The sequence below is a fragment of the Streptomyces sp. NPDC004629 genome, assembly GCF_042873595.1.
Lineage (GTDB): Bacteria > Actinomycetota > Actinomycetes > Streptomycetales > Streptomycetaceae > Streptomyces.
Genome location: NZ_JBIALO010000024.1, coordinates 57,672 through 115,342, shown reverse-complemented (window position 1 = coordinate 115,342; position 57,671 = coordinate 57,672). Strand labels below are relative to the sequence as shown.

Sequence of the window (57,671 nt, the reverse complement as noted above, 5' to 3'; positions counted from 1 at the left end):
CGCCAGCACGGCGTACGCCACCACCACCTGGCCGCGAGCCTCGTCCGGCCGCCCGACCACCGCGGCCTCGACCACGTCCGGATGACGCAGCAGCGCGTCCTCGACCTCGGGGCCCGCGATGTTGTAACCGGCCGAGACGATCATGTCGTCGGCGCGCGCGACGTACCGGAAGTAGCCGTCGGCCTCGCGGACATAGGTGTCGCCGGTGATGTTCCAGCCGCCGCGCACATAGACGCGCTGCCGCGGGTCGGCGAGATAGCGGCAGCCGACCGGGCCGCGCACGGCCAGCAGCCCCGGCCGGCCGTCGGGCACCGGATCCCCGTTCGCGTCCTGCACACGCGCGTGCCATCCCGGTACGGGCACGCCCGTGGTGCCGGGCCTGATCCGCTCGTCGGCGGCGGAGATGAAGATGTGCAGCAGTTCGGTGGCGCCGATGCCGTTGATGATGCGCAGCCCGGTGCGCTCGTGCCAGGACCGCCAGGTCGCCGCCGGCAGGTTCTCGCCCGCCGAGACACAGCGCCGCAGCGACGAGATGTCGTGTCCGTCCAGCTGGCCCAGCATGGCGCGGTAGGCGGTCGGCGCGGTGAACAGCACGGACACCCGGTGCCGGGAGATCGCGGGCAACAGCTGCCTGGGTCCGGCCTGTTCCAGCAGGAGCGCGCTGGCGCCGGCCCGCATCGGGAAGACCACGAGCCCGCCCAGGCCGAATGTGAAGCCGAGCGGAGGGCTGCCCGCGAACACATCGTCCACATGGGGCCCGAGCACATGTCTGGAGAAGGTGTCCGCTATGGCGAGCACATCCCGGTGGAAGTGCATACACCCCTTCGGGCGGCCGGTGGTGCCGGAGGTGAACGCGATCAGCGCGATGTCGTCGGCGGCGGTGCGCACGGCCGGGTACGCGGTGCCGGGCGCGGGGAGGTTCAGCAGGTCGTCCGGCGCGTCACCGCCGTACGTCGTGATGCGCAGCCCGGGGATCCCGGCCTTCGCGAGGTCGGCCACGGACCGTATGTCGCACAGGGCGTGCCCCACCCGGGCGATCTCGCAGATGGTGGCCAGTTCGTGCGGGCGCTGCCGGGCCAGCACCGTGACCGCGACGGCGCCCGCCTTCAGCACCGCGAGCCAGCAGGCCGCGAGCCATGGAGTGGTCGGGCCGCGCAGCAGGACCCGGTTGCCGGGGACCACGCCGAGGCCGGTGGTCAGCACGTGCGCGAGGCGGTCGACCCGGGCGCGCAGCTCGCCGTAGGTCCATGAGCCGTCGGCGGGGGTGTGGAACACCGGGCGCGCCGGGTCGGCGTGGTCCAGGAGTTCCGCGGCGCAGTTCAGCCGGTCGGGGTAGCGCAGCTCCGGCAGGTCGAAGTGGAGTTGGGGCCACTCGTCGGGCGGCGGGAGGTGATCGCGCGCGAAGGTGTCGACGTGCGCCGAGACGTTCATGGCGTCTCCCCCCTTGCCGGTCGGGCTCGTGGTGGGCTCGCGGATCGAGCGTATCGTGTTGGTGACGGCAGTCAATGGCCCGCGATACTGTCGGGGTGGGGTCATGCGACCCGGTGTGGAGGGAGGAACGGCCGTGCCCGCATTCTCACTCGAACCCGAGCAAACCGCCTGGTGCGCCCGGTTGCGCGCGCTCGCCGCGCAGCGGCTGCGCCCGCTCGCCGAAAAGGGTGAGCACGGCCGGGTCAACCGCCCGCTCGTGGCCGAACTCGGCCGACTGGGTCTCATCTCCCGGCTGTTCGACTCCGGCGCCCTCGATCTGTGTCTGATGCGGGAGTCCCTGGCCTACGCCTGCACGGAGGCCGAGACCGCCCTCGCCCTCCAGGGGCTCGGCGCCCATCCGCTGCACGCTCACGGAACCCCGGCCCAGCGCGACCGCTGGCTGCCGCGGGTCGCCGACGGCAGCGCGATCGCCGCCTTCGCCCTGACCGAGCCGGGAGCGGGGTCCGACGCGGCGGCGCTCGCCCTGCGGGCGGACGGCGAGGCCGCGGAGGACGCGCGGGACGCGGAGGCCGCGGAGGGCGTGCGGGACGCGGAGGCCGCGGAGGGCGTGCGGGACGCGGAGGCCGCGGAGGGCGTGCGGGACGCGGAGGCCTCGGAGGGCGTGCGGGGCACGGAGGGCGTGCGGGGCACGGAGGGCGTGCGGGGCACGGAGGCAGCGGAGGGCGTGCGGGGCGCGGAGGATGCGCGGGACGTACAACGGGCGGGGCGGGATGCCGAGTTCGGTGGTGGACCGGTGGCCGAGGCCGACGGCGCTCGGCGGTGGCGGCTCACCGGCGCGAAGTGCTGGATCTCCAACGCGCCCGAAGCCGACTTCTACACGGTGTTCGCGCGCACCACCCCGGGCGCCGGCGCCCGCGGCGTGACCGCCTTCCTCGTGCCGGCCGACCGGCCCGGCCTCACCGGAACCGCCCTGGAGATGCTCTCCCCGCACCCCATTGGCACCCTCGACCTCGACGCCGTACCCGTCACCGCGGACGACGTGCTCGGCCCGCCCGACCGCGGCTTCCGCGTCGCCATGGGCACCCTGAACCTGTTCCGCCCGAGCGTCGGCGCCTTCGCGGTCGGCATGGCACAGGCCGCGCTCGACGCCACCGTCGAGCACACCCGTCGAAGGGATGCCTTCGGCGGCAAGCTGAAGGATCTGCAGACCGTCGCCCACCAGGTCGCGGACATGGCCCTGCGCACGGACGCCGCCCGCCTGATGGTGTACGCGGCGGCCACGGCGTACGACGAGGCCGCGCCGGACGTCCCGCGGCGCGCCGCGATGGCGAAACTGCTCGCCACCGAGACCGCGCAGTACGTCGTCGACACCGCCGTCCAACTGCACGGCGCCCGCGCGCTGCGCCGCGGCCACCTCCTGGAGCACCTGTACCGCGAGGTACGCGCGCCGCGGATCTACGAGGGCGCGAGCGAGGTCCAGCGCGGGATCATCGCCAAGGAGTTGTACGCCCCGCACGCCGCATCGCCCACGCCTCAGGAGGCCCCGTGACGGCCGAGCGCATCAACCCGCCCGATCTCTGCCCGCCCGTCGGTTTCTCCCACGCCGTGGTCGCCACCGGCACCCGGCTGGTCGTCCTGGCGGGCCAGACCGCCCTCGACGCCGACGGAAAGGTCATCGGCGACACCCTGCCCGAGCAGTTCGAGCGGGCACTCGGCAACCTCCTCACCGCCCTGCACGCGGCCGGCGCCACCCCGGCCGACCTCGCCCGGGTCACCGTCTACGCCACCGACGTCGCCGCCTACCGTTCCCACGCCGCCGAACTCGGCCGCGTCTGGCGGCGGTTGGCGGGACGGACGTATCCGGCGATGGCCGTCGTCGAGGTGGTGCGGCTCTGGGACGAGCGGGCCATGGTGGAACTCGACGGCTTCGCCCTCCTCGACTAGGGGCTCCGCCGGGTTGGCGGTTGGGGGTTGTTGTGTGGCTTGCGGCTGTGTGGGGGCTGGTCGCGCAGTTCCTCGCGCCCCTGTGGGGGGTGGCGGTTGTTGTGCGGCTGCGGGTGGGTGGTGGTTGGTTGCGCAGTTCCCCGCGCCCCCATGGGGGTGGTGGCGGATGTCGTGTGGCTTGCGGCTGTGTGGGGGGTGGTTGCGCAGTTCCTCGCGCCCCTGTGGGGGGTGGGTGGTGTTTGGCCGGTGTGGCGCGCCACTGATGGGGTGATGTCATCGGAGCGGGGCCGGGGAGGCGGTATGACCTGAGGTAACCCCCACCACTCCACGATCTCGGGAGGTAACCCCATGCCCGTACGCCCCGTTCTCGGCGCGGCCGTCGGTGGCGTTGCGCTGCTGCTCGGCGCGCTCGCGCCGGTGACCGCTGCCGCCGCCCCCGCCGAACGCGTCACCGTCGACTCCGTCGGCCGGGTCGCCGCCGACGGCACCGTCGTCCTCACCGGCACCTACCGGTGCGGCGCGGACATCGGCCCGGTGTTCGTCACCTCCTCGATCAGCCAGGGGCCCACGGCGGCCCACTACGGCATCGGCGGCACCCGGGCGCTGTGCGACGGCGCCGAACACCGCTGGGAGAACTCCGGCACGGTGCCGTCGGACCGGATCTCCCCCGGGGCTGCACACGTCGAGGCCACCCTCATGGAGCTGCGCCCGCAGGGCGGCCTGCCGCTGCCGTACTTCCACGCCACCGGCCGGCAGGACGTGACACTCGTCGCGCGCTGACCCGCGTCCCCGGCGCTCATCCGCCCCGGTGGGACGAGCGCCGGTTCACGACTCCAGGTAGCGCAGCACGGCCAGGATCCGCCGGTTGTACCCCGTGGTGCGGGCGAGTTCGAGCTTGTCGAAGACCGCGTTGAGGTTCTTCTCCACCGCGCTGCGGGAGATGTGCAGCTTCTGCGCGATGGCCGCGTTGGTGTACCCCTGGGCCAGGGTCTCCAGGACGCTCCGCTCCCGCGGCGTCAGCCGGGCCAGCGGGTCGGTGTGCGTGGTACGGATCAGCAACTGCCGCACCACCTCGGGGTCGATGGCGGCCCCGCCCGCGTGGATCCGGTCCAGGGCGTCGAGGAACTCCTCGACCTGGGCGACCCGGTCCTTGAGCAGATAGCCGACCCGTTCGGCGCTGGACGTCAGCAACTGGGTGGCGTAGTTGCGTTCGATGTGCTGGGACAGCACCAGCACGCCGATCCCGGGCCGGCGTTCGCGGATCTCCAGGGCGGCCCGCAGCCCCTCGTTCGTGTGGGTCGGGGGCATGCGGATGTCCACGACGACGATGTCCGGCGGCCGGGACTCGACCTCCCGCAGCAGCGCGACGGCGTCGCCCACGGCCGCGAGGACCTCGTGGCCCTCCTCGGCGAGCAACCGGACCAGCCCCTCCCGCAGCAGGGTCGAGTCCTCGGCCAGCATTACGCGCACGGCAGCTCCGCGGTGATCGTGGTGGGTCCCCCGGCGGGGCTGTGGACGTGCAGTCGGCCGTCGAGGGCGTCGACCCGGCCGCGCAGCCCGGTCAGCCCGCTGCCGGCCGGATCGGCGCCGCCGACTCCGTCGTCCTCGACGCCGACCGCGAGGACGGCCCCGTGCCGCCGTACGCGCACGGCGATCCGCGTGGCCGACGCGTGCTTGGCTGCGTTGGTCACCGCCTCCGACACGACGAAGTACGCGGCGGCCTCGACCGGCGCCGGCAGCGGACCGGCGAGGGCGAAGTCCATCCGGATCGGGACGGCGCACCGCTCCGCGACGCCGGCGAGGGCCTCCCGCAGTCCCAGGCTGTCGAGCGCCGTCGGATAGACCCGCCAGGCCACCTCCCGCAGCTCGGTCAGCAGCTCCTGCGACTCCCGGTGGGCCTGCTCCAGCAGCGCGTCGGCCTGTTCCGGCGTGCGGCCCCGGCGGGCCCGGCCCAGCAGCATCGCCAGCGCCACCACACGCTGCTGCACCCCGTCGTGCAGGTCCCGCTCGATGCGCCGGCGCTCGGTGTCCACGGCCCGCAGTACCGCCGCCCGGCTGCTGGCCAGCTCGTCGATGCGCCGTTGCAGCAACTCCCGCTCCGAGGGTCCGAAGCACTCCCGTGCCAGCCGCGCGTCGAGCGCCGCCAGCGAGAACAGGCCCTGCACGTCCAGGAAGAGCAGGACCCCGCCGAGCAGCACCTGGGTGAGCAACTCCCGCCAGCCCACCGTGCCGCGGGCCAGCGCGGCGATCAGCAGACCCACCAGGACGGCACCAAAACCGAGCAGCCCGACCACGACGCCGGTGAGCAGGCCCGCGCACGTCCGGGTGGCGAGATAGCGCAGCATCCGCGGGCCGGGCACGGGCCGGCCGGGGAAACGGTCGAGGAAGAAGACCGAGCGGCGGCGGCGTTCCAGCAGCGCCAACCGGTGAGCCCTCGCGGTCAGCGCGGCCAGGGCGCGCGCTCGGGTCCGCGGCCACAGCAGGAACGGGCCGAGGACGGCGCCCACCGTGCCGAAGTAGCCGAGAGCCGCCGGCGCGGTCAGACAGCCCAGGAAGACGCCCGCGGCCCGGCGCCCAAGGGAGGGACGGGGTGCGGGGGACCCGTCGTCCGCCGCCCGAGCGGGGTCGGGTCCACCCTGGTGATACCGGGTGGTCGTGACCGCCGTGTCGCCCTGCACGCCTGCCGAGGCTAGTCGGGTCGCACACCGCGGGCAAGATCGTCCGGCCGGGGCGGGCCGTGGCGCGGTCACGGGGTGCGGCGGTGCCGGGCCGCGCCGCGGGTGCGCAGTCGGAGCCCGACGTAGCAGACGAGGGCCGCGACGACCAGCACGAGGACGGCCTTGGAGACGATCCCGACGTACGTCTCGACGAGGTCCCACCGGTCTCCGAGCCAGTAACCGGCCATCACCAGCACCGCGTTCCAGATCAGGCTGCCCAGCGTCGTGAGCAGCAGGAACACCGGCATCGACATGCGTTCCAGGCCGGCCGGAACGGAGATCAGGCTGCGGAAGACGGGCACCATGCGGCCGAGGAACACCGCCTTGGTGCCGTGCCTGGCGAACCACTCCTCGGTGCGCACCAGATCGGTGGACCTGACCAGCGGCAGCCTCGCCCACAGGGCGTGCATCCGCTCCCGGCCGAACAGCATGCCGATCCAGTACAGCACCGTGGCACCCGCCACCGAACCGAGCGTGGTCCACAGCAGCGCGGAGAACAGGCTGATGACGCCCTGCCCGGCCGCGAACCCGGTCAACGGCAGGATCACCTCGCTGGGCAGCGGCGGAAACAGGTTCTCCAGGGCGATGGCCAGACCGGCCCCGGGCCCGCCCAGGGCGTCCACGAGGTCGGCCGCCCAGCCGGCGATGCCGTCGGCGGGCTCCTGGGGCAGGGCCAGGGTCACGAGGTCCATGCGTCACTCCAGACTGGGCGGTCGCCGAAGGCGTGCGATCCGGGTCGCCGTCAACGCTAGAAACCGCAGGACGGGGCGGGTATGCGGATTCCCGTCGCGGCACGACGGCGATCCGCACCCCACACCCTGCGGTTTTCCGCAGGCCCGCCGGAGCGGCCCCGGCCGGTGCCGCGACCACCACGACGAACGTCGACATATGATCCGGCGCCACGGTCCACAGCAGGCGGCCGGCCGGCGCCGAGGCGAGCAGCGGGACGGCGCCGGGCTCAGCGCGGCGTGTGGGCCCGCCCCGTACGGCCTCGGATTCCCCGTCCCGGCGGCGTCGGACGGGCCGACCGGGGCGGGGGAGCGGGCGGCACGGACGGCGAGTGCCGCGCGGGCGGCCAGGCAGGTGAGGCCCGCGGTGGCGACGAGCGCGACTGGGCGCCCCGAAGGGGCGCGGGGAACTGCGCGATCAGCCACGACGGCCCCGCACGCCCCGCATGACCCGCCGCGGGCCGGGCCGCCATGTCCGGGTTCGCCGTGGACGGACCGGTCGCCGAGCGCGCGGAGCGGCCCACGCGGCGACGGCCGAGCACCACCTCGCCCCGCAGGTCAGGCGGGGAACGTCGGCCCGGTCCGCAGGTCAGGCGTGGGACGTCCGCCCGGGCCGTCCCTTGCGCAGGAAGCGCCGCAAGCGGGTCTCCGGCCAGGTGTTGATCACATCGTCCCGGGTGAGCCAGCCGCGCTGCGCCGTACCCACGCCGTAACGCATGTTGGCCAGGTGCAGGACGGAATGCGCGTCGCTGTCGACGGCGAACTTCACTCCGTGCCGCCGGGCCCGCAGGATGTCCTCGTCGCGCAGGTCCAGCCGGTCCGGATGGGAATTGATCTCCAGGGCGGTGCCGGTGCGCGCGCACGCGGCGAAGACCTCGTCGAGGTCGGCGTCGAGGGGCGGCCGCTTGCCGATGATGCGGGTGGTGGGGTGGCCGATGATGTTGACGTACGGGTTCTCGCAGGCCCGCACGAACCGCCGGGTCAGCGCCTCGCGGGTCTGGCTGAAGTGCGAGTGCACCGAGGCCACGCACATATCGAAGCCGGCCAGGAACTCCTCGGGCCAGTCGACGCCGCCGTCCGGGTCGATGTTCAGCTCCACGCCGTGCAGCAGCCGCATGCCGCGCCGCCCGCCCCGCCTGCCGAACGTCCCGTCCAGCTCCCGCACCCGCTCGCGCTGGGCCAGCATCCGTTCCTCGGTCATCTGCTGCATGTACAGGTTCGGCCCGTGGTCGGTGATCGCGTAATAGGCGTAGCCCCGCTCGGCGGCCGCCTCGGCCATCTCCTCCAGCGGCGCGAGCCCGTCGGTCAGGTCGGTGTGCGTGTGCAGATCACCCCGCAGGTCCGGCTCCCGCACCAGGTCGGGCAGCGCGTCGCGCAGCCCGGCCTCGATCTCCCCGCGGTCCTCGCGCAGCGGCGGCGGGATCCAGGGCAGCCCGAGCCGGGCGTAGACCTCCTCCTCGGTCTCGGAGACGATCTTCTGCCCGCTCTCCACGTCGAACAGCCCGTACTCGGACAGCTTCAGCCCCTGGTGCACGGCCAGCTCCCGGGTGCGGATGTTGTGTGCCTTCGAGCCGGTGAAGTACTGCAGCGCCGCGCCCCAGGAGTCCGGCGGTACCACCCGCAGATCCACGGCCAGCCCTTTGACGGTGCGTACCGAGGTCTTCGCCCGGCCGTGCGCAATGACCTCGGTGACGTACGGCAGGCCGGTGAAAGCGTCCATCAGCGGGCCCGACTCCTCGGCCGCGACGAGGACGTCGATGTCCCCGATCGTCTCCCGCACGCGGCGCAGCGACCCGGCGTAGGTGCAGCGGCGGCAGCCGGTCACGTGGGACAGCTCCCCGACGATGTCGTCGGCGAGGTCCATGGCCACGTCGAGCAGCACCCGGTCGCCGGAGGACTGCAACAGCTCCACACCGTGCAGGATGTTCTCCTCCGTCCTGGGGCCAAAGCCCTTCAGGTCGCGCAGCTTCTCGGCGTGGATCGCGTCGACCAGCTCGTCGACCGAGGAGATGCCGAGTTCTTCGTAGACGGCCAGCGCCTTCTTCGGGCCGAGCGTCGGGATGGCCGTCAGCCGCCGGACCCCGGCCGGGATCTGCGCGCGCAGTTCGTCGACCGCGGACACGCTGCCGGTGCGGAAGTACTCGGTGACCTTCTGTGCGATCGACGTGCCGACTCCGGGGATCTCCCGCAGTCCCTTGGCGTCGAGCGTGGACACGTCGGCGTGGTAGCCGCCGATGGCGCGCGCTGCCTTCTCGTAGACACGTGCCTTGTAGGCGTCTCCGCCGGTGATCGAGATCAGGTCCGCGTACTCCTGGAACAGCGCCGCGACCTCGTCGTTGGACCGAGCCATGCGCCCCGAGTAGGCAGGAACGCCGGGTTCATTCCTTCCCGCGCGCGCCGGTCACGCCCGGGGCGCGCCATGGAGTCCCGGCGCGCCGCTCGGACCCGTCGATTTCTGCCGTTCGACGGTGTTCGACGGGCGCGGACGGGCATGGGCGGCGCGGCAAGGGGCATTCAGTAGCTATGGAAGGCGCGCCTGTGATTGTGCAGCCGCCGAGCCCTGACGGCGGTAGGCGGGTCACGATTCGCGGCGAGTACGTGGGCACTGCCTATCACTTGCTCGATCTGGTCGAGTTCCTGCGCCGGACCGGCCTGCCCGAGACCGACACGACACTCGACGACCCGGAACTGATCGAGTGGCGCGGCGGCGGCCCGAAGGCCTGGACACCAGCCGAGTGACCTACCGCATCTGCGCCCTGCGCGGCGCCGGGCCGTGCCCTGTGCGGTGGCGATGCGCGTCCGGTGCCCTGCTGAGCCGCGTCCTGTGCGGTGCAGATCCGCGTCCTGTGCGGTGCAGATCCGCGTCCTGTGCCGTGCCGACCCTGCGCCCTGCTGAGCCGCGCCCCTCCGGCCCCGTGGCGTGGCCCCTCCGCTCCCGTGGCGTGCCCCCGCCGTGCCGGGCCGCGCCTCCGCGCCGCCGGGCCGGGCCCCGGATCCCTGCCGGACCCACCCGAGGTAACCGGCGGTACCCCCACGGTCCTCCCATGCCGCCGCACCCCAGATCCGCCCCGTTCGGACTGTTCGCCCTCACACCCTTGGCGACCGCACGGCATGCCCGGTCGCGCCGCCTGGACCGGCCGTGGGCGCGCAGGGCTCAGCGCCCGGCTCGGGGGCCGTTTGCACCACGCGGGGCGCCTGCCATCGCCCGACAGACGCACGGCGACGAGCCGCCGGGGCCAACGGCGGGGCGCAGCGCTCGCGCCATCACGGGAGCACCCATCGGCCCGACCAGCCCGACCAGAAGGGTGCACGTGATGCCCATCGGTGTCCGCGCGGACGCGCACACCGTTCCGGTCGGTACCCGCGTGGTGGCTGTCGATGGTGACCGACGGGCAGCCGCGCCGCGGGAATGCTTCGTGCTAGCGAGAGTTGAGACGCGGCCGGGACGGGCCGTCCTGCTCCCACTCGACGCCGTTGTGGGTGACAGGGAAGGACGAGAGGTCGACCTTCTGGAGCTGCATGCGAACCTTGTGGCCACCCAGAAGGCCGTCCAGGGTGAGCTGATCCGCCGTGGATTGTTCGAAGGTGAGCCGGCCGGCCCACTTCGGGTCGTCGGCCCGGGCCAGAGTGATCGTGTGATGCGAGGCGTCGAAGACGGCCATGTAGTCCACGATCGAACCGTCCATGCGCTGACTGGACACCGGCCCGTCCTGATACGAGTGCGGTGTGTCCACGATCAGTCGGTTCCAGCGCTCGGCGTCGTTCACCAGGGGTGGGCGGTCACGGCCGTCCGACGAGAAACTGGTGACGTTCCAGATGCCGTAGAGCGGCGGCTTGGGGCCCGATGAGCCGATCGAGTCCCATAGTTTCCATTCCTCGTGCACCTGGGAACCGACCAGCCAGGCTCCGACCAACAGCTGTGCCGCCAGCGCGAGGTGAGCTGCTCGGCGGGCCTGGAACAGCGGCGGTCGGGCGAAGGGACCCACGCTCTGGTTCAGCACGAAGAACTTCACCAGTCGCACGCCATACGGAGCGAGCACGAAGAGGCTCAGCAGCAGCAGGTGGAACGTGAAGATCTTCAACGGCACCTGGTAGGTGGCGTTGAGGATGAGCACCTGAGTCAGTTCGACCGAGGCCAGCAAGGCGCCGAGCATGGCCGTGCGCGGTACGACCAGGAGCAGGCCGGCGGTCACTTCGGCGCACCCGAGCAGGATTTCGTAGGGCTGGGAGCTGCCGACCTGAGACCAGAGCACGTTCAGCATGGCGAAGTTCCCGAAGGGCTCCACCAGCCTGGTGAGCGGCAGCGACATCTGTAGCGGGAACACCTTGGCGAAGCCGAAGGAGAACAATTGCGCTGCCAGGCAGAGTCGCACCACGAGGTGCAGCCACTTGTGCAGCGCGACATGGTTCCCCCGGCGCCGGTCGAGCAGTGACCACACGAGCGTCACCACGGCGGCAGCGAGGAACCAGGTGAAGGCGAGCACCCAGAAGAATGCCTGGTCACCGCTCTGGACGGGCTCGATGAGAGATGCGTCGACATGGAGTATGCGGTCGGCCACCCAGTTCACGAACGGGCGCGCCCCGTGGTATTGCCAGGTGAGCGCCGACGGCGGAAGGTCGTTGCCGAAGACTCCCAGCAGCGGGTACATGATCCGCATTTCACTGAGGAAGAACAGCGCGATGTAGACCAGACAGAACCGGAATGCGATCAGTTTGGCCATATTCCACTTCGGCGCCGGCCGGGCTTCTTCCTCGACCTCGGCTTTTTCCGGACTGCTCGACGGCCGGGCGACTTTGATCAGTCGTGTCATGTCAACCTCCTGCCTCGGGCTCCGACACACGGCTCACATTGATGCAGGGCAAGGTGAAAACGCCGCGCAGTGGATCGCGGGAGAAAAAGAAGGGGTGCAGCCGCCCACATCGAAGAGAGCCGGTAAGAGCAACCACTGGAATCGGCCCCAAGTCTGGCTCGGCGATGGCCGGATGTCCATGCCCGGAATTCCCCGCGGCTTTGAATTCCGGGCGTGCCGGGCCGGCGCCGTCACCTCGTCACCGTGACCGCTGTCCGGTCGACAGGACGACGGCGAGACGAGGTGTTCTCACCCGGCGTGAATCAGTGGACCGGTTTGGGCTTGAATCGACTGACGCTGACATCCCCGTAATGCGTGTGCGCCTGCACCTCTATGCTCCTGTCGGGCGAGCTGCCCGCGCGACTCTCTCCGAGGGAATTGCGCATGTTCCCCTTCGGCGCGCGGAGGTCGAGCACCGCATCGGCGTCTTCGGGAATGCAGATCTCGATGTTTCCGGAGTCCGATGCGGCGCTGACCGAGCCGCCGACGGCTTCGGCGACGCGAATGTCACCGGAATCGCTGTACACATCGACACTGCCGTGTGCACGGCCGACGAGGAGATCGGCGTCGCGTCCGCGCAGTCGGAGGTCGCCCGTGACTTCGCCGATCTCGGTCTCGCCGTACTCGCTGGTGATGCCGGCGCTGCCGTCGATCCGACGGATCTGGACGACACCGGAGTCACTGGTCACCTCGGCGCGGCCGGTGACCTGTTGGACGGAGATGTCGCCGCTGTCGGTCGTGAGGTTCAGCGGACCGGTGCGGTCCAGGACGATCTCGCCGCAGTCGGTCCGGAAGGTGCAGGCCCCCAGCCTGCCCACGCCGCGCAGCCCGCCCTCCAGTGCCACGCCGTTCACTGTGGCACCTTCGGGCACGTCGATCCTCACCTCGATCGACTCCCCGAATCCCAGCCAGCTGGTCCAGCCGTTGCGTGCCTGGGGGCCGTCGACGACGAGCCGGCCGTCTTCGTAGCGGACGCGGACCTGCGACGGATCGTCCGTGCCATGGGGGATCACGACGGTGTCCGAGCGGTTGCTCGCGATGACCAGGAGGTCACCGATGGGCAGATTGACGGTGACGCAGACTCCGTTCGGAGTCGAGAAGGTAGACATGGAATTGGTCCTCGGGAGATGCGGCATCGCGTGTCAGCGGTCGGCGGAGGTGAGGTCCACCGGCAGCGCGGTCAGCCGTCGCAGGCCCGGCATCTTCTGCCAGGGGAGGTTCTCGGGGGCGATCGCGAGCGACAGTTCGGGGAACCGGTCGAACAACGCCGGCAGCGCGACGCCGAGTTGGAGTTTGGCCAGATAGGCGCCGAGGCAGTAGTGGGGGCCGTGCCCGAAGCCGAGGTGCCCGTGTCCGGGCCCCGTCATACTGCGCGCGACATCGAACCGCTCGGGCGCGGTGAACTGCCGCGGGTCGTAGTTGGCCGCGGTGAGCATGGGCTGCACCACGTCCCCGGCGTGGATCTGCGCACCGCCGAGCTGGACGTCGACCGCCGCGTACCGCGGCACGGACACCTGCGTCGGACCGCAGCGGCGCACCAGCTCCTCCACGGCCGTACGCCACAGCTCCGGATCCTGCTTGAGCCGTGCGAGCTGGTCGGGGTGCAGCAGCAACTCCGCGATGCTGTTGCCGAGCGCATGGGTCGAGGGCTCGTGTCCGGCGGTCATCAGAGTGATCACGAACGTGATCAGCTCGTCGACGCTCAGCCGGTCGCCGTCCTCGTCGTGGTTCCTGATCAGCGTCGTGAGCAGGTCGTCCGCGGGCGAGTCGCGGCGCCGCTCGATGATCTCCCGGACGCCCGTGATCATCTCGTGCAGCGCAGCCGGCATGACGCCGGGTTCCAGGGACCCGAGTCCGCTGCTCCACTTGTGCCAGGCGGCGTGATCGGACTCGGGAATGCCCATCAGCTCGCAGATGACCGTGAGCGAGAACGGATACGCGTACTCCGGGATCAGGTCGACCTGCTGTCCGGAGCGGTCGAATGTGTCGATGAGGGCTTCGGCGACGGATTCGAGTCGGGGGCGCAGGTCGTTGACGCGACGCACGGTGAAGGCGCGGGTGACGAGTTTGCGCAGCCGGGAGTGGGCTGGTGCGTCCTGGCCGAGGAGCCCGTTGGCGAGGTAGGGGTAGTCCTCGACGGACACGCCGAGCTTCTCGGCCATCTGTGTCCTGGCGTCGTCGCCCTGATCGCCCGTCACCGAGGCGATGTTGCTGACGAACCTGCGGTCGCTGAGGACCGTCTGGACCTCCTCGTAGCGAGTGACGTACCAGACCGAGACGGCGCCCATCAAACGGCCGCGCACCACGGGGGCCTGCTCGCGCAGCAGTCCGGAGCCGCGGTAGGGGTCTGCCATCATCGCGTCCGAAAGGACGTCAGGCAGCTCGGGTGATTCGGTGGACATGGCAATCCTCCTGCTGTGCAGACGGTAGTGGCGTTGGCCGCTCCCGGGCGCGGCGGCGCCCGGAAGCGGTTCTTCCACATCAGGTGTGGTCTTCCACGTCAGGTGTGGCGCGGGTCGCGCTGGTAGAGCTTCCTGGACCACAGGTAGCCGGCCAGCGCGATGACGAGGCACCAGGCGATCCCGGTGATCCAGTCGTGGCCGATCGGCTGATCGAGCAGCAGACCGCGCAGCGTCTGGGTGATGGGGGTGAACGGTTCGTTCTCGGAGAACCAGCGCAGGCCGGAGGCCATCGACTCGGCCGGCACGAACGTGCTGGACATGAACGGGAGGATCTGAAGGATCATCGGCATGTTGCTCGCCGAGTCCACGCTCTTCGCGAGGAGGCCGAATCCGACGGCCACCCAGGTCAGCGCGAAACTGACGAGAGCCATCAGCCCGATGGCCCCGAGCCACTCCAGTACGCCCGCCGTGGGCCTGAAGCCCACGAGGAGTGCGATGGCGATGACGAAGACGAGGCTGATCATCGACTGGATCACGCTGCCCAGCACATGCCCGGTGAGCACGGAGGCACGGGAGATGGGCATGGTCCGGAACCGGTTGATGACCCCCTTGTTCATGTCGACGGCGACCGAGATCGAGGTTGCCATCGCTCCCACGGTCAGCGCCAGCAGGAGGATGCCCGGGGCGAGGTAGTCGACGTACTCCATGCCGAGCCCGGAGGCCCCGAGGCCGTTGCCCATCGTGCCGCCGAAGGCGAAGACGAACAGCAGCAGCAGCACGGAGGGCATGACCACGGTTCCGAGCAGCATCGACGGGTTGCGCATGGCGTGCCGCAGATTGCGGCGCAGCATGGTCGACGAGTCCTGGAGGGCGAAGGAGAGAGTGCTCATCGGACTGCCTCCTGCTGTCCGTCGACGGCCTCGGTCTGACCGGTGAGGGTGAGGAACACATCGTCGAGGTCGGGACTGTGCAGCGACAGACTGGACGCGGTGACCGACGCCTGGTCGAGCCGGTCAAGCACCTGCCGCATCGACCGCAGGTCGCCCTCGCTGGGCACCCGCAGACTCATCGATTCCTCGTCGATGTCCAGGGCGTCCAACGCCTGGGCGGCCAGGGACAGTTGCTCCGCGGTGTCGAAGGTGAGCCGGATGTGGCCGCCGGGCACAAGGCGCTTGAGCTCGGCCGGAGTGCCCTGCGCGACGAAACCGCCCTGGTGGAGCACCGCGACGCTGTCTGCCAGTTCGTCGGCCTCCTCCAGGTACTGGGTGGTGAGGAAGATCGTGACGCCGCCGGAAGCGAGGCCACGGATGATCGACCACATCGTCCGCCTGCTGCGCGGGTCGAGGCCGGTCGTCGGCTCGTCGAGGAAGATGATGCTGGGCCGGCCCACCAGGGTCATCGCGAGGTCGAGCTTGCGCCGCATACCGCCCGAGTAGGTGCCGGCGAGCTTCTTCGCGTCGTCACCCGCCAGGTCGAACCGCTCAAGCAGTTCGTCGGTGCGCCGCCGGGTCTCCTCGCGGGAGAGACGGTACAGCTGACACATCAGCACGAGGTTCTCCTCGCCGGTGAGCATCTCGTCGACAGCGGCGAACTGCCCCGTGACGCCGATCGCCCTGCGGACCGCATCGGGGTCCTCAAGGAGATCGTGGCCGGCGACCCGGACGGTTCCGGCGTCCGGCCGGATGAGGGTGGACAGGATCTGCACCAGCGTCGTCTTGCCCGCGCCGTTCGGACCGAGCAGCGACCAGATGCGCCCGGAGGGGACTTCGAAGTCGATGTCGTCGAGGACCAGTTTCTCTCCGAACGACTTGCGTAGACCGGTCGCCTTGATGGCGGGTGGACCAGTCATTGTCATAACTCTTCCCTTTCGAGCAATGGGAATTCCGCCGTGGATGCGGCCTCGGACTGGAGCTGCGTATCGGCTCCATAGGAGGCAGTGGTTGCGTGGCTGCGTACCGGGAGCCACCGCGGCGCGAGGCCGGTTGCCGAACCAACCGAGCGGGGCGCGCGGATGTCCCGTCACCAGGACGCATGGAGGGCATGGTCCTGGGCCATGGCGTAAGTATGGCGCCTTAATGGCGCCATATCAAGCGGAACGGCGCATCCTTGGCGCATACGAAGGTGCGGCGGACGAGTTTGCGGTCGCGCGTACGAAGGGGCGGCGGACGAGTCCGCGGTCGAGCCCGGGGCCTTGGCCCGGTGGATCAGGATGTCACCGTGCCGCGAGCGGGCCAGTACCTTGACGGTGTCCCCTTGAGGAGAAGGGCCGTCCTGGCTCTGCAGGGTGTTGCGTACGGAGCCGGTCGTGCTGCGCGCGTCGATCCAGGCCATGGAGCCCTCGCCGACGCCGATCTCGATCTCCCCCGACCCCGTCAGCAGTTCGGCCTCGCCCTGCCGCACCCGTCCGAGGCGAATGGTGCCGCTTGCGGTCTTGGCGGTGACGCCCGGCCCGGCGTCATCCACGAAGATGTCGCCGCCGGCCGTGCTGATGTGCAGGTCGTGGCCGCTCTCGCCGACCCGGACAGCGCCGTTCACCCCCTTGATCACGGCACTGCCCGACACCTTGCGCAACTGCACCCTGCCGGAGACTCCGTTGAGGTTCGCGTAGTCCGACACGTCGTCGACGGTGATGTGCCCGAACACGGTGTCGATGTGCAGGGTGCCCACGCGCTCCAGGTGCGTGCTCCCGGACACGCTTTCCAGCCGGACGCCGTCGAGTCGTCCCTCGGCCCTGACGTCGGCTTTCGAGACCTCGCCCTGCAGGCTTGATCCCGCCGGCAGTTCGATGGTGATGTCGATCGAGCCGCCCCCGCCGACGATGCCGGTCAGCCAGTTCGGTTCCGGCGCCTTGACCAGGAGCCGGCCCGCCCGGTAGCTGACCTCGGTCTGCTGCGCGGCCTTGACGTCGGCCGCGGCCGCCTCGTCAACGGGGGCGACGCGCACCACGGTGTCGTCGCGTTCGCCGGCGACGACCGACAGACGTCCCTTGCTCATGCTCAGTTCGACGCTGATGGGCTCGGGTGTGCGGAACTCGGGCATCGGAAGCCCTCCTGTCGTGGTGGTCTACGGGGCTCAACCGACCCAGCCGACGAAGCGCCGTGCCTGTGCCGGGCCACGGCGGCCTGAGCGGGGCTGTGACGTACCGGGATCCAGTGCGGCCGTGGCGACCCGGACCAGCCAGGCGTTCACCGACAGTCCCTCCTCGGCGGCGGCGGCCTCGATCCGGGCCTTCAGCTGCTCCGGTGGGCGGAAGTTGATGCGCCCTACAGCGCCTTCGCCGCCGCTGGGGGGCGGTGGGGTGTCCTTCGGTGCGGGGGCGGCCGGCGCCTCGAAGTCCTCCTCGGGCGACTCGTCCAAGCCGGGGGGTGTGACCACGAAGTGCGGGTTGCGTCCGCGCAACCGGACCTCCACCGAGCCGGGCACCAGATCCCGGGTGATCTCGTCCGCCGCGGCCGACAGCACGTCGAGCATGGTGAGTCGGGTCGCCGACGCGACCGACGACGCCAGACGCTCGGCCAGCGCCATGGCCTCGTCGTCGCTCGACCCTGCGGAGGCCAGGAGTTCGCGGTGGAGGCCGTCGACGTAGGGTGTGAGATCCATGGCGTAAGTGTGGCGCCTTTCTGGCGCCATCGCAAGCCCAGCCCGAAGCGACGCGCCGCACCGGCCCCCGCGCCGTACACCGCTCCGGCCCCCGCGCCGTACACCGCTCCGGCCCCGCCCCGAACACCGCACCGGGCCCACGAACAGCACGGCACATACCGCTGCCTTTTCTCGTCGCCGTCCCCGTCCTGGTGACAGGACAGCCGCACAGGCGGGCCGTCGACAGGGCAACGCCCGTCTGAAAGACTCGGGACCCGCCTTAATCCCTGCGTCAATAAATACGCGTGCGGAAAATCGGAAACACCCAGGGTCTGTACCGCCGGATCGGTATGACGGGAGCGCTATGTCCACGCTGGCCGAGAAATGGGATCTGGACCGACAGCGTTACTTCTGGATGTACGGCGAAAACGGATCGTCCGAGCGCGTCGTCCTGGACGAGACGACCGGCATCTGGAATGTGTACGGGCATGCCGATGCGCTGCATGTGGCGAACAGCCCGCACATCTTCTCGTCGGACACCGGGCGTCTGATACCGGAGCGGCGCGAGTTCGACGAAGGCTCCATCACCCAGCTCGACCCGCCGCGCCACACCGCGCTGCGCAAACTCATCACACACGCGTTCACCCCCCGGGCGATAGACGAACTCGAACCCCGCGTCCACGCCATCGTGCGAGACCTGCTGGACAGGGTGAGCGACCGGGACGGCTTCGACCTCATCGCCGACTTCGCCTACCCGCTGCCCGTCACGGTGATCGCGGAACTGCTCGGCATCCCCGCGAGCGACCACGACCTGCTCAACGGGTGGGTCGACCGGATGATGAGCATGACGACGGAATTCTCGCTGGGGGAGCGCGACGAAAGCGTCGACAACGCGGTGGCGGACGTCATGGAACAGGTGCGCCACATCACCGACTACCTGCGCGAACATGTCAAGGACCGGCGTTCCCGCCCGCGCGAGGACCTGCTGACCGCCCTCGTCCGGGCGGAGGTGGACGGCCAGCGGCTGACCGAGAACGAGGTGGCCAACTTCGCCAACGTCATGCTCGTCGCCGGACACGTCACGACGACGCTGCTCATCAGCAACACCGTGCTGTGCCTCGACGCCCACCCGGACGCCGACCGGGCCGTCCGGCAGGACCGGACCATGGTCCCGACCCTGCTGGAGGAGTCGCTGCGCTACCTGACCCCCATCGGGTGCATGGTGCGGGTGACGACCGCTGCCGCCGAGGTCGGCGGCGTGACGATCGGCCCGGACCAGATGGTCGCCGTATGGCTTTCGACCGCCAACCGGGACAAGCGGGTCTTCAGCGATCCGCACACCTTCGACCCCGCCCGGGAACTCAATCCGCACATCTCCTTCGGCCGAGGAGTGCACTTCTGCATCGGGGCGGCGCTGGCCCGGCGCGAGGGGCGCATCGCGATGAACGCGCTGTTCGACCGGTTCCCCTCGCTGCGCTGCGACCCCGACAACCCGCCGGCCTTCATGACGAACCCCAACCTCAACGGCGTGACCAGGCTTCCCGTCGTCGGCTGATCCGGCCGTCCTGGAGGAGAACCCGATGAACCCACGCACACTGGACGAGCGTGCCTACCGGACGGCGGAGCAACTGCTGCGGCACAACCGGGCGAAGCTCGTCCCCGGCGCGAGGATCCGGCCGAGGTGGATCGAAGGCGGCGCTCGTTTCTGGTTCCGGACCGCCACCCCGGAAGGACTCCGGTTCCTCCTCGTGGACCCGGCCCTCGGCAGCCTGGCGCCCGCCTTCGACCACGTCCGGCTCGCCGCCGCGCTCGCGGCTGCCTCCGGTCAGGAGACCGACGCGGCCGCGCTGCCCTTCGCGGCCTTCGAACCGGTCGGTGACGCGGTCGAGTTCGACGCGTTCGGGCAGCACTGGAGGTGCGGTCTTGGCGACTACACCTGCGCCGTCCACGAAGGCCCGCCGGCCCGTGAACTCCTCGACGTCGTCGCCCCGGACGGCCGGCACGCGGTGTTCCGGCAGGAGTTCAACATGAGGGCCCGGTCGCTCGCGGACCGGCGGGAGTGGGCGCTCACCGACGACGGTTGCGCGGACCGCGACTACGGCGCCAACCCGGACTACTTCATGTACTCCACGCTCCTGGGCAAGCTCGGCATCCCGCATCTGCCGCCCGCGGTGCTGTGGTCCCCCGACTCCCGCCGCGTGCTGACGCACCGGACCGACATGCGCGGTGTCCGGGAGACCCATCTGATCGAGGCCCTGCCGGCCGACGGAGGGGCGCCCAGGCTGCGCACCCAGCGGTTCGCCTTCCCCGGTGACGAGCACATGCCGCTGGCGGAACTCGTGGTCCTGGACGTCGAGTCCGCGAAAGCGGTACCCGCACAGGCGGAGGCGGTCGCCATGCCGCTGATGTCGCCGATCTCCCGGCGCTGGGCGTGGTGGGCCGAGGACGGCACGGCCGTGTACTACCTGAGTTCGACCCGGGACGCGACGACGCTGAGCCTGCACCGGCTCGACCCGACGTCCGGAGAGGTGCGCACCGTTCTGACCGAATCGGGCTCCACCCGCGTCGAGCCCGCACAGCTGTTGGGTCAGGCGCCGATCGTGAAGGTCCTGTCCGACGGGACAGAGGTGCTGTGGTACTCCCAGCGCGACAACTGGGGGCACCTCTACCTGTATGGAACGCAGGACGGCGAGCTGCGGGCGCGGGTGACGCGGGGGCCCTGGGCGGTGCAGGAGATCCTGCACGTCGACGAGGACCGGCGGGTGGTCTACTTCGTGGCGTCGGGCCTCGTCGAGGAGGACCCCTACCGCCGCACGGTGTGCCGGGCGGGGCTGGACGGCTCGGGCTTCGGCAGGGTCACCGACGACGAACTGGACCATGTCGTCACCGTGCCGCCGGGCGCCGGGTACTTCATCGACTCGGCATCGACCAATGCGCTGGCGCCGGTGATCAGCGTGCGCGGCTGGGACGGCGCCGTGCTCGTCGAAGTGAGCCGCGCCGACGACTCGCGACTGCGCGCGGCCGGATGGACCCCGCCGGAACGATTCCGTGCCACGGCGGCCGACGGGCACACCGAGATCCACGGAGTCCTCTACCGACCGCACGGATTCGATCCGGCGAAGCGGTATCCCGTCCTCGACCACCCCTACGGCTTCCCGAGCGCGACCCGGGTGGTGCCCACCTTCGACCCCGGCTACTACGGTTTCGACGCGGAGGCGCTCGCGGCGCTCGGATTCGTCGTCGTCGGCATCGACGGACGCGGCTCCCCGGGACGCGACAAGGAATTCCACGACGCCTCGTACGGCCGGGTCGGCGACGCGGCGGGACTCGCCGACCATGTGGTGGCGCTTCGCGAACTGGCCGGCAGTCGCCCCTGGATGGACCTCGACCGGGTCGGGGTGTTCGGGATGTCCTCCGGAGGGTTCGCCGCTGTCCGGGCGATGCTGGACCATCCCGAGGTGTTCAAGGCGGGAGTCGCGGAGTGCGGGGTGCACGACCTGCGCTACGCCGAGCAGGGTGTCGCCGAGATGTACAACGGTCCGTTCGATCCGGAGGCGTACGCCGAGGCGTCCAACGTCGACCGCGCGGACCGGCTCAGGGGCAAGCTGCTCCTGGTGCACGGGGGACTCGACGACAGTTTCTCGCCCCATCTGACGATGCGACTTGTGGAACGTCTCATCGCGGCGGACAAGGACTTCGAACTGCTCGTCGTGCCCGGATCGGACCATGCTTTCGTCGGCTACCACCACTACCTCGACCGGCGCCGGTGGGACTTCCTGGTCCGCCATCTGATGGGCGCCGAGCCGCCAACGGGCTACCGGCTTGCACCCGCTCCGCTGGACGAGGAAGCGATCGCCGACCTGTTCGGCTGAGGGGGACGATCGATGCACGTCAGGAAAGCGACCGCGGACGCACTCTGGCTCAGGCCGTGCAACGACCCGGGACTGCGCGCCCGCCGTCGGCTGATCTGTCTGCCGCACGCCGGCGGCACCGCCCACACCTACCGGACCTGGCCCGCCCACCTGCCCTTGGACCTCGGTGTCTACTCGGTGCAGTACCCCGGACGGCAGGACCGTTACGGTGAGCCCCCGGCGGAGACCATCGAAGACATGGCGGACGAGATCGCCTCGGCCCTGGAACCGTTCACCGCCGACCCCTTGGTGATCTTCGGCCACAGCATGGGCGCCTACGTCGCCTACGAGGTCGCCGCAGTGCTGGAACGCCGGAAAGGACCCGTCGTCGATCTCCTGGTGGTCTCCGGCGTGATCGCGCCCCACCGCAAGACGCCCAGCGAGATGCACAAGCTCGGCGACGGGGAGTTCGCCGCCGAGGTCGCCCGGGACAACGAATCCTTCGCGGACCTGTTGGCCAGTCCCGACCTGGTCGAGGTGCTGCTGCCGATGATCCGCGACGACTACCGGCTGTTCGAGCGCTACCAGCCGAGCGACCCGTCCGTGCTGCACACGCGGGTGCTGGCGGCGGGAGGCACCGAAGACCCGGACGTCGACCACGCCGGCCTGACCCTGTGGGGGGAGCTGACGGGCGGAGGGTTCGAAGCCCTCTCGTTCCCCGGCGGACATTTCTATCTGGCCGACGACGAACCCGCGCTGGTCGGCTCGATCGCCGAGCGACTGCCGGCTGCGTGAGCGCACCGCCACCGCGAAGAGGGGGAGAAACAGTGTTGCGAACGGCGTCCGGCAGGCATGAGAAGCGTGCCCGCATCATGCGGCCCCGCCGGTATCTGATGTGCCGGCCCACGCACTTCACGGTCAGCTACTCGATCAACCCGTGGATGGACCCGGGCGCGCCGACGAACACGGCGACCGGTCTCGCGCAGTGGAAACGACTGCACGACGTGCTGGTGGCGCTCGGCCACACCGTCGAACTCATACCGCCGCGTCCAGGCCTGCCCGACATGGTCTTCGCCGCGAACGGGGCCGTCGTGGTGGACGGCAGAGCGCTCGTCGCCCGCTTCCGGCATCCGCAGCGGACGGCGGAATCGGCCGCGTACACGCAGTGGTTCCGTGAGCGCGGCTGGACCGAGGTCGTGCAGGCACGCCGGTTCAACGAGGGCGAGGGGGACTTTCTGCCGGCCGGCGGAGTGCTGCTGGCCGGCTCCGGCTTCCGCAGCGAGCCCGCGGCCTGGGCGGAGGCCGAGGAGTTCCTCGCCCGGCCGGTGCTCGGGCTGACCCTGGTCGACCCGCGCTTCTACCACCTGGACACCGCTCTCGCCGCCCTGGACGACGACGAGATCATGTACTACCCGGGCGCCTTCAGCGCAGAGAGCAGGGAACTGCTCGCCGACCGGTTCCCGGACGCGATCCTCGCCACCGAACAGGACGCCCTCGCCTTCGGACTCAACGCCCTGTCCGACGGGCGCCATGTCGTTCTCGCCCGGACCGCCGAGAGACTCGCCGGACAACTGCGCGAGCGCGGGTTCGAGCCGGTCGGAGTGGAGCTGGCCGAGCTGTTGAAGGCGGGCGGCGGGGTGAAGTGCTGCACGCTGGAACTGCGGACGGCCCCTCGCCCCGCGGAGTGAGGAGATGAACGGCCCTTCGGATCCGGGCGTGTTGCTGACGGTGCACGAGGAGGTGGTGCGTCTTCCGGTCGCGCAGCTCGTGACCGGGGGGTCGCCGCGGGCTTCGGGCGAGGACGAGGAGCATGTGCGGGCCCTGGCCGTCACCGAGGACGAGCTGCCGCCGATCATCGTGCACCGCGCGACCATGCGAGTCATCGACGGAGCACACCGCCTGCGGGCGGCGAGGCTGCGCGATCAGGAGTACATCAGGGCCCACTTCTTCGACGGCAGCGGCGAGGACGCGTTCGTGCTCGCGGTCCGGGCGAACGTGGGACATGGGTTGCCGCTGTCGCTCAAGGACCGCGTCACCGCTGCCGAGCGCATCGTCACGACGCACTCCCAGTGGTCCGACCGGATGATCGCGTCGGCCGCCGGCATCTCCGCCCGGACCGTTGCGGAGATACGCCGCAGGACCACGGGGGTTGAGCCCGCCGGCGTCCGCATCGGGAAGGACGGTCGCGCCCGGCCCGTCGACGGTGCGCGGCGCCGCACGCTGGCCCACGCCCTCCTCACCGAGAACCCCGATCTCTCGCTGCGCCAGGTGGCCAGGGCGGCCGGAATATCACCGGAGACCGTGCGTGCCGTCCGCAACCGGCTCCTGTACGGCAGACCGCAAGCGCCGGCGCCCGCACCGAGCCCGGCTCGGCCGCAGCCCCGGCAGTCCGGCGTCGTACAGGAGGCGATCCTGCGACGGCTCACGGCGGATCCCGCGCTCAGGCAGACCGAATCCGGCCGTGCTCTGCTGCGGATCCTGCATGCCCAGGCCATGGCCGCCGAGGAATGGCAGACGATTCTCGACCAGGTGCCGACGCATTGTGCCGCGCTGGTGGGGGAGGCGGCACGCGAATCCGCGCGTATGTGGGAGGAGCTGGCCGACCGGATTTCCGAAAAAGCGCCTGGTGAATGAGCGGGCGGATTGTCCAGCCGCGGATGACCGGCGGTTGGACACCTCGTCGGGACTTCCGGCCGGGGTATTCCCCTCGTTACCATCCCATTGTTGTGAGATTCCGGTCGATTGCCTCCCGGATGGGCTTTCATTCCTGTTTCCATGCCGCGTGAACGGAATTCATGATGTCGGCTGACTGCCTGCACACAATTTTCTCCGAACGCGCCCGGTCCGCCCCGGACCGGATCGCGTTGTCCGCGCCCGAGGGACCCGTGTCGTACGGCGAACTCGACGCGCGCAGCGACCGTCTCGCGGCGCGGCTCGTCGGGCTCGGGGTGCGGCCGGGAGCCCTGGTCGGCCTGAGCGCACGCCGCAGCGCCGAGGCCGTGGTCGCGATGCTGGGCATCCTGAAGGCCGGCGGGGCGTACGTTCCGGTCGATCCGGACTACCCGGCCCCGCGGTTCGACTACCTGCTCGCCGACAGCGCGGTGCCCGTCGTAGTGGCCGCGAAGGACACCATAGGGCCGTTGAGCGGGCGGCACCCCGCCCTCGTCTGGGTGGACACGGAAGGAAACCCGGCGGTACACGGTGCGCCGCCCGCACGGACAGGGCCGTGGAGGGAACCCTCCGGAACCGACCTGGCCTATGTCATCTACACGAGCGGTTCGACCGGTGAGCCGAAGGGCGTGCAGGTCGAACACCGCAACGCGGTGCGGCTTTTCGAGACCACCCGGCCCTGGTTCCGGTTCGACGAGAACGACACGTGGTCGCTGTTCCACTCCATCAGTTTCGACTTCTCCGTGTGGGAGATCTGGGGTGCCCTGCTGCACGGCGGCCGACTGGTTCTGCTGCCGGAGACCGTCTCCCGGTCACCGGAGCAGATGGTGTCGCTGCTGCGCAGGGAGCGGGTGACCGTGCTGAACCAGACCCCCTCCGCCTTCCACCAGTTGCTCACCGTGCTCTTCGACGAGCCCGACACGACGAGCACGTCGGGTCTCGCGCTGCGACTGGTCGTCTTCGGCGGCGAGCGGCTGGACCCGCGGATGCTGGCCCCGTGGGTCGAGCGGCACGGCGACCGGATGCCCGAACTGGTCAACATGTATGGCATCACGGAGACGACCGTGCACTGCACCTACCGTCCGGTGAGGGCGGCAGACATCACCCAGGGCGACGGGGCGAGCCCGATCGGCGTACCCCTGCCCGACCTGCGCGTGTACGTGCTCGACGAGCAGGGGCGGCCGCAGCCCGACGGTGTCCCGGGAGAGATGTACGTCGCCGGTGCCGGGCTCGCCCGCGGCTACCTCAACCGGCCGGAGCTGACCGCCTCCCGCTTCGTGCCCTCGCCGCCGGGGCTGGGGGAGGAGCGGCTGTACCGCTCCGGCGACCGTGCGCTGCGGCAACCCGACGGCGAACTCGTCTACCTGGGCCGGATGGACGACCAGTTGAAGATCCGCGGGTATCGCATCGAGCCCGGCGAGATCGAGGAATGCCTCGCCCGAGTACCGGACGTGGCGAGGGCCGTCGCCACGTCCCGTGATTTCGGGGACGGCGATGTGCGGTTGGTCGCCTACCTGTTGCCCGTACGGCCCATCGACCCGCAGGGGCCTGAGGCGGATCGGCTCGCCGAGGCGGCGGAGCGGCACGCGCGCAGCGAACTGCCCAGACATCTGCGGCCGTCCCGCTACGTGATCGTCCCGGAGTTCCCCATGACCCTCCAAGGAAAGGTGAACCGTGATGCGCTCGGGAAATGAGCTAGCCGTGGGAAAGGGGCCGGCGTCATGACCGTTTCATCCGAAGTGCCCGCGACCGAGGTCCGTGAGTCGGTGAAGGAGGTCGTCGCCCAGGTGCTGGAGCGCGGCGGTGTCGACCCCGCCGTCGACCTCTTCGACCAGGGCGTGACGTCGCTGGCCTTCATCCGGATCGTCGCGCAACTCAACGAGAAGTACGGCATCAAGCTCGATGTCGCGGAACTGGAGGAAGCCAGCATCGACTCACTGGCCGCACTTGTCGACGCCGAGGCCGGCGGCAAGGACCACTGACGCAGAAGGGTGCACGATGACCAACGCGGTGCAGCACAGCTTCACACCGACCCCCGAAGAGGTCGCCAGGTTCCATGAGCTGGGCTACCTGGGCCCGTTCAAGGTGTACGAAGAGGACGAGATGCGGCGCCTGTGGCGGCGCGAGCGGCTGCGGCTGATGAACCGCAGCGACGCCGTCTACGACGAGGGCGACGCACAGGCGGGCAACACCAACATCGCCAACTACGACCGCCACCTGGATTCGACCTTCCTGGCCGACCACATCTGCCGGCCGGAGATCGTCGACCGGGTGACCGCGGTGCTCGGGCCCGACGTCCTGTGCTGGCGCTCGGAGTTCTTCCCGAAGTACCCCGGCGACGAGGGCACCGACTGGCACCAGGCCGACACCTTCGCGTTCGCCTCGGGCAGGCCGCAGATCCTCTGGCCCGAGGAGCAGAAGGACTTCGGCGGCACCATCACCGTCTGGACGGCGTTCACCGAGGCGGCCGAGGACACCGGCTGTCTCCAGTTCATCCCGGGCACTCAGCGAACGATGCACTATGACGAGTCGAAGGGGATGCACTACCAGCCGGACAAGATCAACCACCAGGACAAGGAGGGCGTCTCCCGCGGCTTCTACGGCTACGACTACCGGCAGCTGCAGAAAGACCCGAACTGGCGTCCCCCTGAGGAGCGCGCTGTGTCCATGGTGATGCGCCCCGGTGAGGCGGTTCTGTTCTGGTCCACCATGATGCACGCCTCCAAGCCGCACAGTGCCCTGGACAAGGAGATGCGGCTGGGCTTCGCCGGACGGTATGTGCCGACGTCGGTGCACGTGTACCCCGACACCGAGGAAGTCGACGAGTACGGCGGTCGGGTGAGCTTGAGCGAGTACGGCGCCGTCCTCGTCGCGGGCACCGACAGGTACACGCACAACCGGAAGGTCACGCGGACGACCAAGGGCCACGTGTTCCCCAAGAGGTGACGCCCGCACGCCCGCGAAGCCGTCCGAGACGGATCCCGAGAAGGAGACCGCATGCTGGGGCAGGAAACACGGTCGGCCGTCACCCGCCTCGTCACGGCCGTGGAGTCGGTGAAACCGCTCGTCGAGGGAATCACCGCCCCCGTGCGGGTCGTTCCCGTCGTCCGCGGCGCGGACGACGGGAGGGGTGACCGGCCGCCCGGCCAGTGGCGCGCCTTGCGCGCACTGCTCGACCGGGTAGCCCGGCGGACCGGGGTCCGCGGACTCGTTCTGTCCGACGAGGACGGTCTCAACGACCTCCATGTGTTCGAGCGCGTGGTCAGCGAGCGGCTGGCGCTCGGGGAACTGCTGGACTCCGTGGGGGCGGTGCCGGTTGATCGCCTCGGCGAGATCGACGCCCTGGTGTCCAGGGCCCTGGCGGACGGTTTCGGCGCCTTCGCCCCGAGGCACACCGTCGTCTCGGCCGACGGTGCTCCGCTGAACGCGTATGCGGCGGGCAGGAGCGAGAGCGGGGAGACGGTGGTCCTGGTTCCCGCCTGCGGCATGCCGGCCGCGCTGGCGGAGACCTGGATGCGGTTCTTCGCCCGCGACCGCCGGGTGCTGACCTGGGAGAGCCGGGGGCTCTTCGGCGCTTCGGGCCCGGGCGGGGAACAGGCGACGCACATCGGCGCTCAGGCCGAAGACCTGTTCGCCGTGATGGACCATCACGGAGTGCGGGACGCCCATGTGATCGGCCTGTGCGGCGGGGCGGCGATCGCCCTGGTGGCCACGGCCGCAGAGCCGTCCAGGGTGCGCTCGCTCAGCCTGTGGCACGGCGCCTACGGGTTCGGCGAGGACTATCCCAAGACCAGCCACCAGCACGGACTGATCGAGCTCATGACCGCGGCGGCCCGCAGCCGAACCGCCGCGGAGGCCGTGCACGCGGCCTTCTGCCGGGCGATGCTCACCAGTACGCCCGCCGACGTGGCGCATCTCGTGCTCTACCCGTACGCCAGTGCGGAACTGCTGTACCGGTACTGCCGGCTCAACCTCGGCATCACGGGCACCGACGTGGAGCCCTACCTCGGCAGGGTGGGGCTGCCCACGCTGGTGGTGACCAGCCGGGACGATGACATCGCCCACCCCGAGGGCTCGCAGCGGGTGGCCGCCGGCCTGCCCCAGGGGCAGTTGAGGGTCGAGCCGCACGGCGACCACATCTCACTGTTCAGCGCGGACGCATCACTCCTGCGCGTGGCGGAGGAGTTCATGACGAGGCATCGGGTGCCGGCTCCCTGAACGGGCCCGGCCCGCTGCCCGGGCGTGCGTGTCCCGTCGGCGGGACACGCACGTGCGGCCGGTCCCGGCGGTGGCGACGGAGAAGACGTTCACCGGCAGCCGTCATCTTCAGCTGTAATGACACATATCTGTGTTACTTCAGTCATCAGTGCTATCGTCCTCGGGTGCCGCAGGACACACAGCTGATCTACGCCGACCGCATCGGCCACTTCTATGCGCGTCAGTTCGGGCTTCCGCCCATGGCCGGACGCTTGTTGGGCTATCTGTTCGTCTGTGACTCCCCGCAGCAGTCGATCGACCAGCTCAGTGATGCACTTCTGGCGAGCCGGAGTGCCGTCACGGGCGCGGTCAAGCTGCTGGAGAGTTACCGGATGGTGCGGCGGACGCGCATGGCCGGCGATCGGGTCGACCGGGTCGGACTGTGCCCTGTGAGCGATCAACCGCAGCATTTCGACTCCGCCGTCCACAAGGAACACGCGGCCTTGTTCCGGGAGGGGCTGGCCCTGCTCGCCGACGCCCCGCCGGAGCGTCTGGTGCCTCTTCAGGAGAAGATCGCGCTGGCCGAGTTCCTTACCGAGCGGCTGCCTGGGCTCCTGGACGAATGGCGCGTTCGGCGCGATGAACTTCGTACAGGAGCCCCTTCGACGACACCTACGACACCTACGACACCTTCGACACCAATCGCATAGAAAGTCGGTTGTCATACCGCCCACCCGGGCACGGTCACGCGCCTCATGGTGCAGGCCGGGAGTGCCCTGGGGTGTCGCTGCGCGTGGGCGCGACGGGTCGCCCGCAGACCTGCTCCGTCCCTGCGCCCTTCCGGGCCTTCGCGCACGGCACGGCGAATTACCGTTTTGCCAAGGAGCCAATCAACGCAAGGCTACGGGGGAAAAGTGGCCAGTTGCTTCGAAGTTGACACCCTGGACACGTTCAACGGCCTCGACGAGCCGTACGCCGTCGGCAGGGGCCTGGACTACTTCTGTGCGCGGATTTTCGGACACCTCTTACGCGTCGACCAGAGGCGCTGGGCGCATGCCTACGTGGCGGCCCTGCTGACCACTCCGGGCAAGAAGTCGATCAACCGGCTGGCTCGGGCTGTTACTGCCTCACCGGCAGCCGCACAGTCACTGCGCCAGTTCGTCAACGCCAGTCCATGGACCTGGCAGCCGGCTCTGACCGAACTCGCCTCCTGGGCCGGGGCGCACCGCTCCGTCAGCGCGCTGTCGATCGGCCGCGCCTTCCTGCCCAAACGCGGTGAGCGATCGGTCGGCGTCCACCGTCACTACGATCCGCTCTCCGACCGGACCCTGAACTGCCAACTCGGGTACGGCGCGTTCCTGTGCGTCGGGAGCGCCCACATACCCGTTGCCTGGGAGTTGTCGCTGCCAGGGCCGTGGAGCGAGAACACGCAGTTGCGCCGACGCACCCGCGTTCCGGACGCCGAACGGTATAGGCCCACGTGGGCGCACACCCTCGGCCTGGTGGAATCCCTGGCGGCGCGCACGCGTTCCGTCCCGCCCGTCGTCACCGACCTGAGCGGCGAACCGGACCTCGGCCCGCTGATCCGGGAACTCGACCGGCGCGGGTACGCCTTCGTCATCGGCGTGCCACCGCAGCTTCCGCTGATCCTCGGCGAACGCCCGGGGGACCGCCGAGCGGCGCCCGCCGTACAGCATCTCCTCTCGTCCGGCACGTCACTGGAGACCGTTGCCACCGGCGCCCGCGCGGCGGCCGGACACCGCACCACCCCCGTCCTGTCCGCGCCGGTCCGGCTACCCCCGCCGCCCTCCGGCGGACCCGCCAAGGGACTGTTCCGGCTCTTCGGGAAGACGGTGGCCGGCGATCGCCCGGACCGAGTCTGGATCACCAACTTCCGGCGGCGAAGCCTCTCCGACGCCGTTCGGCTGACGGATCTGTCGACCGGCCCCGCCACCGCCGTGAGCGCGATGGCTCGATGGTTCGGGCTGTTCGACTTCGAGGGACGCTCGTTCCCCGGCTGGCACCATCACATGACGCTGGTGTCCGCCGCCTACGCTTATGGACGCCTCGGAAATCCGTGAGAGGTCAGTCCGATCCCGCACGCCGGCACGATAGCCGCTGTTCGGCCATTGGTTGCTCGCCAGATTGGCGCATACTCTGCTCGCCACATTGGCGCATACTCTTCTCAACATGGCCGAGTAACCTGTCGGCCGATCCTGATCGGCATTGCCGAACGTCCCTCAGCGCCACGTATGGACATGTAAAAGTCGCGCTCGGCGGTTCGATACCGGTTGCCCCGCTTGGGGCACTGGGTTTGACTGGCCCCCGAGCCACCGGAAGCACTGCGTCTCATAGCCGGCCGTGGCCGGCCGAGAAGACGCACTCGCGAGCGGGCAGAACCGTCCGATGGGGGGTGGCCGACGGCAGTCGGGTGATTCCTCGACTGCGCCGGATCCACCGGTACATGGAGGTGCTGATGGGCGCTACCCATAACGCACAATTACCGAGAACGCTACTGTCGAGCAAGCCAGCGGTTACCGGACCTCTGAAGAGACGTCTGGTCTCGGATCCCGTACAGCGAAGCGACGTCATGACCACGCGCGTGGGGCTTCAGATACCGGTGGGTCTGAACTTCGAGTCGTGGGAGCGAGCCGGCCGTCAACTGGCCGGGCTGGTCAATTCGTCCGCGTGGTGGCTGGGCGACTGGCTGGTGTACGGGAAGGACAATTACGGGGACCGCTACGAAATGGGGATCCGGGCCGCGGGACTCAAGTATCAGACACTGCGCAACTACGCCTGGGTCTCCCGTCGGTTCGATCTGACCAGGCGGCGCCCCATGCTGAGCTTCCAGCATCACGCGGAAGTGGCCTCGCTCCCCGTGCCGGAGCAGGAGCATTGGCTCGACACCGCTGAGCAGATGAAGTGGACCACCAAGCAACTGCGCAACGCGATCCAGAACTCGCGTGAGGACAGCGCGGCGAAGACCGACCGGGCCGCCACGGCCGTCCGCCGGCTTGAGGTGCCCGACAACCGTTTCCGCCAGTGGCGCAAGGCGGCCGAACGGCTGGGCACCGATCTCGACGAGTGGGTACTCACGACGCTCGACCACGCGGCCGAACGGACCCTTGAGGTGCAGGAGGCCCTGGCCGATGGGCCGGAGTCCGGTGCTTGACCCGGTTCTCACCATGGTCGGCCGAGGCAGCCGCTGCGGCCGGCCACGGTGACAACCGGTTGCTCTAGGGGAGCCGGCCCATGAGGCGAGCGGTCTCACGATGACGGCTGCACCCGCTCTGCGTGAACGCTTGCCGTACCCGGCTGCGGACCTCGGGTTCCTGCTCCTGACTGAGCTTGAACATGCCCTCGGCCCGGCGCACGTCGACCTGGAAGGCGCCCACGCCGGGAAGGATCTTCCGGAAGTAGTCGACCGACTCGGACATGTCCCAGCCGGCGCCGAAGAGGCCCTCGAAGGCACGGACCGTGGATTTCACCACGTTCAGGGTCTCCGCGGACCCGTCGATTTTCTTCACTACGCCGTGCACATGGACGGATGTGAAGTTCCAGGTCGGCGCTGCCGGCGTGGTGCGGTACACCGTGGGAGAGACATAGGCATGCGGCCCGGTGAATATCAGCAGGACCGGATCGCCGTTCCGCAGCGCCGACCAGTGCGGATTGCCTGCGTTCATGTGACCGAGCAGACGAGTGCCCGCCAGATCCGTCCATTCACCCGTCCACCGGGGATCCCGGATGACCGGCAGGTGTGTGGCCGATGGGCCCTGCTCGGAATCGCCGTTGGTCGTCAGCAACGCCAATGGGTGGTGGTCGATCAGATCCACCATCCATGATCCGTCCGGTTCTCGATAATGACGAGGAACGAACATGTCGCAGTCCTTTCGATGAAATACGCCCGGATGACACTGTAGGCGCCGGAGCCCGGTGTCCCGTCGCCGGGACACGCATCCTTCAACTGCCCCGATTTGCCGCATGACTTCAATCTGGCGGCGCGGCGGCGTGGGAGGTGTAAAGTCCAGCCTGATTCCAAGTCGATTCTCGGATACTCGCCGTGCCGTCCGAATGAGCGAGAAGAGGTGCCTGGATTGGACTCATATTTCGCGGCCGCGCGGTCCGGTGATGCGATAACCGGGAGCATGTTAGCGGGACTTGCCCTCATTCTCGCCGCCGCATTCGTCTTCGCCCGCATCGCCGGACGACTTCGCCAGCCGGCGGTGATGGGCGAGATCATCGCCGGCATCGCTCTCGGGCCGAGCCTGCTGGGTCTCCTGCCGGGCCATCTCACCGACGAGTTGTTCCCCGCGGACACCCGGCCGCTCCTGCAGGGGTTCGCCCAACTCGGTCTGGTGCTCTTCATGTTCGGCGTCGGCTACGAGCTGGACCTGTTCCGGCTGCGCGGGGCGGGCCGGCAGGTCGTCATGGTGTCCCTCAGCTCGGTCACGCTGCCGTTCGTCATGGGCGCCGGACTGGCTCTGCTGCTTTACCCCTGGTACGACAAGTCGCAGCTCACGACAGACGGTGCGCTCGCGCCGACGCTTTTCCTCGGGGCCGCGATGGCGATCACCGCGTTCCCGGTGCTGGCCCGGATCATCACCGAGCGCGGGCTGCAGCGCACCCGTATCGGCTCCATGGCGGTCACATGCGCCGCCATCGAGGACTTCCTCGCCTGGTGTGTGCTCGCCGTCATCGTCGTCATCGCCACCGCCGGGGGAACCTGGCCCCTCGTGCGGATGCTGCTTGAGTCGGCGGCCTTCGTGCTGGTCCTGCTCTACGTCGTGCGTCCTGGGCTGCGCAGGCTGCTGGCGGCGCGCGGAAAGTGGTCGGCCCGCGGGCCCATGATCCATGCCGTGCTTGTCACCGGCCTTCTGCTGTCGGCCTGGGCCACCAACGAGATCGGGCTGCACGCCGTCTTCGGTGGCTTCGCCTTCGGGGCAGTGGTGCCGCGTGAGGAGATCGACGCCCGGGCACCGGAGGTCGCCGAACGAATCGAGCAGACGAGTCTCTTCCTGCTGCCCGTCTTCTTCACGGTCACCGGGCTCTCGGTGGATCTGGGCGGTCTCGGCGGCCACGGCCTCGTCATGGCGGTGGCCGTGATCCTGGTCGCGTGCCTGGGCAAGTTCGCGGGCGCCGCCGCCTCCGCTCGTCTGTCGGGTGCCACCGGGCGGGAGGCAGTCACGCTCGGTGTCCTGCTCAACGCCCGCGGCCTCACGGAGCTGGTCATCCTCAACGTGGGTCTCGGGCTGGGCGTGCTGGACGACAGGGTGTTCACCGTGATGGTCATCATGGCCCTGGTGACCACCTTCATGACCGGGCCACTGCTGCAGTATCTGAAACCTCCTCGGGAGGACGAGGCGATGCCCGTACTGCAGAAAAGCATGGAGAAAGGCGTGTGACGGGCCCCGCCTTCGGACTGTGTGCCGGGCCCGTGGAACTGACCGGTCGAAGAACGCTGCCCGCCGCGGTGGCGCTGGGTGAAGGGAATTTCTGTGGCTGCTGGTTCGCCTGATGAGCTGTACGACGTGATCGGTGTCGGCTTCGGCCCGTCCAATCTGTCGCTGGCCGTCGCCCTCGAAGAGCACAACACCCACCACCCGGGTGAACAGGTCACGGGATTCTTCTTCGAGCGCCAGGATTCCTTCGGGTGGCACCGCAACATGCTGCTGCCGTCCGCGACGATGCAGATCCCCTTCCTGAAGGACATCGCCACCTTCCGCAATCCGGCCTCGCGCTACAGCTTCGTGTCGTATCTGCACGCCTCGGACCGGCTGGCGCGCTTCGTCAACAACCAGACGTTCTTTCCCACCCGGCAGGAGTTCCACCAGTATCTGGAGTGGGCCGCCGGACACTTCACCGACCGGGTCGCGTACGGTTCGGAGGTTCTCGGCCTGCGACTGCCCGACGGGGCAGCCGAATCCGGAGCGCCGGCCCACCTGGAGGTCGAGGTCCGCCGACGGGAGAGCGGCGAGATCCGGACGATCTGTGCGCGCAACGTGGTGATCTCCACGGGGCTCGTCCCGCGGATGCCGGAGGGCGTGCGGCGGGACGAACGGGTGTGGCACAGCTCGGAGTTCCTGGCCCGATTCCGCCGGACGGACCCCGCGAGCCTCAAGTCCGTCGCTGTCGTGGGCGCGGGCCAGAGCGCGGCCGAGATCACCCGGTTTCTGTACGACGCGTTGCCCGACGCCCAGGTGTACGCCATCGTCCCGTCCTACGGGTACTCCCTGGCCGACGACACACCCTTCGCCAACCAGGTCTTCGACCCGGGAGCAGTGGACGACTACTACTTCGGCTCGGACCGCATGCGCCAGGCGTTCTGGGACTACCACCGGAACACCAACTACTCGGTGGCCGACGACGAGGTCATCAGGGACCTGTACCGCCGCTCGTACGCCGAGGACATCCAGGGTGCCAGGCGACTGCATTTCCTGAACCTCACCCGGGTCACCGAGGTCGAGGAAGGCGGCGGCGAACAGTGTGTCCTGCTGCTCAGCAGCGATGTGCGGGAAATCACCGTCGACATGTGCGTGTTCGCGACGGGCTACCACAACATGGAGCCGACCCCCCTGCTCGGCGACCTCGACCGGTACTGCCGGCGCGACCCGTCCGGCCGGCACCAAGTCGAGCGAGACTACCGCCTGGTGGCCGACCCGGCGCTGGCCTGCGGGATCTACCTTCAGGGCGGCACCGAGCACACGCACGGGCTGACCTCCTCCCTGCTGTCCAACATCGCCATACGCAGCGGAGAGATCGCCGAGTCCGTCATCAGTCACAGGCGAGTGGAACGAGAGCTTGCGCGAGCACTTCCCGCCGAACCCGCGGGAAAGGCGAGCTGAAAGGCATACGAGAAGGCGGGCCCGGCGCGCGAACAGCGCCGGACCCGCCCTTTTCGTATGTGTCACCCGGTCATGCGCTGCCGGTGGTGACCTGGTCTGCGGCCATCGCCTCCTGAAGGCTCTTGGGCCGCAGATCCCTCCAGTTCTCCTCGATGTAATCGAGGCATTCCTTGCGGCCGTCCTCGCCGAAGACGACGCGCCAGCCGGCCGGTACCTCGGCGAACGTCGGCCACAAGGAGTGCTGTTCCTCGTCGTTCACCAGGACGAAGAACCGCCCGTCCTCGTCGTCGAAGGGGTTGCCACTCATGATTCAACTCCGATTCTCGCTGCTCGGCGTCGACACTCGGGGAATTCTTGCACGCCGCTCACCGGCAACGTAAGTGCTCATACATTCCTCGATGTCCTGTGGACCGGACAGCGGCAACCGCCGTGAAACGTGAGCCGATTGCCGAGCGGTCGCCGGATGCCGTGCATGTCTTCTCTCCGGACCGGCACACGCACTATGGTCGAAGCCCGCGGCGCGTAATGCGGTGAACTTGCCGCATTCTGAGCACCGATGGCGATCGCTTGCGCCGCTCGCATTGCGAAGAGTCTCGGAAAGGTGATGCCACATGGCGAATTCCGTGGGCGCGGCCGTCAGTCACACCCTGGGCGCGCAAGAACTCGAACAGTTCCAGCGCGATGGATTCATCGGCCCCTTCGACGTGTATGAACCCGACGAGATGGAGTCGGCACTGCGGGCCATGCGGCCCAAGCTGATCGACAGCCGGCAGGGCGTCTACCACCAGGGCGACGCGCTGTCCGGCACGACCAATCTCGCCAGTTACGACCGCCACCTGGACGTCGACTTCCTGGCCAGGCACATCACCCGGCCGGAGATCGTCGACCGTGTGACGGGGGTGCTCGGACCCGACGCCCTGTGCTGGCGCACCGAGTTCTTTCCGAAGTATCCCGGCGACGAGGGCACCGACTGGCACCAGGCGGACAACTTCGCCAATGTCGGCAAGCATCCGCAGATCGTCTGGCCCGAGGACGCCGACTTCGGCGGCGCCCTCACCGTGTGGACCGCCTTCACGGACTCGACGATCGAGAACGGCTGCCTCCAGTTCATCCCCGGCTCGCACAGGACGATGAACTACGACGAGAACAAGGTCATCGAGTACGACGCCGATCGCATCAACCAGAGCGTCAAGAACGGCGTCCGGCGCGGCTTCTACGGCTACGACTACCGGCAGCTGCAGAAGGACCCCGACTGGAGCCCGGACGAGTCGAAGGCGAAGTCGATGGTCATGCGCCAGGGCCAGGCGATCATGTTCTGGTCCACGCTCATGCACGCGTCGCACCCGCACAGCGGGCTGACCGACAAGATGCGCCTCGGCTTCACGGCCCGGTACGTGCCCACCGCGGTGCGGGTGTACCCGTATCAGGACACCCTCGCCGAGTACGGGGTGGAGGTCAGCCTTGAGAAATGGGGGTGCGTGCTTGTCTCCGGCAAGGACGGGTTCGGCCACAACCGCTTCGTCGACCGCACCGTCAACGGTGTGCCCTTCGAGGTGCGATGAAGACCGAGGAACTGGGCACCGACACCGTCGTCTGCTCCGAGGCCGCGCTGTCCCTGCATCGGATGATCAACCGGACCGAGGCGCCCTACCCCCGGGACAGCAGCGTGGTGGAACTCTTCGAGTTCTGGGCGCATCACCGGCCGGACGCGACGGCTGCACTCCAGGGCCGGCGGGCGCTGAGCTACCGGCGGCTGAACCGCCTCGCCAACGGGCTGGCCCATGACCTGGCGCAGGACGGCGTCGGCCAGGGCACGCCCGTAGCGGTGTGTGTGGCCAGGTCCCCGGAGATGCTGGTGGCGTTGTTGGCTGTGCTCAAATGCGGCGGAACGTATGTGCCGGTCGACTTCCAGTGGCCCGACGAACGGCTGCGCGCTGTCCTTGAGGACGCCGGCTGCGAACAGTTGCTCGGCGACCGCGACCGCGAGCTGGAGGAGCGGCTGGCGGGATCCGGCTGCCGGGTGACCAAGGTCGACGCATCCTCGCTGCGGCCCCTCGACACCGACCCCGTCTGCCCGGCCGGGCCCGAGAGCATCGCCTGCATCAACTTCACCTCGGGATCGACAGGCCGCGCGAAGGGCGTGCCCATTCGGCACCGGGGCATCGTCCGACTGGTGCACGGGGCGACGTACGGGCGGCTCGACGAACACAGCCGCGTGCTCCAGGTGACGCCCGTGACCTTCGACATCGCGACCTGGGAGATCTGGGGTGCGCTGCTGAACGGCGGGACGTCCGTGATGTACCCGGCCGAGTTCGTCCGGCTGTCGCACCTCGAACGGGTCATCAAGGACGGCGGTGTCACGATCCTGCTGCTGACCACCGCCCTTTTCAACTCGGTGGTCGACGAGGCCCCGGAGGCACTGGAGACGGTCGCGACCATCACCAGCGGGGGCGAGGCACACTCGCACCGGCACATGGCCAAGGCCGTACAGACGTACGGGCCGGGCCGCGTCGTCAACCTGTACGGACCGACCGAGTGCACCTGCATAGCGACCTGGTTCCCGGTCGACGAACCGCCGCGCGAGGACGCTCCGCTGCCCATCGGGCGGCCGATCCAGAACACCCGGCTCTACGTGCTCGCCGACGAAGCCCGGCGGCTGTGCGAGGCGGGTGAGATCGGGGAGATCTGCCTGGCAGGCGACGGCCTGGCGGCCGGCTACCTGGGACGTCCGGATCTCACCCGGGCGGTCTTCGTGCACCGCCGTGTCGACGGTGTGCCAGAACGCTTGTACCGCACCGGTGATCTGGGCCGTCTGCTGCCCAGCGGCGACGTGGTGTTCGAGGGCAGGCTGGACGACCAGGTCAAGATCAACAGCTTTCGAGTCGAACTCGGCGAGATCACCCACCATCTGAACGCTCATCCGCTGGTGAAGCAGAGCTGCGTGGCCGTGCGGGACAACCGCGGTGACAAGTCCCTGGTGGCCTTCGTCGTGCCGCTCGGCCCCGGCGCGTCACCGGCGGGCTTCCGGGACCATCTGGCGGCCAAGCTGCCGCGCTACATGGTCCCGGCGCAGGTCCATCTGTGCGACAGCTTCCCGCTGACGTCCAACGGCAAGATCGACCGCCGTGCCCTGCTCACCGCACATGCCTCGCCCGCGAGATCAGGAGAGCCCAGCCCATGAGCGAAGCGACCCGAGAGACTGCCGCTCGGACGATGACACCGACCGAGTCGACGCTCGCGCAGATGTGGCGCGATCTGCTCGACCGCCCCGACGTCGGCACGCAGGACGACTTCTTCGAGGCCGGAGGCACGTCTCTCACCGCCATCAAGTTCCTCCAACGCGTGGAGAAGGCGTTCGGACCGGACGTCCTGACGCCGGACCAGGTGTACGAGCACCCTCAACTGCACAGCCTGGCGCGGGCCATCGACGAGGCGACGGGACGCCGCTGAGGTGTCGTCGCCCTGGTACTCCGTCCACGTCTCCCGTCCGGCGGCCCCGGTACGCCTGTACTGTCTGCCCGGCGCCGGCGGGGACGCGACGATGTTCCGGCCGTGGGCAGACCACCTACCGCCCTCCGTGGAGTTGCGGGCGATCCGGCTACCGGGACGACACGGGCGGCATCCTGAACCGCCCTTCACCGACTGTGCCATGGCCGCGGACACCCTGGCGGCCGCCCTCGGCCCCGAACTGCGCCCGCCCTACGTCCTGTTCGGCCACAGCATGGGAGCCCTGATCGCCCATCAGCTGCTCCTCGCCCTGGAACGGCGCGGGCTGCCCCCGCCGGCGCTCTACGCGTCGGCCTCGTGGCTGGTGGAGGGCATACCGGCCGAGCGCCTTCCCGACCCGGCCGCGAGCGACGACCGGTTCGTCGACATGCTGCGGCAACTGGGCGGAGTGCCCCCCGAGGTCCTGTCGGACCCGGAGGTGCTGGCCTTCACGCTGCCGGTGCTGCGGGCCGACTTCCGGCTGTGCCGGACGTACACCCACCGCGTCGGCCGGCCGCTGGACGTGCCGGTACGAGCGATGGGCGGCGTCGCCGACACCGTGACCCCCGTCGCACGCATGGCGGGCTGGCGCCGTCACACCAAGCGGTTCCTCGGCGTGCGGCGCTTCCCGGGAGACCACTTCTTCGTCCGGGACCATGCGGAGCGCGTGGTCGGTGCTCTCGTCGACGACCTGGCAGCCGTCACGGCCGCCGACCCGGCTCACTCGTGACAGCGCGCCGCGCGGCGGGCAAGTCTCCCCTCCTATTTCTGATTCTGCATTCAGGTGTCCTGTCGACCGGACGGCGGAGCGGATTCGTCAGCCGTAGGCGGCGCCGCTATTGAGGAATGAGCTAGAATCGGCGAGCCAATCCTTTTTCGCGATGTGTCAATCTGCTGGAATTTCGCCGGTGACACTCTGCCGCGCCATTCCCGATGTCATTTCCCGGGTATTTGGGGCCCCGACCAGGAACCGATCACCAATCGCCAAGAGGAGCGCTGCGTCATGCCCATCGCCATCGACGACCTCATCAGCCGCGTTCGCGGCCATCGCTGCTACACCCACCCGATCTTCGAGCACTGGGCAGCGGTCCGGCCCGAGAGCGTGGTGGTGGGGGCGCTGTTCCACCAGATCCGCAACTTCTGCGACGCCACCCGCCCCGGGGGCAAGTTCCCGGAGGCGCTGGCCATGCACAAGCTCTCCGAGGAGAGCGCACTCCTCCAGGAGATCATCGAGAGCGAGGAGAACCACGGCCCCGAACTCGCGACCATGGCGGGTCACATCGTGAACCGGGCCGCCGGACACGTCGTCTTCGGCGATCTCTACGACCAGGAACTGGTCGAGCGGGGACTGAAGGAGTTCTCCGACCAGCTGCTGAAGAACCTGCCCGGCTACGACCCGAAGACCGGACTGCTTGCCCAGACCCGCCGCGCCAGGGCCGTGTTCGACGGTCGGCAGCAGGCCGACCGGGAGTCCACACTGCGCAATCTCGGCACCGCGCTCGCACTGGAGATGATCTCGAACCGTCATCTGATTCCCGGCGAGAAGACCGCGCTCGTGGACGCCGGCATCTACGACGCCACGTTGGAGGACGGGGAGATGCACTACCTGCTGGAGCACTGGGGCGAGATCGGTGCCGAGCAGCAGCACGAGAAGAACGCCGTCGCCGCGGTCGGCTCAGTCCTCAACGAGGACACCGAGGCACTGGTCCTGGAGGGCATCGACGCCTTCCTCGACGCGCTGGTGGCCCTGTGGGACGTCCTCGACAGCGCGCTGCTGGCCTCCGGTCGGCCGGCGACGGAACTCGCCTCGGTCTGACCGGACCGGGGGCTCGCCACTCACGAGGCGGCGGGCCCCCGGCTCTCACCTCGAACGCGGAAGGGGGACCGACTGTGGTGCGGCCGTTGCGGATCGCCGCTCTCGTCAAGCAGGTGCCGAACTTCGAGAACCTGCGCCTGGGGCGCGACGGCAGGCTGGAGCGGACCGGGCACGGGCTGGAGATGAACCCCTACTGCCGGCGCGCCGTGGCCCAGGCGGTGGCGCTCGCCCGCGAGTCCGGGGGCGAGTGCGTCGTGCTCACCCTGGGGCCGCCCGCCGCCGAGGACTGCCTGCGCGAGGCCGTCGCCTGCGGAGCCGGCAGCGGGGTGCTGATCAGCGACCCGGCGTTCGCGGGCAGCGACACCCTGGCCACCGCCCGGGCCCTGGCGGCCGCACTGCGCGCACTGGGTCCGTTCGACATGGTCGTGTGCGGACGCAACTCGGTCGACGCCGAGACGGGTCAGACACCCGCGCAGATCGCCGAGCTGCTCGGCTTGCCCATGGCGGCAGGGGTGCGCGAACTGGCTGTACGGGAGGACACCCTGCAGGTCCGCTGCGAGCACGACGACGGGTGGCTGCGCACCGAACTCCCGATGCCCGCGCTGCTCAGCTGCGCGGAGCGATTGATCCACCCGGCCAAGGCCGGATCCGCCGCGTGCGCCGCGGTGTCCGCGCAGCGCATCACGCGTCTGGACGCGGCGGCGCTGGGTCCGGGCCCCTGGGGCGAGGCGGCCAGCAGGACCGAGGTCGGTGCCGGCCGACGGCGGAGCACGAAACGGCTGCGCCTGCGCTTCGACGGAGACGTCGGCACCCAGGTCGAGCGGGCCGTGGCCGAACTGGCCCGGCTCGGCGCCTTCGACCGCGACACCGAGCCGCCACCGCTGTCCGTGCCCGAGCCGGCCCGGGAAACCGGCGCCGCGGGCATCGTGGTGCTCGCCGAACCGGGCCGTGACCGGCTCACCCGCGAGCTGCTGGGCCGTGCCGCCGTACTGGGCGCGTCCACCGGACGACGCGTCACCCTCATCGGCCCCGCGCCGCCGCCCCCAAAGACGGCAGGCTCCTGGGGCGCCGACGAGGTTTGCGCCGTCGTCGGTTCGGACGCCGAGCGGGACATCGCCGAGGGGATCGCCGCGTGGTGCTCGGCCCGCATGCCGTGGGCCGTCCTGGCCGCCTCGACCATGTGGGGACGGGAGATCACCGGGCGGATGGCCGCCCGGCTCTCGGCCGGTCTGGTGGGGGACGCGATCGACATCGACACCGACGCCCAAGGCGGACTCGTCTGCTGGAAACCGGCGTTCAGCGGCGAGCTGGTCGTCGCGGTCACCTGCCGGTCCGCGACCTGCTTCGTCACGGTCCGGGGCGGTGCGCTGCGGCTGCGGGAGCCGCGTGCCGCGGCAGCGACCCCGGGGCCGGACCTGGTGGTCGCCTCACGCCGGCGGCCACGCCCCGTCTTCCGGGTGTTCGACGACGAACTCGAAGCACTCGCGGGGGCCCGGGCCGTCGTCTGCGTGGGCGCGGCGGTGCCCCCGGAGGAATACCCCCTGCTGGACCCCGTGCTCCGTGCGCTCGACGCCGAACTCGCCGCCACCCGCAAGGTCACCGACCGCGGATGGCAGCCGCGGGCCCGCCAGATCGGGGTCACCGGGCGCAGCGTGGCGCCGCGGCTGTACGTCGCCATCGGCACCAGCGGCAAGTTCGCGCACATGGCCGGTGCCTGTGGAGCGGGTCTGGTCCTGGGGATCAACAGCGATCCCGCGGCGCCCCTGTTCGATGCCGTCGACGTCGCGGTGGTCGCGGACTGGCGTGCCGCCCTCCCCTGTCTCGTAACGGCCCTGGAGCAGCACGGACTGCCACGCAGCTCCCCGCTGCTGGTGAGAGGAAGTGCCCGATGAGTGACAGTGGCGGCCGGCCCGCCCCGGTTCCCGGCGTCGTCGACGGAGCGCTGGTCGTCTGCCTGGCGGCCAACCGGGAAGTCTCGTTCCACGTCGAATTCGGATCCGACGACGGACGGACCGGAGAGCACATCCGGTTCGAGTTCATTCTCCGGCCCGAACACGCGGAGATCGTCCGCAGCGCGCTCATGGTCGACGGTGCACAGGCGCCCTCGACGGGGAGCGGGCCGTCGTCGGTCCCCTGCCAGATAGGGATTCACGTGCATCACTGAACCCGCATGTCAGCGTCGGTCCGGTATTCGAGCCCAAACGAGGGGGCGGAACCTTGCGTTCGTTCGGCGTATCGTCGGTACAGCAGGGACTGTGGCTTGCCCAGAAAATGGCGCCTGAGTTCTCCAACAACGCATCGATGATCTGGGACATTCCCGGGGACCTCGATACGGGTGCCCTCGACATTGCCATTCGGCAGGTCTTCCGCGAGGCCGACGCCGCCCTGGTGAATTTCGTGGAGCAGGAGGACGGTCTCCGTCAGGTGATCGGTTCGCCCGACCGGCTGGACCCCTTCCTGCTCGACGTCAGCGAACGGCCCGACCCGGAGGCCGCCGCCCGCTCCCTGCTCGCCGACGTGATCGGCCGCCCCTTCGATCTCGCGCGCGACATCCTCTTCAGGGTCGGCGTCATCCGGCTCACCCCCACACGGCATCTGCTGGTTCAGGTGTTCCACCACGTGGTCTCCGACGGCTTCGGCGTCATCTCCTTGCTGTCCCGGCGGACTGCCGAGATCTACACCGCCATGGTCCGTGGACGGCCGGTGCCCGAGCCCTCGTTCGACGGCGCCGAGGCGATCGTCGAGTCGGACGTCCGCTACCGGAACTCCCCCCAGTACGACGACGACGCGTGCTTCTGGGCGGAGTACCTGGCCGAGGACACGCCGCACGCCGGGCTGCCCCGTCTCGAAGCCGCCGGCGGGCCGCTGCTGCCGCCCGACCTGGCGAAGCGGACCGAACCGGCGGATCGCTGGGCCGCGTTGGCCGATGCGATCGGTGTGGTGAGCCGTGTGGTCTCCGTTCCGCGGGAGGAAGTGTCCCGGTGGGAAGAGACGGCGGGTGCCCTCGGGGTGCGGATGCCGGCCCTGCTGGCCTCCGCGGTGGCCGCCTACCTGGGCCGCCGCTGTGGCCTGAACGATTTCCTGTACTCCGTCAGTACGAAGAGCCGGGACGAGGCCGTGCAACGCGTCCCCGGGCTCACCGTGAACGTGGTGCCCATGCGGGTCCGGGTTCCGGCGTCCGCGAGCTTCGCGGAGATCACCGCGGCCGTCGCGGCCGAGCGCCGCGTCGTGTTCGCTCACGCCCGGCACCATCGCAGCGACATCCAGCGCAGCGTCGGCGCGGCGGGCGGCACGCGGAGCCCGTTCGGCGTCCTCGTCAACGTGATCCCGTACATCACCGCACTCGACTTCGCCGGCAGCCGGGCGCACCTCTACAGCGGGGCCTGGGGGTCCGTGGAGGAGCTGACCATCTCGACGTACCGGGACGGCCATCCGAGCGGCGACCTGAACATCCGTCTGGACGCGCCGCGTTCGCTCTGCGGCGCCGCCGAACTGCGGCTGCTGGCGGAGGAACTGGTGGAGTTCGTCCGGGCTGTGGTGGCCCGGCCCGATCTGCCCGTCGGCCGGTTCGACCTGCTGCGTCCCGCCCAGCGCGACCTGCTGCTCACCGAGGTCAACGACACGTGCAGGCCGGCGCCGGAGTGCTCGTTGCCCGAGCTGGTGCACCGCCAGGCCCTCGCCACCCCCGAGGCCGTCGCCCTGGTCGACGGAGAGACGTCGCTGAGCTACCGGGAGCTTGAGGAGCGCGCCGAGCGCCTGGGCGCCGAACTGCAACGGCGGGGCGTCGGCGGGGAATCGCCGGTGGCGGTGGTGCTGCCCAGGTCGGCGGAGCTGGTCGTGGCGCTGCTCGCCGTCCTCAAGGCGGGCGGTGCCTACCTGCCGATCGATCCGGGGTATCCGGCGGACCGGGTGGAGCGCATGGTCCGGGACGCACGTCCCGTGCTGACGCTCACCTCTGCCGCGCACGCCGGTGTCGTCCCCTCCGAGGCATGCCCCTCGGTGCTGCTCGACCGGCTGGGGCCCCTGCCGGCCGGGACCATCACCCAGGACGTCCGGGCCGACGGACTTGCGTACATCATGTACACATCTGGCTCGACGGGTGTGCCCAAGGGGATCGGGGTCACCCACCGCAACATCGTCTGCCTCGCCCTGGACGAACGCTGGCGGACCGGGCACGAACGGGTGCTGCTGCGGTCCCCGCACGTCTTCGACGCCTCGACCTATGAGATATGGGTGCCGCTGACGCACGGCGGCCGGATCGTCGTCGCCCCGCCCGGTGACCTCGACGCCGGCCGTCTGGCGGAACTCGTCGGCGGGGCCGGCCTGTCGGCGCTCTTCGTGACGACCGCCCTGTTCAACCTCCTCGCCGAACAGGACCCCCACTGCTTCTCCGGTCTCGCCCAGGTGTGGACGGGAGGCGAGCGGGTCAACCCGTCCGCCGTCCGGAGCGCGGTGCGCGCCTGCTCGGGGACGACGTTCGTGCACGTCTACGGACCGACCGAGACGACGGTCTACGCCACCTGCCGCCCGGTGGCGGCGGACGAGGAACCGGGAGACGACATCCCGATCGGCCGGCCGATGGACAACACGCGGGTCTATGTCCTCGACGAGGCGCTGCGACCGGCCCCTCCCGGTGGCTCGGGCGAGCTGTATCTGGCCGGCTCCGGACTGGCCCGCGGTTACCTGGGCCGCGGCGCGTTCACCGCGGAGCGGTTCGTCGCCTGCCCGTACGGTGCGCCGGGCGAGCGGATGTACCGGACCGGGGACGTCGTCACCTGGACACCGGACACCGAGCTGCTGTTCGTCGGCCGCGCCGACGACCAGGTCAAGATCCGGGGCTTCCGGATCGAACCGGGCGAGATCGCGTCGGCTCTCGAAACACACCCGGCCGTCTCCCAGGCAGTGGTCGTCGCGCGCGACGACCCCGGGGCGGGCGGCGGACAGCAACTGGTGGCGTACGTGGGCGGGACCGGTGCGCTCACCGCCGACGACGTACGGACCTTCCTGGCGGAGCGGCTGCCCGAGTTCATGGTGCCCGCGGCCTACGTCGTCCTGGACCGGCTGCCGATGACGCGCAACGGCAAAGTGGACCGCGCGGCACTGCCCGCCCCGGACCTCGCCCACGAACGCCACCGCGCGCCGCGCACCCCGCGCGAGGCGACCCTCGTCCGCCTCTTCTCCGAGCTGACCGGCGTGGACGTGGTCGGCATCGACGACAACTTCTTCCTGCTCGGCGGCCATTCACTGCTCGTCACCCGGCTCGTGAACCGCATCCGGGCCGACCTGGGGGCCGAGGTCTCCATCGGGGTGGTGTTCTCCGGGCCCACCGTCGCCGAGATCGCCGAGTGGTTGGAGACCGAGTCTCCCGTACGGCCGCCGCTGCGACCGATGCCGCGTCCGGAGGGGACACCCCTGTCGTACGCGCAGCAGAGGCTGTGGTTCCTGCACCGGTTCGAGGCACCTTCGCCCGTCTACAACATTCCGGCGGTGTTCCGTCTGACCGGCCCCCTGGACGCGACGGCCCTCACGGCCGCGCTCCGCGATGTCGTCGCCCGCCACGAGGTGCTGCGCACGGTGGTGGCCGAGGACGAGCGAGGAGTCGCCCACCAGCGGGTGCTGCCGGTGGCCGAGGCGTCGATCGACCTGCCCGTGGTGTCCGTACGGCCAGAACGGTTCGAGCAGGCCGTGACGGAGTCGGCCACCCGGCTCTTCGACCTCACTCGTGACCTGCCGGTCCGTGCCGATCTGCTGCGCCTCGGCACCGAGGAGCACGCCCTGGTCCTGGTCCTGCACCACATCGCGGGCGACGGGGAGTCCGTCCTGCCCCTGGGCCGCGACCTGTCCGAGGCGTACGCCGCCCGGCTGCACGGGCGGGCACCGGACTGGCCGGACCTGTCCGTGCAGTACGCCGACTACACGCTCTGGCAGCAGCACCTCCTGACCGGCGGGTCGGAGGAGGGCGGCCTGCTGCACCGCCAGCTGGAGTACTGGCGGAGCGAACTCGCGGGCGTACCGCAGCCGATGCGGTTGCCGACCGACCGCCCGCGTCCGGCCGTCGCCGGCCACACGGGCGGCTTCGTCGGCTTTGACATCACACCCGAACTACGCGCCGCCGTCGAGGAGTTGGCCCACGCCCACGGCGTCACCCCCGCCATCGTCCTGCAGTCCGCGCTCGCCGTGCTGCTGCACCAGCTGGGCTGCGGCGACGACCTCGCCATCGGATCGCCCATCGCCGGGCGCACCGACGCCGCGCTGGCGGACCTTGTCGGCTTCTTCGTCAACACCTGGGTGCTGCGCGTACGGCTGTCCGGGCACCAGCCGTTCCGGCGGGTGCTGGACCAGGTCGCGGCGAAGGCCCTGGCCGCCTACGACAACCAGGACGCACCCTTCGACCGGCTGGTCGAACTGCTCAATCCGGAACGCTCGTTGAGCAGCCATCCCTTGTTCCAGGTGATGTTCGCCTGGCAGGACGAACTGCCGGGCTTCGACCTCGCCGGAGTGCCCGCGAAGTGGACCTTCACCCACACCGGCACGGCCAAGTTCGACCTGCTGTTCCAGCTGAGCCCCGACCCCGACGGGCGCGGGCTGCGCGGCGGGATCGAGTACGCCGACAGCCTGTTCGACCGGGACGGTGCCGAGTCGATCGCCAGGCGGTACGTCCGGGTCCTGCGTCAATTGGTCGCCGATCCGGCCCGGCCGCTGGGCGCCGTGGAGGTGTGCACCTCCACCGAACGCGCCGGCGACCCGGCCGGCGGCGATCTGCCGGTGCCGCCCGGCACGATAAGCGGCGAAGTCGTCCGCAGGGCCGTCGAGGCACCTGACGCCGTGGCGGTGCTGGCCAAGGGCCGGCCAGGGCTGACGTACCGGGAGCTGAACGCCCGCGCCGACCACCTGGCCGGGGAACTCGCCGGGCACGGCGTCGGCCCCGAGACCGTCGTGGCGGTCGCCCTGCCGCGCTCGCCGGAGTGGGCGGTGGCCGCACTGGCTGTGCTCAAGGCCGGCGGAACCTGCCTGCCGCTCGACCCCGCCGATCCCCCGGACCGGCTCGCGCTCATCCTGTCCGCCGTAGCCCCTCGGCTGGTGCTCACCGACGAGGCGAGCGCGGCAGGGCTGCCCGAATGCGAGGCTCCGCGCCTGTTCCTGCCGGCCGGCTGCACCAGCGGCCAGAGCCCGGAACCGGACCGCGCGCGGCCGGACGGATTCGCCTTCCTGCTGTATGTGGCCGGGCCGGACGGACGCGCACACGGCGTCGCTGTGACCCACCGCGCTCTGCTCTCCTCGTCGACCGCTCACGCGATCGGCCAAAGTCTCGGCCGAGCCGATGTATGGGCCTGGTCCCACTCGCCGGCGACCGACACGGGTGTGCGGGAGCTGTGCGGCGCGCTGGCCCACGGGAGCCGCGCACTGGTCGTGCCGGACGCGGTGTCGCGCTCCGCAGGGGCACTCGGCAAGTTCGTCGCCGACGAGGACGTCACCGTGCTCACCGCCGAGCCGGCGTTCTTCGACGAACCGGTGCCCGCCGGGGCACAGGTGCGCACCGTGTTCCTGTCCGGTGCTCGACCGGCACCCGAGCGGCTCGGCACATGGGCCGCCCGGCTCTCCGTCACGCCCGCGGTCGTCGGCGTTCACGGTGGTGCGGAGACGGGCGGACACCCCGTCGTCGGCGCACCGGCAGGTCCGACAGCCGTACGGCTCCTGGGACCGGGACTCGCTCCGCAGCCCCCGGGCTCGGTCGGCGAGGTGTACGTCGCCGGACCAGGTGTCGCGGGAGCGTACCGGGACAGCCCCGGCCTCACCTCCGAACGGTTCGTGGCGGACCCGTTCGGCACGCCGGGCGGGCGGATGTACCGCACCGGGGAGCTGGCACGCCGGGACGAGGACGGGACGCTGCACTTCGTCGGCCGGACCGACCGGCGGTTGCGGGTGGACGGTCAGTGGGTCGAACCCGCCGAGGTGGAGGCCGTGCTGCTCGCACACCCGGGAGTCGCCCAGGCCTTTGTCCGCCCCGGCGAGGGCCGCCCGGGCGAACAACGGCTGGTGGCCTACCTGGTCGCGGACACGCCGGTCACCGGCGACGACGCCGACGTCGACCTGACCGCCGGCCTGTCCGTGGCGGAACTGCGGACCTGCGTGGCCCGCCGGTTGCCGGCGCCCATGGTGCCCTCGGCGATCGTGATCCTCGACCGGCTGCCGACGACCGCCTCCGGTGCGGTGGACAGCACAGCCCTGCCCGCTCCGGGCACGTCCTCCGGCACCTACCGGGCACCCACGTCGGCGGTCGAGGAGATCCTGGCCGCCATCTACGCGGAGGTCCTCGGACTGGACCGGGTCGGTGTGGACGACGACTTCTTCGGCGCGGGCGGCGAGAGCATCCGCTCGATCCAGGTGACGGTCCGGGCACGCGCGGCCGGCATCAGGATCGACCCCAAGCAGGTCTTCGAGTGCCGTACGGTCGCCCGCCTGGCTGAGGCCGCCATCACGGCGACCGACCAGGGCCCCACGCTGGCCGAACTCGAAGGCGGAGCCTCTGGCTGGATGCCGCTGTCCCCCATCGCCCGCCATGTCCTCGGCCTCGGCGGGAACCGGGCGGGATTCGCCCAGAGCATGGTCCTGGCCCTGCCGGCGGACGTCGACGAGGCCGGGCTGACCGCGACCGTGTCCGCGGTGCTGGACCACCACGCCGTGCTGCGCTCCCGACTGGTGCCGGAGCCCGACGCCGGCCTTCTGGCCGGCGGGTCCGTGGATGTCGACGGCATCCTCCGGCGTTCGGACTGGACGAGCGAGCCCACCGGCGAGCCGTGGCAGCGTCTGCTGGCCGCGGAGACCCGCGCCCTCGCGGACGAACTCGACCCCCTCTCGGGCGTGATGGTCCGCATGCTGTGGTTCCCCACCGCTCGACGCTTGTTGGTGGTGGTGCATCACTTGGTGGTGGATGGGGTGTCGTGGCGGGTGTTGTTGGGGGATTTGGCGGTGGCGTGGGGTGTGGTGCGGGGTGGGGGTGTGCCGGTGTTGCCGGTGGGGGGTACGTCGGTGCGGCGGTGGTCGCATGCGTTGGTGGAGGAGGCTGTTTCGCCGGGCAGGGTGGCGGAGTTGGGGTGGTGGTGTGGGGCTCTTGCGGGTTCGGATCCGTTGGTGGGGTGTCGTGCGTTGGATCCGGTGGTGGATGTGATGGGTTCGGTTGGGCGGGTTCGGGTGGAGTTGTCGGTGGGGGTGACGGGTGCGTTGGTGCGGGGGTTGCCGGCGGCGTATGGGTGTGGTGTGGCTGATGGGTTGACGGCTGCGTTGGGTTTGGCGGTTCGGGTGTGGCGGGGTGGTGGGGATGGTTCGGTGGTGTTGCGGTTGGAGGGGCATGGTCGTGAGGAGGGGGTGGTGGCGGGGGCGGATCTGTCGCGGGCGGTGGGTTGGTTCACGAGTGTGTTTCCGGTGCGGTTGGAGGTGGGGGGTGTTGTTTTCGGGGATGTGGTGGCGGGTGGTGGGGCTGTTGGTGGGTTGGTGAAGTCGGTCAAGGAGCAGTTGGCGGGTGTGCCGGACAAGGGGATCGGGTACGGGTTGTTGCGGTTCCTGAACCGGGAGACGGGTGCGGAGCTGGCGTGTCTGCCGATGGGGCAGATCAGCTTCAACTACCTCGGCGACCTGCAGTCCAGCAGCCGCGCTGACTCCGGGTGGGACGACTGGGCCCCGGCCCCCGAGGCCGGCGGGCTGCTGGCCGCGCACGCCCCGGACATGCCGGTTCTGTCGGCGTTGGACGTGTCCGCGGCGATCACGGGTGACGAGCCCCGGTTGTCGGCGGTGCTGACTTTCCCCACCGGTGTGCTGTCGGAGTCGGAGGTGCGGGAGCTGGCCGGGCTGTGGTGTGCGGCGTTGGAGGGAATGGCCCGGCATGTGACCACGCCGGGCGTCGGGGGCCTCACCCCGTCCGACCTGCCTCTGGTGACGGTCGGGCAGGGCGACATCGAGCAGTGGGAGGAGCGCTACCCCGGCCTGGCCGACGTATGGCCGCTGACTCCGCTGCAGTCCGGGCTGCTCTTCCACGCCGCCTTGGCCGGCGCCTCGGTCGACGCGTATCAGGTGCAGCTCGTCCTCCACCTGGACGGGCGAGTGGACGCCGAGCGGCTGCGCGCGGCCGGTCAGGCGCTGCTGGACCGGCACACCGCCCTGCGCACCGCGTTCGTCACCGACTCCGCCGGACAGCAGGTACAACTCGTGGTGCACGGGGTGCAGTTGCCGTGGCGGGAGGTCGATCTGAGCACCCTGCCCGACGACGAGGCCACCCGGTCGCTCGACCGGCTCCTGGCCGAGGACCTGCACGAGCACTTCGCCCCGGACGTCCCGCCGCTCCTGCGGATGACCCTGGTCCACACCGGCGCCGACACCGCCGAACTCGTCCTCGCCGCGCACCACGTGCTGTTCGACGGCTGGTCGCTGCCGGTGCTGATGACCGAACTGCTGCGCCTCTACGCCACCTTCGGAGATCCGGCCGGGCTGCCCGTGCCCCGCGACTTCCGGCAGTTCCTGGCCTGGCTGGCCGGACGCGATCACCGGGCCTCGACCAGGGCCTGGTCCGACGAACTCGACGGCGTCGAGGAACCCACGCTGCTCGCCGCCGCTCTCCCCGCCCCGACGAACACCCCGGACCGCGGCACGGCCGGTGTCGGCCGTCTCGACGTGCCGCTGTCCGCCGAGGACGCGGTCCAGGTGTCCCGGCGTGCGGCCGAACTCGGCATCACGGTCAACACGCTGCTCCAGGGCGCCTGGGGACTGCTGCTCGCCCAGCTCAGCGGGCGGCAGGACGTCGTGTTCGGTACCACGGTGTCGGGCCGCCCGCCCGCCGTCGCCGGAGTGGACACCATGGTGGGGTTGTTCGTCAACACGGTGCCCACCCGCGTGCGTTTCACCCCCTCGGACACCGTCGCCGATCTGCTGACCGGGCTCCAGCAACGGCAGACCGCGCTGCTCGAACACCACCATCACGGGCTCGCGGACCTGCATCGGCTCGTTGGAGTGGACGTCCTGTTCGACACCCTGGTCGCCTACGAGTCGTATCCGGTCGACCGTGCGGGGATCAGCGACGCCCACGCGGCCGCGGGACTCCGCGTGACCGGTATCCGCCCCTTCACCGTCACCCATTACCCGATCACGGTGATCGCCGCCGCCGACCCGCATCTGCGCGTGTCCCTGCAGTACCAGGAGCAGCTGTTCGAACGGGCCGGGGCGGAGGACCTCGCGGAGCGGTTCGCCCATGTGCTGCGCCTGCTCGCCGGCGATCCCGGCACCCGGCTGGCGGAGCTGGACCTGCTCCTGCCCGGGGAGCACGACCGGTTGGTGCACACCGCCGACGATCCCCGCGCACCGGTGTCCGAGCTGACGGTGCCGGAACTGACCACGCGTCAGGCCCGGCGGGCACCCGGGGCCATCGCGGTCACCGACGAGCACCACACGCTGACCTATCGCGAGCTGGAGAGCCGGGCCGACGCGCTGGCCCACGCCCTCGTCGAGCGTGGCGCGGGCCCCGAGTCCGTCGTCGCGGTGGCCCTGCCGAGGTCGGCGGAGCTGGTCGTGGCGATCCTCGGTGTGCTGAAGTCCGGCGCGGCCTATCTCCCGGTGGACCCCGACTTCCCCGGGGCGCGGCTGGACCACATCCTGGCCGATGCGCGCCCCCTGATGATCCTCAGCGACGAGGCGACCACGCCGGTCCTGCCGTGCCCGGAGATCCCGCGCCTGTTCATCGGCACGGTCACCCCGGGCACGGGCAGCGACCCGGGACGCCGGGCCCGACCGGACAACGCCGCCTACGTGATGTACACCTCGGGATCCAGCGGCACCCCGAAGGGCGTGACCATCACCCACCGCAACGTGGTCAACGGCCTGGCCGGGCTGGTGGAAAGACTGGGCACACCGCCCGGCGGCCGGACGCTGGCAGGCACGTCCGTCTCCTTCGACGTCTCGGTGTTCGAGATGTTCACCACCCTGAGCACAGGCGGCACCGTGGAGGTCGTCCGCGACGCGCTCGTGCTGGGCGAGCGGGAACGCTGGGACGGCAGCGTGCTCAGCATGGTGCCGTCGGCGTTCGGCGAGCTGGCCGAGCGGCTGGCCGGCCGGGTCACCGCGGACGCGGTGGTGTTCGCCGGCGAGGGCCTGTCCGCCGGGCTGGCCGCACGGGCCCGGGAGGTCCTGCCCGGGGCCCGCGTGGTCAACGCCTACGGGCAGAGCGAGACGTTCTACGCCACCACGTTCACCGCGCCGGACGACTGCGCGCTCCCCGCCGACTCCGGTGTGCCGATCGGACGCCCGCTCGACCATGTCCGGGTGTACGTGCTCGGGCCGGGAATCGAGCCCGTACCACCGGGCGTGCGCGGTGAACTGTACGTCGCCGGCGTCTGCATGGGCCGTGGCTACCTCGGCCGGGCGGGACTGACCGCGCAGCGCTTCGTACCCGACCCCTTCGGCCCGCCGGGATCCCGGATGTACCGCACCGGCGACCTCGGCCGCCGCACCGCGGACGGCCTGCTGGAATACGCCGGGAGGGCCGACGCGCAGGTCAAGGTGCGCGGCTACCGGATCGAGCCGGCCGAGGTGGAGGCGGCGCTGGCCGAGCACCCCGCGGTGGGTCAGGTCGTGGTCGTCGCCAGGGGCACCGGGCCCGCGTGCCGACTGCTGGCTTATGTGATCCCGGGACACGAGACGTCCGCCGAGGAGGTGCGGTCGTTCGCCGAGACCCGGCTGCCCGCCTACATGGTCCCCTCGGCCGTCGTGCTGCTGGACCGCTTCCCCCTGACCCCGAGCGGAAAACTGGACCGGCGGGCCCTGCCCGAGCCGGAGTTCACCGGCACCGCGTACCGGGCGCCCCGCACCCGGGGCGAGGACGTCCTGGCCCGGCTGTTCGCCGAGGTGCTGGAGCTGGAACGGGTCGGCGTGGACGACGACTTCTTCGCGCTGGGCGGCCATTCCCTGCTGGCCACCCGCCTCGTCGGCCGGATCCGCGCCGAACTGGGCGCGGAGATCCCGATCCGTGCCGTGCTGGAGGCGCCGAGCGTCGCCCGGCTCGCGGCACGCCTGCGGGACGGCACCCGTGTGCGGCCCGCGCTGACCCGCGTGTCGCGCCCCGCACGCGTCCCGTTGTCGTATGCGCAGCGCCGCATGTGGTTCATCGACCGCTTCGAAGGACCGTCCGCCACCTACAACCTGCCCCTGGCGGTACGGCTGCACGGCGCGCTGGACGTGCCCGCGCTCGGCTCGGCGGTTGTGGACGTCCTGGTGCGGCACGAGAGTCTGCGCACACTGGTCGCCGAGGACGAGCGGGGCACCGCGTACCAGAACATCCTGTCCGCCGCAGAGGTCATGCCGGACGTTCCGGTGCTGCCCGTCACCGAGGACGACGTGGCCCCGCTCATCGCTGACCTCGCCGCCCACGAGTTCGACCTCTATACCGAACTGCCGCTCCTTGTACGGTTGCTGAGGCTGGCGTCCGACGAGCACGTCCTGGTACTGGTGCTCCACCACATCGCCGCCGACGGCGCGTCCGCGGCACCGCTGACCAGGGACCTCTCCCTGGCCTACACGGCGCGGCGCGAGGGCCGGGTGCCCGAGTGGGACCGACTGCCGGTGCAGTACGCCGACTACGCGCTCTGGCACGACGCTCTGCTCGGCGACGAGGACGATCCGGACAGCCTGCTGGCCGAGCAGGTCGGCTACTGGCGGTCCGAACTCGCCGACGTCCCGCAGCCTCTGGCGCTGCCGACCGACCGGCCCAGGCCGCCGGTGGCCGGGCACCGCGGGGACCGCGTCGACCTCGTGATCGACCCCGGTCTGATGGCGGCGGTCGACGCGCTGGCCCGGTCCGGCGGCGCGACCTCGGCCATGGTGCTCCAGAGCGTGCTCGCCGTGCTGCTGCACCGGCTCGGCGCAGGCGACGACCTCACCATCGGCTCGCCGATCGCGGGGCGTACCGACGAGGTGGCGGCGGACCTGGTCGGATTCTTCGTCAACACCTGGGTGCTTCGGGTCGGACTGTCCGGCAATCCCGCCTTCGGCCGGGTCCTGGAACACGTACGCGGCAAGGCGCTGGCCGCGTACGACAACCAGGACGCGCCGTTCGAGCGGCTGGTGGAGCTACTCAACCCGGACCGGTCCACCGCCTACCACCCGCTGTTCCAGATCATGTTCGCCTGGCAGAACACCGCCCCGGTGGAACTCGGCCTGCCCGGCCTGCGGGTTGACATCGAGCCCACGCCGGCCCTCACCGCCAAGTTCGACCTGCTGGTCAATCTGGCCCCGGACGCGGACGGCGGCGCCCGCGGCGCGATCGAGTACGCGACCGACCTGTTCGACCGGGCGAGCGTCGAGCTGTTCGCAGACCGATTCGTCCGTGTGCTCCGCGCGGTCGTGGCCGATCCACAGGTGCGCATCGGGTCCGTGGACGTCCTTGACGAGACCGAGCGGGACCGGCTGCTGCGCGGGATGAACAACACTGCGGTGCCGCTGCCCGAGGCGCCGGTCACCGACCTCTTCGCACTGCGGGCCGCGGCGACACCGGATGCGATCGCACTGGTCTGTGGGCACGAGGAGCTGACCTACGGGCAGCTGCGGACCCGGGCCGAACGGCTCGCCCGGGTGCTGGCCGGCCGCGGGGTGGGACCGGAGACCCTGGTGGCGATTGCGTTGCCCAGGACCGCGGACCTGGTCGTCGCGGTGCTCGCCGTCCTCATGTCGGGCGGTGCTCATGTGCCGATGGACCCGGCCCACCCCAGCCTGCGGCTGGGCCGTGTACTGGCCGACGCGCGACCGCACCTGGTGCTGACCGACGCCGCCGGCGAGTCCCAGGTCCCGCTGGACGGCTTCCCGAAGCTGCGGCTGGACGCACTGGGCGAGGAACCCGAGCGCACCACGGTCCGGCCCCGGCCGGACAACCTCGCGTATCTCATGTACACCTCGGGAACCACCGGTCTGCCCAAGGGAGTCGGGATCTCCCACGAAGCGCTCGCCAACGGCGTGCGCGACCTGATCCGGACGGTCGGCGTCACCCACCGGACCAGGATGCTCGCCGGCACCTCGGTCAACTTCGACGTCTCCCTGTTCGAACTGCTCACCACGCTGTGCGCGGGCGGCACCGTCGAACTGGTGCGGGACGCGCTGGTACTAGGGGAACGCGACGGCTGGCAGGGCGGCGTGCTGAGTGCCGTGCCCTCGGTGCTGACGGGCCTCGTCGACGACCTCGCCGAAGGCATCGACGCGGACGCCGTCGTACTGGCGGGGGAGGCGTTCACGTTCGCGCTGGCCCGGCGGATCCGGGCAGCGCTGCCCGCAACCCGGGTGTTCAACGCGTACGGCCAGAGCGAGTCGTTCTACGCCAGTGCATACGAAATCACCGGCACCGGCGAGCTACCGGACTCGGGGGTCGTACCCGTGGGCAGGCCGCTGGCCAACATGCGGATGTATGTGCTGGGTTCCGGGCTTGCCCCCGTGCCGCCGGGCGTCGTGGGCGAGTTGTACGTCGGTGGCATCGTGGGCCGCGGCTACCGGGGACGTCCCGGTCTCACCGCGCAGCGGTTCGTGGCGGACCCGTTCGATGCGCCGGGAGCGCGGATGTACCGCACCGGAGATCTCGCGCGGTTGACCCCGGACGGTCACTTCGAGTGTGTCGGACGTGCCGACGCACAGGTGAAGGTGCGTGGCATCCGCATCGAACCGGGTGAGATCGAGTCGGTCCTCATCGGGTACCCCGGGGTGGCGCAGGCCGTGGTGACCGTGCGCGAGGACACTGACGGCGGCAAGCGACTGGTCGGCTACGTCGTTCCGACGGGTCACGACGGGCTGGAGGACGTCGACTTCACCAAGGGCCTGTCGGTGCCGGAACTGCGCCGTCATCTCGCCGCCCGACTGCCCGACTACATGGTCCCCTCGGCCTTCGTGCTGCTGGACCGGCTCCCGCTGAGCGCCAACGGGAAACTGGACCGCGTGGCGCTGCCCGAGCCGGAGCCTGCCTCGGCCGTCTATCGGGCGCCCGAATCGGTAGGGGAACAAGTCCTGGCCGGCGTCTACGCCGAGGTGCTCGGCCTCGACCGGGTCGGTGTGGACGACGACTTCTTCGCCATCGGCGGGGACAGCATCCGCTCCATCCAGGTGGTCGCCCGGGCCAAGACCCTCGGCCTGACCGTCACCCCGCGCCAGGTCTTCGAGTGCAGGACCGTGGCCGAACTGGCCAGGGCCGCACAGGAGAACACCGAGGACGGCGGCCGCCCGCAGCTGGCCGAACTGCCCGGCGGAGCCGTCGGCTGGATGCCACTGCCGCCCATGGCACGCTATCTGCTGGGTCTGGACGGTCACCACGACCGGTACGCCATGTCGACCGTGCTCGAACTGCCGGACGGGATCACCGGGGACCGGCTGGCGGCCGTCCTGGCCGCCGTGGTCGACCGGCACGACGCGCTGCGTTCCACCCTCACGTCCAGGCCCGCGCCGGGCCTGATCGTCGGCGATCCCGACTCGGTCGACCCCGCCGACTGGACACGGATCGCCGACTGGGACGGGACCGAGGACTGGGACACGCGCGCCGAGGCCGAACTGGACGCAGCCGCAGGCCGACTCGCCCCCGAGGCCGGCGTGATGGCCCAGTTCGTCTGGCTGCGGCCGCCCACGGGCCCCGGCCGCTTGTTGGTGGTGGTGCATCACTTGGTGGTGGATGGGGTGTCGTGGCGGGTGTTGTTGGGGGATTTGGCGGTGGCGTGGGGTGTGGTGCGGGGTGGGGGTGTGCCGGTGTTGCCGGTGGGGGGTACGTCGGTGCGGCGGTGGTCGCATGCGTTGGTGGAGGAGGCTGTTTCGCCGGGCAGGGTGGCGGAGTTGGGGTGGTGGTGTGGGGCTCTTGCGGGTTCGGATCCGTTGGTGGGGTGTCGTGCGTTGGATCCGGTGGTGGATGTGATGGGTTCGGTGGGGCGGGTTCGGGTGGAGTTGTCGGTGGGGGTGACGGGTGCGTTGGTGCGGGGGTTGCCGACGGCGTATGGGTGTGGTGTGGCTGATGGGTTGACGGCTGCGTTGGGTTTGGCGGTTCGGGTGTGGCGGGGTGGTGGGGATGGTTCGGTGGTGTTGCGGTTGGAGGGGCATGGTCGTGAGGAGGGGGTGGTGGCGGGGGCGGATCTGTCGCGGGCGGTGGGTTGGTTCACGA

The 57,671-nt window shown here is 70.3% G+C and carries 40 protein-coding genes (2 of these 40 cut by a window edge); 26 read left to right on the top strand and 14 right to left on the bottom strand.

What is annotated here, in order from left to right; all coding sequences use genetic code 11:
* Window positions 1–1,431: the 5' portion of an AMP-binding protein gene (locus ACFYTE_RS30765; protein ID WP_388717478.1), read on the bottom strand. 216 nt of this gene lie to the left of the window's left edge; only the first 1,431 of its 1,647 coding nucleotides appear in the window; the start codon lies at window positions 1,429–1,431; its stop codon lies beyond the left edge, outside the window.
* 133 nt (window positions 1,432–1,564) lie between these two features.
* On the opposite strand from ACFYTE_RS30765, the gene ACFYTE_RS30760 reads away from it, so the two are divergent.
* The 3 genes from ACFYTE_RS30760 (at window position 1,565) to ACFYTE_RS30750 (ending at window position 4,155) form a co-directional block, all read left to right on the top strand.
* Window positions 1,565–2,980, top strand: coding sequence for an acyl-CoA dehydrogenase family protein (locus ACFYTE_RS30760; RefSeq protein ID WP_388717475.1), 1,416 nt, complete (start codon window positions 1,565–1,567; stop codon window positions 2,978–2,980).
* The gene (locus ACFYTE_RS30755) at window positions 2,977–3,375 is read left to right on the top strand and encodes a RidA family protein (RefSeq protein WP_388717472.1); all 399 of its coding nucleotides are present in this window, start codon (window positions 2,977–2,979) and stop codon (window positions 3,373–3,375) included. Before ACFYTE_RS30760 ends, ACFYTE_RS30755 begins: the two co-directional genes overlap by 4 nt.
* 348 nt (window positions 3,376–3,723) lie before the next feature.
* Window positions 3,724–4,155: a DUF6299 family protein gene (locus ACFYTE_RS30750; RefSeq protein WP_388717469.1), complete on the top strand. Its 432-nt coding sequence runs from the start codon at window positions 3,724–3,726 to the stop codon at window positions 4,153–4,155.
* 45 nt (window positions 4,156–4,200) lie between these two features.
* Here ACFYTE_RS30750 and ACFYTE_RS30745 read toward each other — a convergent pair whose 3' ends face one another.
* From ACFYTE_RS30745 to polX, 4 genes are all read right to left on the bottom strand, one after another.
* Complete coding sequence (locus ACFYTE_RS30745; protein WP_388717531.1) at window positions 4,201–4,836, bottom strand: response regulator; 636 nt, start codon at window positions 4,834–4,836, stop codon at window positions 4,201–4,203.
* Window positions 4,836–5,927 (bottom strand): sensor histidine kinase, encoded by a 1,092-nt coding sequence (locus tag ACFYTE_RS30740; RefSeq protein ID WP_388717528.1) that lies wholly within the window; start codon window positions 5,925–5,927, stop codon window positions 4,836–4,838. Before ACFYTE_RS30740 ends, ACFYTE_RS30745 begins: the two co-directional genes overlap by 1 nt.
* A gap of 194 nt (window positions 5,928–6,121) precedes the next feature.
* Window positions 6,122–6,784: a DedA family protein gene (locus tag ACFYTE_RS30735; RefSeq protein WP_388717466.1), complete on the bottom strand. Its 663-nt coding sequence runs from the start codon at window positions 6,782–6,784 to the stop codon at window positions 6,122–6,124.
* Window positions 6,785–7,409: 625 nt separating this feature from the next.
* Entirely contained in the window at window positions 7,410–9,170 is a 1,761-nt protein-coding gene (gene polX, locus ACFYTE_RS30730; protein WP_388717463.1) for a DNA polymerase/3'-5' exonuclease PolX, read from the bottom strand.
* A gap of 248 nt (window positions 9,171–9,418) precedes the next feature.
* Here polX and ACFYTE_RS30725 point away from each other — a divergent pair, with 248 nt between their 5' ends.
* Entirely contained in the window at window positions 9,419–9,559 is a 141-nt protein-coding gene (locus ACFYTE_RS30725) for a hypothetical protein (RefSeq protein WP_388717460.1), read from the top strand.
* 680 nt (window positions 9,560–10,239) lie between these two features.
* Here ACFYTE_RS30725 and ACFYTE_RS30720 read toward each other — a convergent pair.
* From ACFYTE_RS30720 to ACFYTE_RS30690, 7 genes are all read right to left on the bottom strand, one after another.
* Window positions 10,240–11,631 (bottom strand): DoxX family protein, encoded by a 1,392-nt coding sequence (locus ACFYTE_RS30720; RefSeq protein ID WP_388717457.1) that lies wholly within the window; start codon window positions 11,629–11,631, stop codon window positions 10,240–10,242.
* A gap of 302 nt (window positions 11,632–11,933) precedes the next feature.
* On the bottom strand, window positions 11,934–12,683 hold the full coding sequence (locus tag ACFYTE_RS30715) for a DUF4097 domain-containing protein (RefSeq protein ID WP_388717454.1): 750 nt from the start codon (window positions 12,681–12,683) through the stop codon (window positions 11,934–11,936).
* 129 nt (window positions 12,684–12,812) lie between these two features.
* Window positions 12,813–14,072, bottom strand: a complete 1,260-nt coding sequence (locus tag ACFYTE_RS30710; RefSeq protein ID WP_388717451.1) for a cytochrome P450 — start codon at window positions 14,070–14,072, stop codon at window positions 12,813–12,815.
* A 98-nt stretch (window positions 14,073–14,170) separates the two neighbouring features.
* On the bottom strand, window positions 14,171–14,962 hold the full coding sequence (locus ACFYTE_RS30705) for an ABC transporter permease (protein WP_388717448.1): 792 nt from the start codon (window positions 14,960–14,962) through the stop codon (window positions 14,171–14,173).
* Complete coding sequence (locus tag ACFYTE_RS30700) at window positions 14,959–15,921, bottom strand: ATP-binding cassette domain-containing protein (RefSeq protein ID WP_388717445.1); 963 nt, start codon at window positions 15,919–15,921, stop codon at window positions 14,959–14,961. The genes ACFYTE_RS30705 and ACFYTE_RS30700 overlap by 4 nt, the downstream gene beginning before the upstream one ends.
* A gap of 170 nt (window positions 15,922–16,091) precedes the next feature.
* Window positions 16,092–17,111, bottom strand: a complete 1,020-nt coding sequence (locus tag ACFYTE_RS30695; RefSeq protein WP_388717442.1) for a DUF4097 domain-containing protein — start codon at window positions 17,109–17,111, stop codon at window positions 16,092–16,094.
* A gap of 33 nt (window positions 17,112–17,144) precedes the next feature.
* Window positions 17,145–17,672: a toxin-antitoxin system HicB family antitoxin gene (locus ACFYTE_RS30690; protein WP_388717439.1), complete on the bottom strand. Its 528-nt coding sequence runs from the start codon at window positions 17,670–17,672 to the stop codon at window positions 17,145–17,147.
* A 343-nt stretch (window positions 17,673–18,015) separates the two neighbouring features.
* On the opposite strand from ACFYTE_RS30690, the gene ACFYTE_RS30685 reads away from it, so the two are divergent.
* The 12 genes from ACFYTE_RS30685 (at window position 18,016) to ACFYTE_RS30630 (ending at window position 31,541) form a co-directional block, all read left to right on the top strand.
* Complete coding sequence (locus ACFYTE_RS30685; protein WP_388717436.1) at window positions 18,016–19,206, top strand: cytochrome P450; 1,191 nt, start codon at window positions 18,016–18,018, stop codon at window positions 19,204–19,206.
* A gap of 25 nt (window positions 19,207–19,231) precedes the next feature.
* The gene (locus ACFYTE_RS30680) at window positions 19,232–21,523 is read left to right on the top strand and encodes a prolyl oligopeptidase family serine peptidase (protein WP_388717433.1); all 2,292 of its coding nucleotides are present in this window, start codon (window positions 19,232–19,234) and stop codon (window positions 21,521–21,523) included.
* Window positions 21,524–21,535: 12 nt separating this feature from the next.
* Window positions 21,536–22,297 (top strand): thioesterase II family protein, encoded by a 762-nt coding sequence (locus ACFYTE_RS30675; RefSeq protein ID WP_388717430.1) that lies wholly within the window; start codon window positions 21,536–21,538, stop codon window positions 22,295–22,297.
* Window positions 22,298–22,332: 35 nt separating this feature from the next.
* Window positions 22,333–23,190, top strand: coding sequence for a dimethylargininase (gene ddaH / locus ACFYTE_RS30670; protein WP_388717427.1), 858 nt, complete (start codon window positions 22,333–22,335; stop codon window positions 23,188–23,190).
* 4 nt (window positions 23,191–23,194) lie between these two features.
* Window positions 23,195–24,136 carry a ParB N-terminal domain-containing protein gene (locus ACFYTE_RS30665; protein WP_388717424.1) on the top strand — a complete coding sequence of 314 codons (942 nt, stop codon included), beginning with the start codon at window positions 23,195–23,197 and terminating at the stop codon, window positions 24,134–24,136.
* Window positions 24,137–24,300: 164 nt separating this feature from the next.
* Window positions 24,301–25,866: an amino acid adenylation domain-containing protein gene (locus tag ACFYTE_RS30660; protein WP_388717421.1), complete on the top strand. Its 1,566-nt coding sequence runs from the start codon at window positions 24,301–24,303 to the stop codon at window positions 25,864–25,866.
* Between the two features lie 27 nt (window positions 25,867–25,893).
* A complete protein-coding gene (locus ACFYTE_RS30655; RefSeq protein WP_388717418.1) occupies window positions 25,894–26,154 on the top strand; it encodes an acyl carrier protein in 261 nt (86 codons plus the stop codon).
* A 16-nt stretch (window positions 26,155–26,170) separates the two neighbouring features.
* Window positions 26,171–27,118: a chlorinating enzyme gene (locus ACFYTE_RS30650; protein ID WP_388717415.1), complete on the top strand. Its 948-nt coding sequence runs from the start codon at window positions 26,171–26,173 to the stop codon at window positions 27,116–27,118.
* Window positions 27,119–27,169: 51 nt separating this feature from the next.
* The gene (locus ACFYTE_RS30645; RefSeq protein WP_388717413.1) at window positions 27,170–28,390 is read left to right on the top strand and encodes an alpha/beta fold hydrolase; all 1,221 of its coding nucleotides are present in this window, start codon (window positions 27,170–27,172) and stop codon (window positions 28,388–28,390) included.
* Between the two features lie 164 nt (window positions 28,391–28,554).
* Entirely contained in the window at window positions 28,555–29,079 is a 525-nt protein-coding gene (locus tag ACFYTE_RS30640) for a GbsR/MarR family transcriptional regulator (protein WP_388717411.1), read from the top strand.
* Between the two features lie 204 nt (window positions 29,080–29,283).
* Window positions 29,284–30,450, top strand: coding sequence for an IS701 family transposase (locus ACFYTE_RS30635; RefSeq protein WP_388717409.1), 1,167 nt, complete (start codon window positions 29,284–29,286; stop codon window positions 30,448–30,450).
* A 509-nt stretch (window positions 30,451–30,959) separates the two neighbouring features.
* A complete protein-coding gene (locus tag ACFYTE_RS30630) occupies window positions 30,960–31,541 on the top strand; it encodes an LmbU family transcriptional regulator (RefSeq protein WP_388717406.1) in 582 nt (193 codons plus the stop codon).
* Between the two features lie 64 nt (window positions 31,542–31,605).
* On the opposite strand, the gene ACFYTE_RS30625 is transcribed toward ACFYTE_RS30630, so the two are convergent.
* Window positions 31,606–32,247, bottom strand: a complete 642-nt coding sequence (locus ACFYTE_RS30625; RefSeq protein ID WP_388717403.1) for an FMN-binding negative transcriptional regulator — start codon at window positions 32,245–32,247, stop codon at window positions 31,606–31,608.
* A gap of 267 nt (window positions 32,248–32,514) precedes the next feature.
* Here ACFYTE_RS30625 and ACFYTE_RS30620 point away from each other — a divergent pair, with 267 nt between their 5' ends.
* Window positions 32,515–33,771, top strand: coding sequence for a cation:proton antiporter (locus ACFYTE_RS30620; RefSeq protein WP_388717400.1), 1,257 nt, complete (start codon window positions 32,515–32,517; stop codon window positions 33,769–33,771).
* A gap of 87 nt (window positions 33,772–33,858) precedes the next feature.
* Window positions 33,859–35,211, top strand: a complete 1,353-nt coding sequence (locus ACFYTE_RS30615) for a lysine N(6)-hydroxylase/L-ornithine N(5)-oxygenase family protein (RefSeq protein ID WP_388717525.1) — start codon at window positions 33,859–33,861, stop codon at window positions 35,209–35,211.
* 70 nt (window positions 35,212–35,281) lie between these two features.
* On the opposite strand, the gene ACFYTE_RS30610 is transcribed toward ACFYTE_RS30615, so the two are convergent.
* A complete protein-coding gene (locus ACFYTE_RS30610) occupies window positions 35,282–35,518 on the bottom strand; it encodes an MbtH family protein (RefSeq protein WP_388717397.1) in 237 nt (78 codons plus the stop codon).
* Window positions 35,519–35,822: 304 nt separating this feature from the next.
* Between ACFYTE_RS30610 and ACFYTE_RS30605 the strand changes: the two genes are divergently transcribed.
* The 8 genes from ACFYTE_RS30605 to ACFYTE_RS30570 form a co-directional block, all read left to right on the top strand.
* The gene (locus tag ACFYTE_RS30605; RefSeq protein ID WP_388717394.1) at window positions 35,823–36,773 is read left to right on the top strand and encodes a chlorinating enzyme; all 951 of its coding nucleotides are present in this window, start codon (window positions 35,823–35,825) and stop codon (window positions 36,771–36,773) included.
* A complete protein-coding gene (locus ACFYTE_RS30600) occupies window positions 36,770–38,392 on the top strand; it encodes an amino acid adenylation domain-containing protein (RefSeq protein ID WP_388717390.1) in 1,623 nt (540 codons plus the stop codon). The genes ACFYTE_RS30605 and ACFYTE_RS30600 overlap by 4 nt, the downstream gene beginning before the upstream one ends.
* Window positions 38,389–38,661 (top strand): phosphopantetheine-binding protein, encoded by a 273-nt coding sequence (locus ACFYTE_RS30595; RefSeq protein WP_388717387.1) that lies wholly within the window; start codon window positions 38,389–38,391, stop codon window positions 38,659–38,661. Before ACFYTE_RS30600 ends, ACFYTE_RS30595 begins: the two co-directional genes overlap by 4 nt.
* Window position 38,662: 1 nt before the next feature.
* Complete coding sequence (locus ACFYTE_RS30590) at window positions 38,663–39,427, top strand: thioesterase II family protein (RefSeq protein WP_388717384.1); 765 nt, start codon at window positions 38,663–38,665, stop codon at window positions 39,425–39,427.
* Between the two features lie 273 nt (window positions 39,428–39,700).
* On the top strand, window positions 39,701–40,513 hold the full coding sequence (locus ACFYTE_RS30585; RefSeq protein ID WP_388717381.1) for a hypothetical protein: 813 nt from the start codon (window positions 39,701–39,703) through the stop codon (window positions 40,511–40,513).
* A 74-nt stretch (window positions 40,514–40,587) separates the two neighbouring features.
* Window positions 40,588–42,405 (top strand): FAD-binding protein, encoded by a 1,818-nt coding sequence (locus ACFYTE_RS30580; RefSeq protein WP_388717378.1) that lies wholly within the window; start codon window positions 40,588–40,590, stop codon window positions 42,403–42,405.
* Complete coding sequence (locus ACFYTE_RS30575) at window positions 42,402–42,677, top strand: hypothetical protein (protein ID WP_388717375.1); 276 nt, start codon at window positions 42,402–42,404, stop codon at window positions 42,675–42,677. The genes ACFYTE_RS30580 and ACFYTE_RS30575 overlap by 4 nt, the downstream gene beginning before the upstream one ends.
* 53 nt (window positions 42,678–42,730) lie before the next feature.
* On the top strand, window positions 42,731–57,671 hold the 5' portion of the coding sequence (locus ACFYTE_RS30570) for an amino acid adenylation domain-containing protein (protein ID WP_388717372.1). 3,659 nt of this gene lie beyond the right edge of the window; 14,941 of the gene's 18,600 nt are visible here — the first part of the coding sequence; it begins with the start codon at window positions 42,731–42,733; its stop codon lies off the right edge, out of view.

Coding starts and splice junctions, on each gene's coding strand:
- ACFYTE_RS30750 (WP_388717469.1), top strand. CDS start 3,724: ATGCCCGTACGCCCCGTTCTCGGCGCGGCCGTCGGTGGCGTTGCGCTG.
- ACFYTE_RS30745 (WP_388717531.1), bottom strand. CDS start 4,836: ATGCTGGCCGAGGACTCGACCCTGCTGCGGGAGGGGCTGGTCCGGTTG.
- ACFYTE_RS30735 (WP_388717466.1), bottom strand. CDS start 6,784: ATGGACCTCGTGACCCTGGCCCTGCCCCAGGAGCCCGCCGACGGCATC.
- polX (WP_388717463.1), bottom strand. CDS start 9,170: ATGGCTCGGTCCAACGACGAGGTCGCGGCGCTGTTCCAGGAGTACGCG.
- ACFYTE_RS30720 (WP_388717457.1), bottom strand. CDS start 11,631: ATGACACGACTGATCAAAGTCGCCCGGCCGTCGAGCAGTCCGGAAAAA.
- ACFYTE_RS30710 (WP_388717451.1), bottom strand. CDS start 14,072: ATGTCCACCGAATCACCCGAGCTGCCTGACGTCCTTTCGGACGCGATG.
- ACFYTE_RS30705 (WP_388717448.1), bottom strand. CDS start 14,962: ATGAGCACTCTCTCCTTCGCCCTCCAGGACTCGTCGACCATGCTGCGC.
- ACFYTE_RS30700 (WP_388717445.1), bottom strand. CDS start 15,921: ATGACTGGTCCACCCGCCATCAAGGCGACCGGTCTACGCAAGTCGTTC.
- ACFYTE_RS30695 (WP_388717442.1), bottom strand. CDS start 17,111: ATGCCCGAGTTCCGCACACCCGAGCCCATCAGCGTCGAACTGAGCATG.
- ACFYTE_RS30690 (WP_388717439.1), bottom strand. CDS start 17,672: ATGGATCTCACACCCTACGTCGACGGCCTCCACCGCGAACTCCTGGCC.
- ACFYTE_RS30685 (WP_388717436.1), top strand. CDS start 18,016: ATGTCCACGCTGGCCGAGAAATGGGATCTGGACCGACAGCGTTACTTC.
- ACFYTE_RS30680 (WP_388717433.1), top strand. CDS start 19,232: ATGAACCCACGCACACTGGACGAGCGTGCCTACCGGACGGCGGAGCAA.
- ACFYTE_RS30675 (WP_388717430.1), top strand. CDS start 21,536: ATGCACGTCAGGAAAGCGACCGCGGACGCACTCTGGCTCAGGCCGTGC.
- ACFYTE_RS30665 (WP_388717424.1), top strand. CDS start 23,195: ATGAACGGCCCTTCGGATCCGGGCGTGTTGCTGACGGTGCACGAGGAG.
- ACFYTE_RS30660 (WP_388717421.1), top strand. CDS start 24,301: ATGTCGGCTGACTGCCTGCACACAATTTTCTCCGAACGCGCCCGGTCC.
- ACFYTE_RS30655 (WP_388717418.1), top strand. CDS start 25,894: ATGACCGTTTCATCCGAAGTGCCCGCGACCGAGGTCCGTGAGTCGGTG.
- ACFYTE_RS30650 (WP_388717415.1), top strand. CDS start 26,171: ATGACCAACGCGGTGCAGCACAGCTTCACACCGACCCCCGAAGAGGTC.
- ACFYTE_RS30645 (WP_388717413.1), top strand. CDS start 27,170: ATGCTGGGGCAGGAAACACGGTCGGCCGTCACCCGCCTCGTCACGGCC.
- ACFYTE_RS30630 (WP_388717406.1), top strand. CDS start 30,960: ATGACCACGCGCGTGGGGCTTCAGATACCGGTGGGTCTGAACTTCGAG.
- ACFYTE_RS30625 (WP_388717403.1), bottom strand. CDS start 32,247: ATGTTCGTTCCTCGTCATTATCGAGAACCGGACGGATCATGGATGGTG.
- ACFYTE_RS30620 (WP_388717400.1), top strand. CDS start 32,515: ATGTTAGCGGGACTTGCCCTCATTCTCGCCGCCGCATTCGTCTTCGCC.
- ACFYTE_RS30610 (WP_388717397.1), bottom strand. CDS start 35,518: ATGAGTGGCAACCCCTTCGACGACGAGGACGGGCGGTTCTTCGTCCTG.
- ACFYTE_RS30605 (WP_388717394.1), top strand. CDS start 35,823: ATGGCGAATTCCGTGGGCGCGGCCGTCAGTCACACCCTGGGCGCGCAA.
- ACFYTE_RS30600 (WP_388717390.1), top strand. CDS start 36,770: ATGAAGACCGAGGAACTGGGCACCGACACCGTCGTCTGCTCCGAGGCC.
- ACFYTE_RS30595 (WP_388717387.1), top strand. CDS start 38,389: ATGAGCGAAGCGACCCGAGAGACTGCCGCTCGGACGATGACACCGACC.
- ACFYTE_RS30585 (WP_388717381.1), top strand. CDS start 39,701: ATGCCCATCGCCATCGACGACCTCATCAGCCGCGTTCGCGGCCATCGC.
- ACFYTE_RS30575 (WP_388717375.1), top strand. CDS start 42,402: ATGAGTGACAGTGGCGGCCGGCCCGCCCCGGTTCCCGGCGTCGTCGAC.